The sequence below is a fragment of the Streptomyces sp. NPDC003038 genome (assembly GCF_040611115.1).
GTDB lineage: Bacteria > Actinomycetota > Actinomycetes > Streptomycetales > Streptomycetaceae > Streptomyces.
Window position 1 is genome coordinate 1 of sequence record NZ_JBEXNN010000015.1, and the last position, 57358, is coordinate 57358.

The window sequence follows — 57358 nt, forward strand, 5'->3', positions numbered from 1 at the left end:
GGAGCGTCCTTGTACTGGACGTACTGGGGCGCTTCCGACAACGCAGCGAGGTGCGGTGCCGGGCAGCGCGGGCCCGGCAAGATCCGAAAGAGACGACCTAGAGCCAGCCGTGGCGGCGCAGCGCCCGGTGGATGGTGAAGCAGATCCCGACGATCGAGGCCATCACCATCGGATAGCCGTACTTCCACTGGAGCTCGGGCATGTGCTCGAAGTTCATGCCGTAGACCCCGCAGATCATCGTCGGCACGGCGATGATCGCCGCCCAGGAGGTGATCTTGCGCATGTCCTCGTTCTGGGCGACCGTCGCCTGCGCGAGATTCGCCTGGAGGATGGAGTTCAGCAGCTCGTCGAAGCCGACGACCTGCTCGTGCACCCGCGCCAGGTGGTCGGCGACGTCCCGGAAGTACTTCTGGATGTCCGGGTCCACCAGCCGCATCGGACGCTCGCTCAGCAGCTCCATCGGGCGCAGCAGCGGCGAGACCGCCCGCTTGAACTCCAGCACCTCACGCTTGAGCTGGTAGATGCGGCCCGCGTCGCCGCCGCGCGTACCGCCCTTGGCGGGGGCGGCGAAGACATCGCTCTCCACCTCGTCGATGTCGTCCTGTACGGCCGCCGCGACGGCGATGTACCCGTCGACGACGTGGTCGGCGATGGAGTGCAGGACGGCCGACGGGCCTTTGGCGAGCAGGTCCGGGTCGTCCTGGAGGCGGTGGCGCAGCCCCTTGAGGGAGCCCTGCCCGCCGTGCCGGACGGTGATGACGAAGTCGGGGCCGGTGAAGCACATCACCTCGCCGGTCTCCACCACCTCGCTGGTGGCGGTGAGTTCGGCGTGTTCGACGTAGTGGATCGTCTTGAAGACGGTGAAGAGGGTGTCGTCGTAGCGCTCCAGCTTCGGCCGTTGGTGCGCGTGCACCGCGTCCTCCACGGCGAGCGGGTGCAGGCCGAAGGTCGCGGCGATGCCGGCGAACTCGGCCTCGGTCGGCTCGTGCAGCCCGATCCAGGCGAAGCCGCCGTCTTCGCGGACCCGGCGGATCGCCTCACGGGGCGTCAGACAGGCGAAGCCGGGCCCCCACGTGTCGCGCCGGCCGTCGCGGTACACGGCGCAGTCGACGACCGCGCTGCTCACGGACGGGTCGCGGGTCGTGTCGTAGCCGGGCTGGGCCGGCGTGGACTTGCGCAGTGCCGGACGGACGGCCGCACGCAGGTAGGGCAGCATCGACATGGCAGGCTCCTTCGCACGCACGGCTGTGGACCGTACGGGTGGGAGGCCCTCCGGCCCTGCGGGCGGGCAGGCCCGGGCAGAGGGAGGGAACAGGACGGGAGGACAAAGTTCTGCCGTCGCTCTTCTACTGATCAGCGGATCAAGCAGACCAAGCAGATCAAAGGGGGCGGGAGACGCCCGTCACAGAAGTGGAAGAGCGATTGGTACTGCACGATCGACTTCGATCCACCGCAGCCCCACCTCCTCCGGCCGGTCCCCCGTGAGGGACGTCCTGTTGCCGGGGCACCGAAACAGCGCTTCAGCCTGCGGCCCCGAACAGCTGTCAACACTATCAGCCGACGGATGGTCAAGGGCCGCCCTTTACCCGCCTGATACGAGTTCTATGCTCGCTGCATGGCAGAAATTCTCGCCCTCGTCGAGGCCCGGCTGCGCACCGCGTTCGGTGAACCCGACGCACGCGCCGCCGTCACCTTCCTGGGCACCGACCGCATCGAAGTCCTCCGGTTCACCGAGGGCGACCTCGTGCGGTACGCGACGCTCGGCATGTCCGCGCACCCGATGACCGATCCGACCGCCGTGGTCGCCGACCCCGTACGCGGGCCGCGCGCCGAGCTGGTGCTGACCGTACGAGGAGGCCTCGCGCCCACCGACAAACTGCTCAGGCCGCTCGCGGTGCTGGCCGCCTCACCCCAGGTCGAGGGGCTCGTCGTGGCCCCCGGAGCCTCGCTCGACGTGGGCGAACCGCTGTGGGAGGGGGCGCCGTTCAGCTCGGTGCTCGTGGCGGAGCCGGGAGGTCTGGTGGAGGACCTGATGCTGGACGAGCCCATGGATCCGGTGCACTTCCTGCCCCTCCTGCCCATGACGGCGAACGAGGCCGCATGGAAGCGGGTGCACGGCGCGGCGGCCCTCCAGGAACGCTGGCTGGCCCGCGGCACGGATCTGCGGGACCCTCTGCGTAGCGCAGTCGCACTGGACTGAACGCCCGGACGGGTGATCGCGCCTTGACGGAGCGCCGGGCGGGGAGGAGCGTGGCATCTTATGAGGGGCGAACCAAGTTGCCCGAAGTGCGGTGGCCGGGTCAGGGCGCCCGGTCTCTTCTCCGACTCCTGGCAGTGCGGGGTGCACGGCACCGTCCATCCCCTGCAGCCTGTGATCCCGCCGAGCGTCGAGGGCCTGGGCGTGGTGGTGCACCGGGCGCAGGTGCCGGTGTGGATGCCGTGGCCGCTGCCGGTCGGGTGGCTGTTCACCGGGGTCGCCTCCGCCGGTGACGACCGCAGCGGGGGCAGGGCGACGGCCGTGGCCTGCTCGGGCCCGGGACCGCTGGGCGGCATAGGCGAGCTGGTGCTGGTCGCGGAGGAGCTGGGCGTCGGGCTGGGTTCGCGGTACGCGGGCATCGACGGTCCGGACCCCGGTTCGTACATCGACGTCTCCGCGCCGCCCCACGCCAAGGTCGTCGCGGCCGGCCGCCCCACCCCGCTGTGGCACCTGGGCGGCGCCCCCGACGACCGCGCCGTCTTCGCGGGGGAGGCGCGGGGCCTGTGGCTGTGGGCGATCGTCTGGCCGGAGCAGACCGGCCTCCTGATGTACGACGAACTCGTCCTCACCGACCTCCGCGACGCGGGCGCCGAGGTCGAACTCCTCCCCTGCGGCGCCCTCAGCCCCCGCATCCTGGCTCCCACCTAGGGGCCCCGACGGGTGGCCGGATGGGGTCGCCGGGCGCGGTCGCCGGGTGGGGCAACCGCCTGCGGCAGGGGCCCTTCGGCCCGGTTATCCTGGAGTGTCCCCCGTCCGTACGACCCCTGGAGCCAGGCTGTGCGCATCGACCTGCACACCCACTCCACGGCCTCCGACGGGACGGACACCCCGGCCGAGCTGATGCGCAATGCCGCCGGCGCCGGGCTGGACGTGGTCGCGCTGACCGATCACGACACCGTCGGCGGTCACGGCGAGGCCCTCGCGGCCCTTCCCGCCGGGCTCACACTGGTCACCGGGGCCGAGCTGTCCTGCCGCCTCGACGGGGTCGGGGTGCACATGCTCGCGTACCTCTTCGATCCCGAGGAGCCCGAGTTCTACCGTGAGCGGGAGCTCGTCCGGGACGACCGCACCCCGCGCGCCCAGGCCATGGTCGGCAAGCTCCGGGCCCTGGGCGTGGACGTCAGCTGGGAGCAGGTGGCCCGGATCGCCGGCGCCGGTTCCGTGGGACGGCCGCACATCGCCACCGCGCTCGTCGAGCTGGGCGTCGTACCGACCGTCTCCGACGCCTTCACGCCCGCCTGGCTCGCCGACGGCGGCCGCGCCTACGCCGAGAAGCACGAGCTCGACCCCTTCGACGCCATCCGCCTGGTCAAGGCGGCTGGCGGTGTCACCGTCTTCGCGCACCCCGGCGCGGTCAAGCGCGGCGAGTGCGTGCCCGAGGCCGCTATAGCCGCACTGGCGGCCGCGGGCCTGGACGGCATCGAGGTGGACCACATGGACCACGACACCGCCACCCGCGCCCGTCTGCGCGCACTGGCGGCCGACCTGGGACTGCTGGCCACCGGGTCCAGCGACTACCACGGCAGCCGCAAGACGTGCGGCCTCGGGGACTTCACGACCGACCCCGAGATCTACGGCGAGATCACGCGCCGCGCGACCGGGGCCTTCCCCGTACCCGGCGCCGGAGGACGCGAGGGCTAGTCAGCCCTTCGCCCCACCCCGTTCCGACCCTTTTCTTCGCGCCACCCCTCTCTCCTGCAAGGCATCTCTGTGTTTGATTTCGCCGTCTTCGGATCCCTTTTTCTCACGCTTTTTGTGATTATGGACCCCCCGGGGATCACGCCGATCTTCCTCGCCCTGACCTCCGGCCGCCCCGCCAAGGTGCAGCGCCGCATGGCCTGGCAGGCCGTCTGCGTGGCCTTCGGCGTCATCGCCGTCTTCGGCCTCTGCGGCCAGCAGATCCTGGACTACCTGCACGTCTCCGTGCCGGCGCTGATGATCGCCGGTGGTCTGCTGCTCCTGCTGATCGCGCTCGACCTGCTCACCGGCAAGACCGACGAGCCGAAGCAGACGAAGGACGTGAACGTCGCCCTCGTCCCGCTCGGCATGCCGCTGCTGGCCGGGCCCGGCGCGATCGTGTCCGTCATCCTGGCCGTGCAGAAGGCCGACGGGGCGAGCGGGCAGATCTCCGTCTGGTCCGCGATCCTCGTGATGCACGTGGTGCTGTGGATCACCATGCGGTACTCGCTCGTCATCATCCGCGTCATCAAGGACGGCGGCGTCGTCCTGGTGACCCGCCTGGCCGGCATGATGCTCTCCGCGATCGCCGTGCAGCAGATCATCAACGGCGTGCTCCAGGTCGTACGAGGCGCGTGATCCCGTACGCATGCGAACGCCCCCGCACCGGAATCGGTGCGGGGGCGTCGACGTCTGTGGATGCGTGAGGCGTCAGGAGGACGCTCTCCCGGCCGGTCGGATCAGAATGCGCTGGCCGACGGCCGCGGCCTGCTGCACGATCCGGTTGACGGAGGCCACGTCCACGACGGTGCTGTCCACGGCGGATCCGTCGACATCGTCCAGGCGCAGAATCTCGAAGCGCACGGGCTTCTCCCTTCGTCAGTGTTCTCCTTGCAGAGGTATTAACAGAAGTGTAGGGCGCAAACATTCCCTACGCTAACGAAATCTTTTCCCTTGCTAACTACCAGCTGGTACGGAGACCCCAGAACGAGACCAGTGCACTGGCCGTGACCTGCGGATTCTCCGCATTGGGGGAGTGCTCCGCGGCCGGGACGACCACCCGCTCGGCGCTCAGTCGACGGGCCATGTCGTCCAGCAGGGGGATGGGCCAGGCGTAGTCGACCGTTCCCGACAGGACCAGCTTCGGCAGCGGGACCGCCGCCAGCTCGGCCACCCGGTCGGGTTCGGAGATCAGCGTCCGGCCCGTCGCGATCAACTGCTCGGGGACGGTGGCCAGCCACCGCTCACGCAGGAACCGGGCCAGCTCGACGGAGTCCGGGACGGCGTCCTGCGGGTCCTGGGCGCGCATCGCCGCCCACACCCCGGCCATGTCGTCGCGCATCGCCTCCAGAGCCGCGACCAGCAGCTTCGTACGGGCCTGCTGGCCCTCCTCGATCGCGGCGGGCCCACTGCTCATCAAGGTGAGGGAGGCGAAGGGGGACGCGTCGCGCAGGACGGCGGCGCGCGCGATCAGCCCGCCCAGCGAGTGTCCGACCAGGTGGACCGGGCCGCTGCCCACGGCCGCGGCCTGGGCGAGGACGTCCCGGGCCAGCTCCTCCACGGCGTACGAGGCTTCCGTGCGCGGGCCGGGAGTCTCGTACTGGCCGCGCCCGTCGACGGCGATCACCCGGTAGCCCTCGGCGGCCAGCGGCTCCAGCAGCGCGATGAAGTCCTCCTTGCTGCCCGTGAAGCCGGGGATCAGCAGGGCGGTGCCGCGGGAGGGCTCACCGGCCTCGTGCACGGCGAACTCGCCGCGGGCGGTGGTGAGCCGGTGGGCGCGGGCGCGGGACGGCAGGGAGAGGCGCGGCGGCTTGCTCATGCGGCTCAGGTTACTGGCCGGTCCGGGTCCGGACATGCCGATGGCCCGGCCCCCTGGACGGGGAGCCGGGCCATCGAAGCGGTACTTACGCCTCCGGCGCGGCCGCGGCCTTGCGGGTGCGCGTGCGCTTCGGCTTGGCGGGGGCCTCCTCGGCCACCGCGCCGGCCTCGGCGGCCGGAGCGGCCTCCGTGGCGACGGCCTTGCGGGCCCGGGTCCGCTTGACCGGGGCCTCCTCGGCGACGGCCTCGGCGGCCGGAGCGGCCTCCGTGGCGGCGGCCTTGCGGGTCCGGGTGCGCTTCGGCTTGACCGGAGCCTCCTCGGCGACGGCGACCGGAGCCTCGACCACAGCGGCCTCGGCGACGGCCTCGGCGGCCGGGGCTGCCTCCGTGGCGACGGCCTTGCGGGTCCGGGTACGGCGGGCCTTGACCGGAGCCTCCTCGGCCACGGCAGGCGCCTCGACGACGGCCGGGGCCTCGGCCAGAGCGGCCCGGGCGGCGGCCACGGCGACCGTCTCGAACGCAGGAGCGGCAGCCTGAGGCGCGATCCGGGTCCGGCGGCGGCGCGGCTTGCGCGGCTCGTCGGCGGCGGGTACCTCGGGTACCTCGGGAGCCTCGGCGACCGGAGCCACCTCGGCCACGGGGGTCACCGCGGTCACGCCGGCGACCTCGGCACCCAGCTCCGACCCGCTCCGCGTACGGCGACGCTGGCGCGGCGTACGGGTCCGGGCCGGACGCTCCTCGACCGGCGCGGCAGCGACGGCGGGGGCGGGGGCGCCGCGACCGCCACGGCCACCGCGGCCGCCGGTCTCGCCCAGGTCTTCCAGGTTCTCGGCCTTCAGGCCGGCCCGCGTGCGCTCACCGCGCGGCAGGACACCCTTGGTGCCCGCCGGGATGTTCATTTCCTCGAACAGGTGCGGCGACGTGGAGTACGTCTCGACCGGGTCGTGGAAGTCCAGCTCCAGCGCCTTGTTGATCAGCTGCCAGCGCGGGATGTCGTCCCAGTCGACCAGGGTGACGGCGATGCCCTTCTTGCCCGCGCGGCCGGTACGGCCCACACGGTGCAGGAAGGTCTTCTCGTCCTCCGGCGTCTGGTAGTTGATGACGTGGGTGACACCCTCGACGTCGATGCCGCGGGCGGCGACGTCGGTGCACACCAGCACGTCGACCTTGCCGTTGCGGAACGCGCGCAGCGCCTGCTCGCGCGCGCCCTGGCCCAGGTCGCCGTGGACGGCGCCGGACGCGAAGCCGCGCTTCTCCAGCTGCTCGGCGATGTCGGCCGCCGTGCGCTTGGTACGGCAGAAGATCATGGCCAGCCCGCGGCCCTCGGCCTGCAGGATGCGGGAGACGAGCTCCGGCTTGTCCATGTTGTGCGCACGGAAGACGTGCTGCGTGGTGTTGGCGACGGTAGCGCCCTCACCGTCCTCCGAGACGGCGCGGATGTGCGTCGGCTGCGTCATGTACCGGCGGGCCAGGCCGATGACCGCGCCCGGCATGGTCGCCGAGAAGAGCATGGTCTGACGCTTCGGCGGCAGGTAGCTCATGATCCTCTCGACGTCGGGCAGGAAGCCCAGGTCGAGCATCTCGTCGGCCTCGTCCAGGACCAGGGCCCGGACGTGCGACAGGTCGAGCTTCTTCTGACCGGCCAGGTCGAGCAGGCGGCCCGGGGTGCCGACGATGATGTCGACGCCCTTCTTGAGCGCCTCGACCTGCGGCTCGTACGCGCGGCCGCCGTATATGGCGAGGACGCGGACGTTGCGGACCTTGCCCGCGGTGAGGAGGTCGTTGGTGACCTGGGTGCACAGCTCCCGGGTCGGAACCACCACGAGGGCCTGCGGGGCGTCGGTCAGCTGCTCGGGCTTGGCCCGGCCCGCCTCGACGTCCGCGGGGACGGTGACCCGCTCCAGCAGGGGCAGGCCGAAGCCCAGCGTCTTGCCGGTGCCGGTCTTGGCCTGGCCGATGACGTCCGAGCCGGAAAGGGCTACGGGGAGGGTCATCTCCTGGATCGGGAAGGGGGACACGATGCCGACGGCCTCAAGGGCTTCGGCGGTCTCGGAAAGAATCCCGAGGTCTCGGAACGTAGTCAGGGTGCTGCCTCTTCTGTGAGACGCGGCGCGAGGCGGCGAGGGGGGTCGTACCGTGCCGGGCTTGCAGTACTGCGCCCACCCAAAAATCGGGCGAGTCGTACAAAGCTGCGCGGGACCACTAAGCCTTCGCTCAAGCGCTTCTGCCGCTGAGGGGGCCCCTCATGGGCGGCCGTACGCACGAGCGCACGCACCGCAACGAGGGCGGGTCGGTTGGAGCCGATCGGGCCACCGACCGGGCATCCTCATTCGGATGGCCCGCCGAGTTTCCGGCAGGCGCATTACCACTGTACCCCGGAATCGCGCAGCTGTGTCGGGTGAATTCACCGGGTAGACGCGTTTACCCGGCCTGACAGTGAGTCGATCTGGTGACTTGGCCGTCCTTTCGGCGAGCTATTGTGCGGAGCATGTCGACCGTAGAAAACGCCTCGCCCGCCGACGACAGCGCCCCCGGACAAGCGGCGGGCATCGCCGCCCAGGACTGGGCGACCGCCTCTGCCTCGCCCCAGTACCGGGCCGCCGTCGTGGACCTGCTCGGTGCGCTCGCGTACGGAGAGCTCGCGGCCTTCGAGCGCCTGGCGGAGGACGCGAAGCTCGCGCCCACCCTCGACGACAAGGCCGAGCTTGCCGCCATGGCCTCCGCGGAATTCCACCACTTCGAGCGCCTGCGCGACCGGCTCGCGGCGATCGACGCCGAGCCCACCGCCGCCATGCAGCCCTTCGCGAAGGGCGTCGACGACTTCCACCGCCAGACCGCGCCCTCGGACTGGCTGGAGGGCCTGGTCAAGGCCTATGTCGGCGACTCGATCGCCAGCGACTTCTACCGCGAGGTCGCCACCCACCTGGACACCGACACCCGCGCGCTCGTCGTCGGCGTGCTGGACGACACCGGCCACGGCAACTTCGCCGTCGAGAAGGTGCGGGCCGCGATCGAGGCGGACCCGCGCTGCGGCGGCCGGCTCGCGCTGTGGGCCCGCCGGCTGATGGGCGAGGCGCTCTCGCAGGCCCAGCGCGTGGTCGCCGAGCGCGACGCGCTCTCCACCATGCTGGTCGGAGGCGTCGACGGCATGGCCGCGGGCTTCGACCTGGCGGCCGTCGGCGAGATGTTCACCCGGATCACCAAGGCGCACACGAAGCGGATGGCGGCCCTGGGCCTCGCGGCCTGATCACCCGGCTCTCCGCTCCACCTGTTCCACTGTTCCACCCGCACGTCGGCCCCGGCGCGGAATCATCCGCGCCGGGGCCGACGTATGCGAAGGGGACGGCGCCGGGGGCGCCGGAGCTGCTCAGCCCCGGGACGGGACCGAAAACGGAGCCCCGTGGGATGACCGGCGGGCACCGGATCCGGGACGCAGCAGCAGCGACAGGACGACCGCGGACACCAGCACGCCGCCGACGAGGGTCGCGGTCAGGGTGTTGTGCCCGGGGCCCAGCGCGAAGTGGGTGAGATACGCCCCGAACAAGGCGCCCAGCACACCGCTGACCAGCACCACTCTCGGGGACGGCAGCCGCTGCGCGAGCAGCCGCACGGCCGCTCCGGAGAGGGCGAGGCCCAGCAGAGCAGAGCCGAGCGCTTCCATCAGCAGCATGAGGTCCCTCCCATACGTCAAGGCAAACCGGGTCACAGCCGTCCTACCCGAAGCGGAAGAAAGGGAAACGGCCCGGTGGGATCAACCACCGGGCCGTTTCGCTCAGTTCTCAGTTCGTCAGGTGCCGGTGCGTCAGAGAGCGCCGAAACCGACCTTGCGCGCGCTCGGCTCGCCCAGGTCGACGTACGACAGGCGGTCGGACGGCACCAGGACCTTGCGGCCCTTGATGTCGGTGAGGCTGAGCAGCGGTGCCTTGCCGGACAGCGCGGCGGCGACGATGCTCTCCAGCTCCTCGGCGCTCAGGTCGCTCTCCAGCACGATCTCCCGGGGTGCGTGCTGCACGCCGATCTTGACCTCCACGGCCTTGTCCCTCCGACGATCCGGTTCGCGCGATCAGCCGCGCCGTACGCGGTCCACATTAGCCCGGAGAGGGGACGGGGACCGCCCACGGCGGACACGCTCGCAGCGAACAGAGAGCGCGCCGAAACGCCCGTACCGCACCGGTCAGCGCCGGACCGGCACCCCGACGGCAGGGTCAGGCGCCGTCCGTGCCGTGCAGCGGGAAGCCGGCGATACCGCGCCAGGCGAGGGAGGTCAGCAGGCCGACCGCGGTGTCGCGGGCGACGGGGCTTTCACTGGACAGCCAGTACCGGGCCACGACCTGCGAGACCCCGCCCAGGCCGACGGCCAGCAGCATCGACTCGTCCTTGGACAGGCCGGTGTCCTCGGCGATGACATCGGAGATGGCCTCGGCGCACTGGAGCGACACGCGGTCGACGCGCTCGCGCACCGCCGGCTCGTTCGTGAGGTCGGACTCGAAGACCAGCCGGAAGGCGCCGCCCTCTTCCTCCACGTACGCGAAGTAGGCGTCCATCGTGGCGGCCACGCGCAGCTTGTTGTCGGTCGTCGACGCGAGCGCGGTGCGCACGGCGAGCAGCAGGGCCTCGCAGTGCTGGTCCAGCAGGGCCAGATAGAGGTCGAGCTTGCCCGGGAAGTGCTGGTACAGAACCGGCTTGCTCACTCCGGCGCGCTCGGCGATGTCGTCCATCGCCGCAGCGTGGTAACCCTGCGCGACGAAAACCTCCTGGGCCGCACCCAGGAGCTGATTGCGTCGGGCTCGGCGCGGCAGTCGCGTGCCCCGCGGACGCGCTGCCTCGGTCTGCTCGATGGCTGTCACGCCGCCTCCCACTTTCTCTAAGAACACAGTGCGCTCTGCGCCGCGCCGCCATCGTACTTTTCGGTAACCGAATCTGGAGGGTTCAGGCCGAGTTTTCTCGCGGTACGGACGTGCCGGAGGCGCTGGTCAGCGGTCGGTCAGCGGTAGTCGTCCTCGTCGAGGGGCACCACCCGGGCCTGCTCCGCGGCGTCGCCGTCGGTGGCCTCGCCCCGCTCCGGACCGGTCACCGGGTCGTCGTCATCGGGCCGCAGCTCGGCCAACTGCTCCGCCACGTCCGCCTCGGGTGCCTCCGCGTCCAGATCCTCCGGCTGCTGCTCCCGGAAGGTGTCCGGCTCCGCAGGGTCGACAGTCATACCGCTCCCCTCGCTTCCTTGGTTGTCACTACGAGCCTAGGAGGAAGGCGGATACCCCGCTAGGCGGATCGGCATGCGCCTGTGACCGCGAACACAAGAAGAGGCGCGTGATCGTCTCGTAACATTGGCCGCATGTCTTCGACCGAGCTGCCGGGTGTACGGTCCACCGCCGAGCCGTCCTCCCTGGCGGGAGCCGTCCGGTTGGCCGAGGGGGAGCAGCTGCGCACCGTCACGCTGCCCGGCCTGGAAATGGCCGTCCGGGTACGCCCGCCGGTCCGTACGGGGCTGCCGCCCGCGCTGTTCGTGCACGGCCTCGGCGGTTCCTCGCAGAACTGGTCGGCGCTCATGGCGGAGCTGGCCGACACGGTCGACGGCGAGGCCGTGGACCTCCCCGGCTTCGGCTGGTCCCCGCCCCCCGCCGACCGCGACTACTCCGTCAGGGCGCTCACCCGCGCGGTCATCCGGCACCTCGACGCCGCCGGGCGCGGGCCGGTCCACCTGTTGGGCAACTCCCTGGGCGGCGCCATCTCCACCCGGGTCGCCGCCGTCCGGCCCGACCTGGTGCACACACTGACGCTGGTCTCGCCCGCCCTGCCCGAACTGCGGGTGCAGCGGACGGCCGTGCCGACGGCTCTGCTCGCCCTCCCGGGCGTCGCCGCCCTGTTCGGCCGGCTGAGCCGGGGCATGACCGCCGAGCAGCGCACCCGCGGGGTGATGGGCCTCTGTTACGGAGACCCCGCCCGGGTGACACAGGACAGCTTCCGCCACGCCGTGGAGGAGATGGAGCGGCGGATGGCCCTGCCGTACTTCTGGGACGCGATGACCCGCTCCTCGCGCGGCATCGTCGACGCCTACACCCTGGGCGGCCAGCACGGACTGTGGCGCCAGGCGCAGCGGGTGCTCGCCCCCTCCCTGCTCATCTACGGCGGCCGGGACCAGCTCGTCTCGTACCGTATGGCGCGCAGGGCGGCCGCCGCCTTCCGCGGTTCGCGGCTGCTGTGCCTGCCCGAGGCCGGGCACGTGGCGATGATGGAGTACCCGGAGGTGGTGGCCGCCGCCTTCCGGGAGCTGCTGCGTGACACCGCCGCGCACGGCAAGGACCGAGATACCGAAGACGGCAGAGGCTGAGGACCGTGGGTCGACATAGTCGCAGGGCCCCCGCCCCCGCTGCCCCTGCCCCGTACGCCGCTGCCGCAGGGTCCTCCGCGGGTCCGGCGCCCCAGGAGCCCGGACCGTACGGGGAACCGCGCGGGCCGCGCCGGGCCGAACCCACCGTCACCCACCGCGGATACGTACCCCCGGCCCGGTCCGGCTCCGGCGCGCGGGCCGGCGGTCACCCCGAGCAGCGCGAACCCGGCGGAGCCTGGGGAGCCGGTCCCGAAGCCCTGTACGGGGACTGGCGCGGGGTGCCGCGCGAGCAGACCCCCGTCGTCGTCCCCGCCGCCTCCGTCCCGTGGCCCACTCTGGACACCGACACCCCGGCCTTCGGCACCCCCGCGGTGGGCTTCCCGCAGGTCACCCTCGAACCGCCGCCGCCCGCGCCGTCCCCCCGGCCCTCGCCGTCGCCCCGGCCCTCGCCCCTGCCCTCGCAGCGCGCCGCCGAGCCCGACGCCTTCACCTCCACCGGCTCGCACCGCCGGGTGCCCGGCCCGCGCAAGCCCGACGACCAGGTCCGGGAGCGGCCCGCCTCCGGCCGCGGCCTGAAGGCCCGCACGTACACGGGCATGGCCGCCGCGGCCGTCACCACCCTGGTCGCCGTCGTCGTCGCCGGCCAGCTGCTCTCCCAGCGCGACAGCGGCGCGTCGGGCACGGCCGCCGCCCGCGACGACGGCAGGCCGCGCGCCGCCGGCGATCCCTCCGTCGCTTCCCGTTCCGACGGCCGCCCCACGCCGGAGGTGTCCGTCCCGGCGCCCGCCACGACGGCCGCGCCGGAGCTGACGTACGAGCAGAAGATGGCCCAGCAGCTGCCGATCGACGCGAAGCTCACCGGTCCCGGAACCTTCGACACCGTGCCCGGCGTGGCCGCCGGGCCGGGCAAGGGGAAGATCGTGCGTTACCGGGTCGACGTCGAACAGGGGCTGGGCTTGGACCCGATGCTGTTCGCCGAGGCCGTCCACCGCACCCTCAACGACCCGCGCAGCTGGGGCCACGGCGGCAGCAAGACCTTCGAGCGGGTGCCGGGCGGAGAAACCGACTTCGTGATCACCCTCGCCAGTCCGGGGACCACCGGGGCATGGTGCGCCAAGTCAGGGCTGGACACCACCATCGACAACGTCTCCTGCGATTCCGCGGCCACCGACCGGGTGATGATCAACGCCTTCCGGTGGGCGCAGGGCTCGGCGACCTACGGCCCCGGCCAGATGCTCGCCTACCGGCAGATGCTCATCAACCACGAGGTCGGCCACCGGCTCGGAAACGGGCACGTGAACTGCCGTACGCCGGGCGCGCTCGCGCCGATCATGCAGCAGCAGACGAAGTCCCTCGACATCGACGGCATCCAGTGCAGACCCAACCCCTGGGTGTATCCCGGCGGCTGACGGACCGACGGGACAACCCCGGCGCTTCGCCTCTCGTGGCGCGCCTCCTCGTGCCGCCTTCTCGCGTAGCGCCTTCTTAGCGCGCTCGAACGCGAACCGTACGGGAAAGTTACGACTCTTCACCCCTTCCGGTGGTGCGACGGACAACCGTCCGTCGCGCCTTCGGCATATCCGCTTGAGTTCTTCCGCGGCGGGTCGCCGGACCTACGGCGACCGCCTGAACGGGAGATCGGGGGTGCCACTCGTGCGGATCGGACTGGTCACGGAAGGTGGTTATCCGTATGCGGAGGGAGAGGCGGGGCTGTGGTGCGACCGGCTCGTGCGCGGGCTCCCGCAGCACGAGTTCGAGCTGTACGCGCTGAGCCGCAGCGCCGAGCAGGAGCGCACCCGGGTCCTTCTGCCCGAGCACGTCACCCGGGTCCGGACGGCGCCGCTGTGGGCCCCGGCGGACGACGGGCGGACGTACTCCCGGCGGGAGCGGCGGCGGTTCGCCGCCTGCTTCCGGGAACTGGTCCGGGGAATCTGCGCGGATGAGGCCGGACCGTTCGCGGACGGACTGTACGGACTCGCCGAACTGGCCTCGGAGCGGGGCGGGTTGTACTCGGCGCTGCGGTCCGAATCCGCCGTCCGGGCGCTGGAGTCCGCCTGCCGGGCCCCGGGCGCGAGCCGCACCGTACAGGCAGCGCGGGTGGCGGACCTGCTGGAGTTCGCGGACGAACTGGAGCGCATGCTGCGGCCGCTGTCCCTCGACTGGTACGAGGAGCCCGGCAGTCTCGGCGCGGTCGACGTCTGCCACGCCGCGGCGGGCGGGGTGGCGGCGCTCCCCGGACTGCTGGCCAAACGCTTCTTCGGGGTGCCGCTGCTGGTCACCGAGTACGGGGTGCGGTTGCGGGCCCACTACCTCGCCCATCTCGATGCGCGGCCCGAGGCGGACGTACGGCCTGCCGTACGGGCCCTGCTCGCGGCCTTCCACAACCGGCTGGCCGGCGAGATCTACGACCGGGCCGACCTCCTGACCCCCGGGAACGCGCACGCCCGGCGCTGGCAGGAGCGGTGCGGGGCCACGCGGGAGCGGCTTCGGACCGTCCACCCCGGGATGGAGGCGGACCGATTCGCCACTGTCGGGGAAGCCGAGGACTGCGGGGACCCCGACACCCTGGTGTGGGTCGGCCGGATAGAGCCCGGCAAGGACCTCATCGGCCTGCTGCACGCCTTCGCCGAGGTCCGCAGGGCCGCGCCGCAGACGAGGTTGCGGATCTTCGCGAAGGAAGCCGCGTCGCCGCGGTACCTCGCCGACTGCCGCTCCCTGGCCGCGCAGCTCTTCCCGGACGAGGCCGCCGACGCCGTCACGGCCGGGGAGAACCCGGTCGCTTTCGAGGCGATCGGCGGACCCGACGCCCCGTCCCCGGCCGAGGCCTACGGCGCCGGGCGGATCGTCGTGCTGTCCTCCGTGATCGAGGGCTTCCCGCTCTCCCTGGCCGAGGCGATGTTCTGCGGCCGGGCCACCGTCTCCACCGACGTCGGCGCGGTGTGCGAAGTCATCGGCGGCACCGGGCTGGTCGTCCCGCCCCGCAACCCGCGGGCGCTGGCCGACGCCTGCCTGTCGCTGCTGCGCGACCCCGAACGCGCCCAGCGTCTCGGAGCGGCCGCCCGGGCGCGGGCCCTGGAGCTGTTCACCGTCGAGCAGAACATCGCCGCCTTCCGGGAGATCTACCTCCAGCTGCTCGCCCGCGGCTCCGCCCGGCCCGACGGGGAGGTCCCCTTCGCCCAGCCCGCGGAGGCCCGGGTCCCGGGCCATTGGACCACCCCGACCTGGGCCCCCGTCCCCACCTCGGAGGCATCGGTATGACCGTCGACGAAGCCGCGCCCGCGGCCAGCGCGCGCCTAGCCGCGCCCCCGGCCGGCGCCACCGAAGCCGCGCCCAGAGCACCGGCGGCACCCGCCGCGTCCGGCAGCGCATCCGCGGGACCCGCCGCCGACGGCGCACCCGCCGCGTCGGCACCTGCCGGACCCGGCGTACCGGCGGGACCCGCCCGAGCCGCGGCGCCCGGGGCACCGGCCGCACTCCGCCGCCGAGCCGGCGGGGATCCCGTCAAGGCACTGCTCCACCGCCACCGGGACCTGTGCGCCCGCGCCGTGGACCCGCTGGAGATCGCCGCCGGGCTGGAGGCGCACGGCCTCACCGACCGCACGGCCGCGCGCTTCAGGCACCGGGACGTCTTCTCGCTCGCCGAGGAGCTCTACGCGCGGACCCCGCGCGGGGAGACCCCGGCCGCCCCACCCGCGGGACTGCTCCGGGGGGATGCGGCCTCCAGCCGCCGGGCCCTGCGCGGTTTCGGCTGCGCGCTGCTGCCCGGAGCCCTCGCGCTCGGCGGGACCGCCGCCGGGATCCCGTACGCGGGACCCGTCGCCGCGCTCGTCACCGTCGCCGCCCTGGTGTGGCCAGGGCGAGCCGCCGGAAGCCGCTTCCCCTGGCTCGCGCACCTGCTCGCCGCGGCCGCCGTCGGCTGGGCCGTCCACCGGCACGGAGCCGCCCTCGGGGCCGGCCTCGCGCTGGCCGCGGCCCCCGGGCACCTGCTCGCGGCCGCCTTCGCCGCCCGGGCGCGGCGCGGGCTCGCCAGGAGCCGGGCACTGGCGGACTTCGCGGAGCGGGCCCGGCCGCTGCTGCTCGGGGCCGCCGCCCTGTTCACGGCGTCCGCCGCGGGGGCCGCGGCCATCGCCGGAGCGCCGCTCACGGTGGCCGTACCGCTCGCCGTGGTGCTGTTCCTGACCCGGCTGCTGCTGCGGCACGGCGCCCGGCGCGGGCCCGCCGCTGTGGCCCTCGCACTCGCCCTGGTCCCGGTCCCGGCGGTGGTCCTCGCCACCGCGGCGGGACTCCTCGTACACGCCGTCCTCGCGCTGTCGCGCGCCTCCGCGCACGCGCGGCCCTGAGACGGGGGCCGCTCCGCCGGCCCTTCGGAGCCGACGCCGCAGCGCCGTACCCGTACCCGTACCCCGCCCCAACCACCCACCCGCAAGGAGAAACAGGACATGACCGGCCAGCCAACCGACCAAGGGGCCACGCGATGAGGGTGCTGCTGATCGGAGCCAACGGATACCTCGGCCGCTACGTCGCCGACCGACTGCTCGCCGACCCCGCGGTCCAGCTCACCGCGCTCGGCCGCGGCGACGACGCCGACGTCCGCTTCGACCTCGCCACCGGCAGCCCCGGCGCGCTCACCCGGTTCCTGGACGCCGTCCATCCCGGCGTCGTCATCAACTGCGCCGGCGCCACCCGCGGCGGGGCCCGGGACCTCACCCGGCACAACACCGTCGCCGTGGCCACCATCTGCGAATCCCTGCGCCGCAGCGGCTGCGGCGCCCGGCTGGTGCAGCTCGGCTGCGCCGCCGAGTACGGGCCCAGCCAGCCCGGATCGTCGACGGCCGAGGACGCCGTGCCGAGACCCGGCGGGCCGTACGGGGTGAGCAAGCTGGCCGCCACCGAGCTCGTGCTCGGCTCGGGGCTCGACGCCGTCGTGCTGCGGATCTTCTCGCCCGTCGGCCCCGGCACGCCCGCCGGCTCCCCCCTCGGACGGCTCGCCGAGGCCATGCGCCGCGCGATGCAGTCCGGGGACGGCGAGCTCAAGCTCAGCGGTCTCGGCGTCCAGCGCGACTTCGTGGACGTACGGGACGTGGCGCGGGCCGTGCACGCCGCGTCCCTCTCCGCCGCTCAGGGCGTCGTCAACATCGGCACCGGCCGCGCGGTCCGGCTGCGCGAGGCCGCCGCCGTCCTGGCCCGGGTCGCCGGGTACGGAGGCTCCCTCCACGAGCTCGACCTGCCCCAGCAGCCGCACGCCCACCCGGGCCGCCCGCCCGGCCTCGCCGCCATCGGCTCGCCCCGCTCCGAGGCGACGGCCGAACAGATCGCCGCCGCGGCCCCGCAGCCGTACCCCTACCCCGACGGCTGCGGCGCCTGGCAGCAGGCCGACGTCCGCACCGCCCGCGACCGGCTCGGCTGGCGGCCCCGCATCAACCTGGAGGAATCCCTCGCGGACATCTGGATGGAGGCGGCGTGTCGTATCTGACCACCCCGCCGGAGGTCACGGCGGCCACCGAGGCCGGCCGCCTCGGCCTCGGCATCCCGGGCTACGCGCATCCGCTGCTCGCGCCGGTCGAGTGGGCCGAGCTCACCCGCCCCGGCACCCCGCTGCACTGGGCCGTGCTCAATGTCACGGACGGCCCGGGCGGGCGCCCCGACCCGCACTGCACGGAGGCGGCCGCGAGGCTGCGGGGCGCGGGCGGCACCGTCCTCGGCCATCTCGCGATGCGAGACGGCTCGCGCTCCTTCGGTGAACTGGTCTCCGACGCCCACCGCTTCCGCGACTGGTACGGGGTGGGCGGCTTCTACCTGGCGGACGCCCCGGCCGACCAGGCGGATCTGGCCGAGGTACGGCGGATCGTGGAGACCCTGCGCGGCCTCGGCGACGGTCTGCGGATCGTGCTCGGCCACGGCACCCACCCGTACGAGGGCTACGTCGAGATCGCCGACCAGCTGGTCACCTTCTCCGGGGCCTGGGCCGACTACCGTTGGTCGCAGGTGGCGGAGTGGACCGCCGATCACCCGGCGGAGCGCTTCTGCCACCTCGTCCACGGAGTGCCGCGCACGCACCTGGAGGAAGCGGTCCGGATCGCCCGCTGGCAGGGCGCCGACACCATCTGGTTCACGGACCGGCGCGGAGCCGGCGACCGCGACCCGTGGGCGTCGATGCCCGGCTACTGGGACGAAATCGTCTCGCGGATCGGACCGGGTGTCTCGGAATGAAGAGGGGCGTGGCAGTGTTACGCGGAGAACCACCGTTTAGACGTCACCATCTACGGAGTCCCCGTGTCGCTGCCACCCCTGGTAGAGCCAGCTGCTGAGCTCACCGTTGACGAGGTCCGTCGGTACTCCCGCCACCTGATCATCCCGGATGTCGGGATGGACGGCCAGAAGCGCCTGAAGAACGCCAAGGTGCTGGCCGTGGGCGCGGGCGGCCTCGGCTCGCCCGCCCTCATGTACCTGGCCGCGGCCGGCGTCGGCACGCTGGGCATCGTGGAGTTCGACGAGGTCGACGAGTCGAACCTGCAGCGCCAGATCATCCACAGCCAGGCGGACATCGGCCGTTCCAAGGCCGAGTCGGCCCGCGACAGCGTGCTGGGCATCAACCCGTACGTGAACGTGGTCCTTCACGAAGAGCGGCTCGAAGCCGAGAACGTGATGGAGATCTTCAGCCAGTACGACCTCATCGTCGACGGCACGGACAACTTCGCCACGCGCTACCTGGTCAACGACGCCTGCGTACTGCTGAACAAGCCGTACGTGTGGGGCTCGATCTACCGCTTCGACGGCCAGGCCTCGGTCTTCTGGTCCGAGCACGGCCCGTGCTACCGCTGCCTCTACCCGGAGCCCCCGCCGCCGGGCATGGTCCCGAGCTGCGCCGAGGGCGGCGTGCTGGGCGTGCTCTGCGCCTCCATCGGGTCCATCCAGGTCACCGAGGCCATCAAGGTCCTCACGGGCGTCGGCGAGTCGCTGGTCGGCCGTCTGATGATCTACGACGCCCTGGAGATGCAGTACCGCCAGGTCAAGGTCCGCAAGGACCCCGACTGCGCGGTCTGCGGTCCGAACGCGACCGTCACCGAGCTCATCGACTACGAGGCCTTCTGCGGTGTCGTGTCGGAGGAGGCCCAGGAGGCGGCAGCCGGTTCGACGATCACTCCCAAGCAGCTCAAGGAGTGGATCGACGACGGTGAGAACATCGAGATCATCGACGTCCGCGAGATCAACGAGTACGAGATCGTCTCGATCCCCGGCGCGAAGCTGATCCCCAAGGGCGAGTTCCTGATGGGCACCGCCCTCCAGGACCTGCCGCAGGACAAGCGGATCGTCTTGCACTGCAAGACGGGTGTCCGCAGTGCGGAAGTCCTCGCGGTCCTGAAGTCCGCGGGCTTCTCGGACGCGGTGCACGTCGGCGGCGGCGTGATCGGCTGGGTCCACCAGATCGAGCCCGGCAAGCCGGTCTACTAGCAGCAGGACATTGACCCGAAGGGGCCGTACCGCGCGAGCGGTACGGCCCCTTCGGCGTCAGCGGGTCCGCGGGGTCTACGGTGCCGGACGGGCCTGCGGTGCCGGACGGGCCTGCGGTGCGGGCGGGGTCAGGCCGCCGTGCAGACGGTGCCCCCGCCGGGAACCTTCCCGTCCAGCAGGTACGCGTTCACCGCCTGCTGCACGCACGGGTCGCCGCTGTTGTAGGCGCCGTGCCCCTCGCCCTTGTACGTGAGCTCCACACCGACGCCGGGGCCGAGCCGCTCCACCATCCTGCGGGCGCCCTCGTACGGGGTGGCCGGGTCACCGGTGTTGCCGATCACCAGGATCGGAGCGGCTCCCGGGGCGGACACGTCCGGGGTCTCCCACGCGCCCGGGACCGGCCAGTCGGTGCAGCTCATCATCGCCCACCCGAGGAAGTCCCCGAAGACGGGCGAGGCCGAACGGAACGTGCCGAGCTCAGACTTGGTTTCCTGCAGGGTGTAACGCTCCTTGGAGTCGGCGCAGTTGATGGCCGTGTTGGCGGCGCCGATGTTGCTGTACCGGCCGTTCTGGTCCCGGCCGTTGAGCGCGTCGGAGAGCGCGAGCAGCAGCTGCCCCTGCCCGCCCTCCGCCTCGTCGAGCCCCTGCTCCAGCAGCGGCCACAGCTCCTGCGAGTACAGCGCCTGGGCGATGCCGTTGGTCGCGGCGGTCTCGGTGAGCTGCCGGGGTCCGATACCGGCGATGGGCTTCGCGGCCAGCTCCTTCTGGAGCTTGATGATGTTCGCCTCGATCTCCTTGGCGGTACTGCCCTGGAGCTGGCAGGCGTCGCCGCGGTCCACGCAGTCCTGCGCGAAGTTGCCGAGCGCGAGCTGGAAGCCCTTGGCCTGGCCGAGAGCGCCCTGTTCGGCGTTCTTGGTCGGGTCCACGACGGCGTCGAAGACGGCCCGGCCGACGCTCTTCGGGAAGAGGTGGGCGTAGACCCCGCCGAGCTCGGTGCCGTAGGAGATCCCGAAGTAGTGCAGCTTCTCGTCGCCCAGGGCCTGGCGGATGCGGTCCAGGTCCCGGGCGGCGTTGGCGGTGCCGACGTGGGGGAGGAGCTTGCCGGAGTTCCTCCGGCAGGCCTGCTGGTAGTCCTTGATGTTCTCGATGAACGCCTTCTCCTGCTCCGGCGTCGTCGGGGTCGCGTCCTGCGCGTAGTACGCGTCGAGCTCCTTGTCGCTCTCGCAGCGGACGGGCGCGCTGCGGCCCACCCCGCGCGGATCGAAGCTGACCAGGTCGTACCGGGCGCGCAGGGCCTCGTACTCCTTGGCGGCCCCGGGCAGGGTGGTGATGCCGGAGCCGCCGGGGCCGCCGAAGTTGAAGACGAGGGAGCCGATGCGCGCGTCCTGGTTCCGGGCCCGCGCGCGGATCAGGGCGAGCGGGAGGGTCTCGCCCTCCGGCTTCGCGTAGTCGAGCGGGACGTCGAGGGTGGCGCACTGCCAGTCCTTGCCCGGCGCCTGTCCGCCGCCCTCCAGCGGCGTGGGCGCCGGACACTCGCCCCACTTGAGGGGCTTGACGCTGACGGATTCGCCGGCCTTCGGCTTCTTCTCGTCGCCGCCGTCGGAGCAGGCGCTCGTGGACAGCAGCGCGGCGGCGAGTGCGGCGGCAGCGGTGACCCGCAGGGCGTTTCTCGGCATACATCCCATCCTGTGCGTGGTTCGGCCGGGCCGCCCGCGCGATGACCCGAACGGGGGTTGCGCATGCCGCGGCGTCCCGTGTTCACCTGGTCTCATGAACGAGCGATCTGTCACGATCGGGGCGGCGGCCGCCCTGACCGGAACCACCCCGCGCACCCTTCGCCACTACCACCAGGTCGGACTGCTGCCCGAGCCTGAGCGGGGCCCGGACGGCCGGCGTCGCTACGAGTACGACGACATCGTGCGGATCCTGTGGGTACGGCGGATGGCGGAACTGGGGATGACGCTGGACGACGTAAGGGAGGCGCTCGCGGGCAAGGCCGACCGGGAGGCGCTGCTCGCGGAGCTGGAGGCGTCGCTGCTGCGGCAGGAGGTCGAGGTACGGGCACGGCGCCATGCGGTGCGGCGGTTGCGGGAGGCGGGCGGGGACCTGGGGCTGCTCCCCCCGGAGGTCACGCAGGCGCTCGGGCCGGCCGCGCCGGGGCGGCGCGAGCTCGACTCCCTGCTGGTCACGCAGCACCTGCTGGGCACGGAGGCGGCCCGGCACGAGGCCGTCGGCCACCATGTGCTGGCGCTGCACCCGCGGCTACTGGCGGAGCAGGAGCGGCTGGACCTGGAGATGGAGGCGCTGGCGGGCGTGGCGCCGGAGGATCCGCGGGTGGAGCGGCTGGCCCACGCGTACTTCGTCCACGTCCGGGCGATGGAGGCGGCGGAGCGGGCCGCCGGTTTCCCGGAGCCGGACTTCGACGAGTCGGCCGCGGCCGAGCCGCCCGGTGCTTCGCAGGCGGAGATGGAGGCCTATGCGCGCCTCCCGGGGGACATTTCCCCGGCGCAGGCCCGCTGCGCCGCGCTGCTGGGGGAGATGTTCGCCGCGCGATGGCACGAGGAGAACGCCTCGCCCCCTCCGCCGACGGCCTGAGCCCCCACCGCCCCGGCGAGGCTGAGGGGTGACCCCGCGGGACGGGACGAGCCCGGCGGGACCGGGGCCGTGCCGACGGTGCGGGCGGCGCCCGGAGCGCCCAACCCCGGGCCGCCCCCGGAGGCTAGATCGCTTCCTTGCGGGTCAGGAAGTTGAACGAGATCCAGCCCGGCAGTACTGGCAGCCAGAACGTCATCAGGCGGAACAGCAGCACCGCCGAGATCGCGACCTCCTTCTCCAGGCCGGCCGCGATCAGGCCCAGCGTCAGGGTGGTCTCCACCGCGCCCATGCCGCCCGGCGTCGGCGCCGCCGATCCGAGCGCGTTGCCCGCGAGGAACACCACCGCGATGCTCGCGTAGCTGATGGCCTCGCCGCCCCCGAACGCCCGGATCGACGCGTCCAGGCACATCACGAAGCAGCCCGTCAGCAGCAGCATCCCGCCGATGCCGGTCACCAGCTTCTGCGGTCGCTGGAGCACGTCCAGCATGCGCGGCACCACGCCCGCGAACAGCGCCCGTACCCGCGTCACCACGAACTTCCGCATGAACGGGACCGCGGTCACCACCAGCACCAGGACCGCCACCGTCAGCAGACCGGCGATGACGGTCCTGGACGGGGTCATCTCCGGGGTCTTCTCGGTTCCGGTCAGGTAGCCGAAGGACAGCAGCAGCAGGATGTGACAGGCCAGCCCGAACAGCTGCGAGGCACCGACGCTCGCGACGGCGAGCCCCGGCCGGACCCCCGCCCGCTGGAGGAACCGGGTGTTCAGCGCGACACCGCCGACCGCTGCCGGAGCCACCAGCTTCACGAAGGAGCCGGCCACCTGCGCGCACACGGTCCGCAGGAACGGCACCCGCTCGGGTACGAAGCCCAGCAGGCTCATCGCCGCCGCGAAGTAGCTGAGCGCCGAGAAGGCGAGGGCCGCGCCGACCCAGCCCCACTGCGCCTCCGCGACGATGGTCCCGAAGTCCACGTGGGCGAGCTGCGTGAGCAGGAAGTACGCGCCGAACGCGCCGGCGATGAACGAGACCAGGGTGCGCGGCCGGATCCGCTCCAGCCGGGCCGGTTCCACCGGCGCCTGCGGGCGGATCAGCAGCACCTGCTGGCGGATCTGGCTCAGCAGGTCCTCCTCGCGGGCCCCCTCCAGGGCGTCGTCCAGGGCCTTCTTCTCGGCCTTCCGCTCGGCGGCGGTGACGGGGCTCGTCACGGGCGCGCCCACGTCGGCCGAATCCGCCTCCCGTGCCGCCTTCGCCGACCGCGAGGACTCCAGTACGGCTTCCCGCTGCCGATCGGCCCGCTCCCGGGCCAGCTTGCGCAGCGTCGCCCGCGTGGAACGGCTCAGCGCGATCGGCTGGAGCAGCGGCAGGCAGTCCGCCACCGCGTCCGGCCCGAGCACCGACACCGCCGAGGCGACCGCCCGCTGGGCGCCGACCCGCAGACCGAGCGTGGTCAGCAGCTGCGCGATGTCCATCCGCAGGACCAGGTCGCCCGCGGCGATCTCGCCGCCGCGCAGGTCGGTGAGGATGACGTTGCCGTAACGATCCACCACCAGGGCGTCCCCGGTGAGGCGGCGGTGCGCGATCCGCCGCGACTGCAGGGCGCGTACCTGCTCCCACGCGTTGCGGGTCAGCCGGTCGGTGATCTCCTCGTCGGACAGGGAGTCCAGGGTCCGGCCGCCCAGGTGCTCGTACACCAGCATCACGGCGTCCGGTCCGAGCTCGGAGGTGGCGATCAGCTTCGGCGCGTTGGCCCCGGCCGCGATGGCGGCGTACGCGAGGAGCGCCTCCTGCTCCAGCGCCTGGCGCAGGGACTGCAGGCTGCGCCGGGTCGTGATGCCGCGCAGGGTGAGCCGGCGCCAGACCCGGTAGAAGAAGCCCTGCGCCTGCTGCTCGCGGTCGACGACGGTGACGTCGAGCGCTGGGCCGTCCTCCAGGGTGACGTGGTAGCGCCGCCCCCGGTCGCTCACGTCGGGCGCCTCGGGGCTCTCGGGGCCTTCGGCGCGCCGCGCGCCGACCGGCTGGAAGCCGACCCGGCGCAGTCCGGCGAGGAGGTTCTGCACGGTGGGGCGCACATTGGGCGAGCCGACGGCGTACAGGGTGCCGTAGGCGACGCTCCATCCGAGCAGCACGGTCAGGATGATCGAGAAGGGGGTGGTGTAGCCGCCGACCAGCATGGTGAAGGCGTCGAGCAGCAGGACCACCCAGAGGGCGACCCGCCAGCGCGGTCTGCGGGTCATCCCGACGGCGGTCATGTACGCGATGACCGGCGCGAGGTAGCCGTGCACGGGGTCGGTGAGGGCCCCGCCGGCGCCGGTGGGGCGGGTGAGCGCCTCCTGGATGGTCTGCGGCGCGGCCTGGGAGACCCACAGGTCGGTGGCGAGGGTCACGCCGTGCGCGAGGACGGCGGCGAGCACGCCGTCGGCGATGCGCAGCCCGTCGCGTTTGATCAGACGCTCGATGGCGAAGGCGACGGGAAGCAGCAGCACGGCGATGCTGGACACCAGCGCGGCGACCTTGATCAGCAGGTCCGGCGCCTGGCCGGTGCCCTTGCTGATGTCGGACTGCAGACCCACGGTGGTGCCGTGGGCGAAGGCGGCGATGCCGAGCACGACGGCGATGCCGAGCATGCCGACGAGGAGGCGTACGAGGTCGGACGGCCGGTGCACGCGGGCGGCGAGGAGCGGTTCGTCGGCTTCGACCTGGTCGGCGGCCGTGGGGGTGTGACCCTGCGTGCCTTGCGGGCCTTGCGGGCCTTGTGCGCTGTCGTCGTTGCCGTGGCCCGTGCCGCCGGTGTCACCGTCCGGACGCCGATGGTCCGGGAGCGGGGCGGGGTCGCGGTCCGGGCGGGGGGCGGGGCCGTCGTCTGGGCGCGCACCGTCGTCGGCGGCCGCGCCTTCCGGAGGGCTCACACCCTGCTCCTTCGTCGTCACTTCCGTCTCTTCTTGATCACGTATCACCAGTCACCGCCCGGAAGATGGTGGCACGGACTGGCGGGCGGAGAGGGCAGCAGGGTGCGCGCCGGTGCGGAACACAGGCTTCCGTCGACCGGCGGCCGACGTGCTGCACCATGTCCTGAATGAGCGAAGAGCTGCCCGCCTACGCGGAGCGCGTGCTGGAGGTGGCCGAGCGTATTCCGCCCGGCCGGGTGATGACGTACGGGGACGTGGCCGAATGGCTCGGCGAAGGCGGACCGCGCCAAGTCGGCCGTGTCATGGCCCTGTACGGAGCCGCCGTGCCCTGGTGGCGCGTGGTGCGGGCGGACGGCGTACCGCTGCCCGGAAGCGAGCCGCGCGCCCTCGCGCACTACCGGGCCGAGGCCACCCCGCTGCGGCTGACCGGCGGCGGCGAGCCGCGGCTGAACATGCGGCGGGCGCGCTGGGACGGGGCCGGGGGCGGGGACGGGGACCCCGGACAGGACGATGCGCGCGACGAGGCTCACACCTGACAGCTTCCGCCATGCGCGGCTTGAACGGGCGGTCGAGCGCCCGTGCGAAGGCCCGTACGGGGGACCCGGGGGAACTGCGCGGGGGCGTCCGGTTGCCGTAGCGTTGCGTCTTCGGCCTCGCCCTCCCCGGCCGCGGCCTCCCTGTCGGCTCCGGTCGACGCAGCACGATCCGCACCACCGGCACCAACCGCACACCTCGCACCAACCGCACACCTCGCAGACCCACCAGGACCGGCATTCCACGTGATCACCTCTTCCTCCGACCGCTCCGAGCGGCGGCGTACGCGGACCCCTGACGCGTACCGCCTCGTACGCGGCGGACCGGAACGGGTGGATCCCCCTGTTCTGGACGCAGCGCAGCAGGCCGTGGTTGACCACACCGCCGGACCCCTGCTGGTCCTGGCCGGGCCGGGCACCGGAAAGACGACCACGCTGGTCGAAGCCGCCGCCGCGCGCGTCGAGGCGGGCACCGACCCCGCCCGGATCCTCATCCTCACCTTCAGCCGCAAGGCGGCGGTGGAACTCCGCGACCGGACCGCCCTGCGCCTCGGCGGCGCACGGGCTCCGCAGGCCACCACCTTCCACTCCTTCTGCTACGGGCTGGTCCGCGCCCACCAGGACGCCGACCTGTTCGCCGACCCGCTGCGGCTGCTGTCCGGGCCGGAGCAGGACGTGATGGTCCGCACCCTCCTGGAGGGGCAGCGCCGGCTGCGCTCCATCCGCTGGCCCGACGACCTGCGGGCCGCGCTGACCACGCGCGGCTTCGCGGACGAGGTCCGGGCGGTGCTCGCCCGCGCCCGGGAACTGGGCCTGGGCCCGCAGGCCCTGGCGGACTTCGCCGCGCGCATCGGCCGCCCGGACTGGAAGGCGGCGGCGGCCTTCCTCTCCGAGTACCTGGACGTCCTGGACATGCAGGGCACGCTGGACTACGCGGAGCTCGTCCACCGCGCGGTGCTGCTGGCGGAGCGCACCCCGTCCCTCGCCGCCACGTACGACGCGATCTTCGTGGACGAGTACCAGGACACGGACGCCTCGCAGCTGCGGCTGCTGCGGGCGCTGACCGGCCCGGGCGGCACCCTCGTCGCCTTCGGCGACCCGGACCAGTCGATCTACGCCTTCCGCGGCGCCGACATCAACAACATCCTGGACTTCGAGTCGTCCTTTCCGGGGGCGGAGGTGCGGGCGCTGACGGTCGGCCGCCGCTCCGGCTCCGCCCTGCTGGCCGCGACCCGCCTCCTCACGACCCGGATGCCGGTGCCGCGCCTGCCCGCGGCGGCGGTACGCGCCCACCGCGACCTCAGCGCCACCCGACGGGGAGGCAGCCTGGAGGTCTTCACGTACCCGACGGCGGGCACGGAGCTCGACAACATCGCGGACATCCTGCGGCGGGCGCACCTGGAGGACGGGGTGCCCTGGCAGGACATGGCCGTCCTGGTCCGCTCCGGCGGCCGCACCCTTCCGGCGATGCGCCGCGCCCTGATCGCGGCGGGCGTCCCGGCGGAAACGGACGCCGCGGTCATCCCGCTCCGCCACGAACCGGCGGTGGCCCCCCTCCTGACGGCCCTCCGCACGACGGCCACAGCCGCGGCCGGCCTCCCGCCCGCCCCGACCCCCGCAGCCTTGGCCGAGGCCACCCCGGGCCCCGACTCCGTGGTCGCGCCGATCCCGGCCGGCCTCGGCTCGGGATTCGCCGCGGGCACCGAGGTGGGCCCCGGCGCAGCCGACCTGGCCGTCCTGGCGGAGCCTGGCGCAGCCGACCCGACCGACCCGGCCGACCCCGGCGCAGCCGCCTCCGCTGACCCCGGCGCAGCCGACCCGGCCGTCCTGGCGGAGCCTGGCGCAGCCGCCTCCGCTGGCCCCGGCGCAGCCAACCTGGCCGAGCCCGCTCAGCCTGGCGCAGCCGACGCGACCGACCTGGCCGACCCTGCTGGGCCCGGCGCAGCCGCCGACCTCGCCGACCCGGTCGAGCCTGGCGCAGCCGCCCCGGGTGACCCCGCTGAGCCCAGCGCAGCCGAGACGGCCGAGACGGCCGGAGGTGACGGGTGGATCGGGGTCGAGGCCGCTCTCGTGCTGCTCGCCTCGCCGCTCGGCGGGATGGATTCCGCCGATCTGCGGCGGCTCGGCCGGGCGCTCCGGGACGAGGAGCGCGCTGCCGGCGTCAAGGTGCCCGCGCCCTCTGACGTCCTGCTCGCCCGCGCCCTCGCCGAGCCGGAGCGGCTCGTCGCGCACGATCCCGCCTACGCCCGCGGCGCGCAGCGCCTCGGCCTGCTCCTGCGCAAGGCCCGCGAGCTGCTCCAGGGCGGCGGCACCGCCGAGGAAGCCCTGTGGACGCTGTGGGACGGCACGCCCTGGCCGCAGCGGCTGGAGCGCAACGCCCGCCGCGGCGGCACGGCCGGCCGTAACGCCGACCGTGATCTCGACGCCGTCTGCGCCCTCTTCGACACCGCCGCCCGCGCCGAGGAACGTACCGGCGGCCGTGGCGCGCTGAACTTCCTCGAACAACTGGAGGCGGAGGACATCGCCGCCGACACGTTGACGACCCGGGCCGTCCGCACCGACGCCGTCCGGCTCATGACCGCCCACCGCTCCAAGGGCCTGGAGTGGTCCCTCGTCGTCGTCGCCGGGGTCCAGGAGGGCCTCTGGCCCGACCTGCGCCGCCGCGGCTCCCTCCTGGAGGCCGACCGGATCGGCCGTGACGGCCTCGCCGAGCCCCTCACCCCCGGCGCGCTCCTGGCCGAGGAGCGCCGCCTCTTCTACGTCGCCGCCACCCGCGCCCGCGACCGCCTCGTCGTCACCGCCGTCAAGGCTCCCGCCGAGGACGGCGACCAGCCTTCCCGCTTCCTCACCGAGCTCGGCGTCCCCCCGCGCGACGTCACCGGCCGCCCCCGCCGTCCCCTCGCCGTCCCGGCGCTGGTGGCCGAGCTGCGCGCCACGACCGTCGACCCGGACGCCTCGCCGGCGCTGCGCGACGCCGCCGCCCGCCGCCTCGCCCGCCTCGCCGCGCTCACCGACGACGAGGACCGGCCGCTGGTCCCCGCCGCGCATCCGCAGCGCTGGTGGGGCCTGTACGAGCCCACCCGCAGCAGCGTCCCGCTCCGCGACCGCGACCGGCCCGTCGCGCTCTCCGGCAGCGCCTTGGAGCAGCTCGCCAACACCTGCTCCCTCCAGTGGTTCCTGGGCCGTGAGGTCAAGGCCGACGCCCCCTCCACCGCGGCCCAGGGCTTCGGCAACGTCGTCCACGTCCTGGCCGACGAGGTCGCCTCCGGCCGTACCCCCGCCGACCTGGCCGTCCTCATGGAGCGCCTCGACTCCGTCTGGGACGCCCTCGCCTTCGACGCGCCCTGGAAGTCCCGCCAGGAGAAGGACAACGCCCGCGCCGCCCTGGAACGCTTCCTGCGCTGGCACACCACCGACCGCGGTGGCCGGGCGGCCGTGGCCACGGAGCACGCCTTCGACGTCACGCTCGAAGCGGGCGAGTACGCCGTCCGGATCCGGGGCTCCATGGACCGGGTCGAGGCGGACCCGCAGGGGCGTGCGTACGTCGTCGACTTCAAGACCGGCAAGGCCGCGCCCACGAGGGACGAGGTCGCACGCCACCCCCAGCTCGCCGTGTACCAGCTCGCCGTGCGCGAAGGCGCCGTCGACGAGGTCTTCGACGGGCTGCGCCCCGAGGCCGGCGGCGCCGAGCTCGTGCAGCTCCGCCAGGGCGCCGCGCAGCGCGACGGCGGCGATGTCGTCCCCAAGGTCCAGGCGCAGCAGCCGCTCGACGGGGAGTGGGTCGGCGACCTGCTCGCGACCGCCGCCGGCCGGGTCCTGGACGAGCGGTTCGCGCCCGCCGCGGGCAAGCACTGCGACCACTGCTCCTTCCGCAGCTCGTGCAGCGCCCGCCCGGAGGGCCGCCAGACCGTGCAGTAAGCGGGGGAACGGGGGAGCGGGCGGGAACGCGAGAGCGGGCGGGAACGCGGGAGCGGGAAGCGTCACCGGGCGGCCGGGCCCCGGTCGGCGGGGACTGTCAGCGGGGGCGGCTAGCCTCTTCACGTGTCCGCGCGTCCGTCCGTCCTCACCGACCCCGAGCAGCTCAAAGAGCTCCTCGGTATCCCCTTCACGCCCGAACAGATGGCCTGCGTCACCGCGCCGCCCGCCCCGCAGGTCATCGTCGCCGGCGCCGGCTCCGGCAAGACCACGGTCATGGCCGCCCGCGTCGTGTGGCTCGTCGGCACCGGAGCGGTCGCGCCCGAACAGGTCCTCGGTCTGACCTTCACCAACAAGGCCGCCGGGGAGCTGTCCGAGCGCGTACGCAAGGCCCTCGCGCGGGCCGGCATCACCGACCCGGACCCCTCCCCGGCCGAGGCCGACGCGGCCGGCGGCGAGCCGCGCATCTCGACGTACCACGCCTTCGCGGGCCAGCTCCTGAAGGACCACGGCCTGCGCATCGGCCTCGAACCCAGCTCGCGCCTCCTCGCCGACGCCACCCGCTTCCAGCTCGCCGCGAAGGTGCTGCGGGAGGCCCCCGGCCCCTATCCGGCGCTCACCAAGTCGATCCCCGCCCTGGTCAGCGACCTCCTCGCGCTCGACGGGGAGCTCTCGGAGCACCTGGTCGATCCGGCCGAGCTGCGTCGGTACGACACCGCCCTGCTGGACGTCCTCGCCGGCACCAGGCTCACCAACGACGATCTGCGCAAGGTCCCCGAAGCCGTGCGCGGCCGCCTCGAACTGCTGGAGCTGGTCGACCGCTACCGCGCCGCCAAACGCTCCCGCGACCTGCTCGACTTCAGCGACCAGATAGCCCTCTCGGCCCAGCTCGCCACCACCCGGCCCGAGGTGGGGGCGCTGCTGCGCGAGGAGTTCCGGGTGGTCCTGCTCGACGAGTACCAGGACACCTCCGTCGCGCAGCGGCAGCTGCTGTCCGGTCTCTTCGGCGCGGGCACCGGGCACGCCGTCACGGCCGTCGGCGACCCCTGCCAGGCGATCTACGGCTGGCGCGGCGCGTCCGTGGCCAACCTCGACGACTTCCCCGAGCACTTCCCGTACGCCGACGGACGCCCGGCCACCCGCTACTCGCTCAGCGAGAACCGGCGCAGCGGCGGCCGCCTCCTGGACCTGGCCAACGGGCTCGCCGCCCCGCTGCGCGCCCTGCACGAGGGGGTGGAGGCGCTGCGTCCGGCGCCCGGCGAGGAGCACGCCGGCTCGGTCCGGTGCGCCCTGCTGCCGACGCACGCCGAGGAACTGGAGTGGCTCGCCGACTCCGTCGCCCACCTGGTCCGCACCGGGACCGAGCCGCGGGAGATCGCGGTGCTGTGCCGCTCCGTCGCGGACTTCGCACAGATCCAGGCCGTTCTGGTGGCCCGGGACGTGCCGGTGGAGGTCGTCGGCCTCTCGGGGCTGCTGCACCTGCCGGAGGTCGCGGACCTGGTCGCCGTCTGCGAGGTGCTCCAGGACCCCGGGGCCAACGCCTCCCTCGTCCGGCTCCTCATCGGCCCGCGCTGGCGCATCGGGGCGCGCGACCTGGCGCTGCTTGGCCGTCGCGCGCGGATGATGGTCGGCCGTACCGCGGGTGCGGCGGACGACCCGGACGAGCGGCTCGCGGCGGCGGTCGAAGGGGTCGACCCGGCGGAGATCGTCTCGCTGGCCGACGCCCTGGAGACCTTCCTCGACGGGGCCGGGCACTCCCAGGCCCCGGACGACCTCCCCTTCTCCGCGGAGGCCCGGGTCCGCTTCGCACACCTCGCCCAGGAGCTGCGCGACCTGCGGCGCTCTCTCGCCGACCCCTTGATGGACGTCCTGCACCGCGTCCTGGCGACGACCGGGCTGGAGGTGGAACTGTCGGCGTCCCCGCACGCGCTGGCGGCCCGCCGCCGGGAGACGCTGTCCGCCTTCATGGACGTGGCCGCCGGCTTCGCGGCGCTCGACGGCGAGGCCTCGCTGCTGGCCTTCCTGGCCTTCCTGCGCACCGCCGCCCAGTACGAGAAGGGCCTCGACCACGCCCTGCCGGGCGGGGAGAACACGGTCAAGGTGCTCACGGCCCACAAGTCCAAGGGGCTGGAGTGGGACGTGGTGGTGGTCCCGGACCTGTGCGCGGGTGCCTTCCCGAAGGAGAAGGCGCCGGAGGCCTGGACCTCGTACGCGAAGGTGCTCCCGTACGCGCTGCGCGGCGATGCGCCCACCCTCCCGGCGGACCCGGCCTGGACCTCGGCCGGCCTGAAGTCCTTCAAGGCGGCCCTGAAGGACCACAAGGCCACGGAGGAACTGCGTCTGGGGTACGTCACCTTCACGCGCCCCCGTTCGCTCCTCCTGGGCTCGGGCCACTGGTGGGGTCCGAGCCAGAAGAAGCGCCGCGGCCCGTCCGAGTTCCTGACCGCCCTGTACGAGCACTGCGCGGCCGGGTCCGGCGAGATCGAGGCCTGGGCGGCCGAACCGGACCCGTCCGCCGAGAATCCGGCCCTGTCGACGGCGGAGGGCGCCCCCGACCACTCCTGGCCCCTCCCGCTGGATCTGGAATCCCTCACCCTGCGCCGGGCGGCGGCGGCCCTGGTGGAGTCCTACGTCGCGACCCCTCCGCCGCCGCCCCCGACTCCGGCTTCGGAGGAGGACGACTCCTACCTCTGGCCCCCGCACTGCGAGGAGCCGTCCTCCGCCTATGAGCCTTGGCCGTACGACGACCCGTCGGCGCGGGACCTCTCCGGCGCCGATGAGCCGTGGCCGTACGACGACCCGCCGGCCCCCGGCGCCCCCCGCCCCGACGGCGCGGCCCCGTCCCTCCCGAAGCCCCGGCCCGCCGCTGCCCCGCAGGGTGGCGACCCCGGCGCGGGCCCGGCGCCGCAGGACCCGTACCCCGGCGACCTCTGGCCGGAGGACCTCTGGGCCCCCGACGGGCCCGGCTCCGGCGACGGCCCGGCCGGGCCCGCGGCGCCCCGCCCGGGCAACGGCGCGGCCGACCCCGCAGCCGACTCCGCAGCCGACCCCACAGCCGACCCCGCAGCCGACCCCGCGGGCCGCCCCGCAGGCAGCCCCGGCAGTGGCCCCCTCACCCCCGAAGAGGCGCGGGCCGTCGCCTCCTGGGACCGGGACCTTGAGGCCCTGGAGGGGGAGCTGCGCCGTGCCCGCGCGGCCGTCCGCGACGTCGAGCTCCCCGCCTCCCTCTCCGCCAGCCAGCTGCTCCGGCTCGCCGCCGACGAGCAGGGCTTCGTACGGGACCTCGCCCGCCCCATGCCCAAGCCCCCCCAGCCCGCGGCGCGCCAGGGCACCCGGTTCCACGCCTGGGTCGAGTCCCGTTTCGACGAGCTCCCGCTCCCGCTGCTCGACGTCCTCGACCCCGCCACCGAGCTGCCCGGCTCCGACCAGGAGATCGCCGACGAGGCCGATCTCGACTCCCTCAAGGCGGCCTTCGAGCGCAGCCCGTACGCCGAGCGGACCCCGTACCGCATGGAGGCCCCGGTACAGCTCACCCTCGCCGGCCGGGTCGTCCGCGGACGGATCGACGCCGTGTACAAGAACGACGACGGCTCGTACGAGGTCGTCGACTGGAAGACCGGCCGTACGACCGACGCCGACCCCCTCCAGCTCGGTGTCTACCGCCTGGCCTGGGCGGAAGCCACCGGCACCCCCTTGGACCGGGTCACCGCCGCCTTCCTGCACGTCCGCAGCGGCCGCGTGATCCGCCCCCGCGACCTCCCCGACCGTGCCCGTCTTGAGCGGATCCTCCAAGGGGAAACGGGCGGGGAGAGTGCCCGACAGGCGGACGGCTAGGCTCGTGGGCATGAGCGACAGCCAGCCGGACAGCGTCGTCCGCACGTACATCGACACCCACCGCGCCGCCTTCCTCGACGACCTCGCCGAGTGGCTGCGGATCCCCTCCGTCTCGGCGCAGCCCGAGCACGCGGGCGACGTACGCCGCAGCGCCGAATGGCTGGCCGCGAAGCTCAAGGAGACCGGCTTCCCGGTGGCGGAGGTGTGGGAGACGCCCGGCGCGCCCGCCGTCTTCGCACACTGGCCGAGCGACGACCCGGCCGCTCCCACCGTTCTCGTGTACGGGCACCACGACGTGCAGCCCGCCGCCGTGGCCGACGGCTGGCACACCGACCCGTTCGAGCCGGTCGTCAAGGACGGCCGGATGTACGCGCGGGGCGCCGCCGACGACAAGGGGCAGGTGTTCTTCCACACCCTCGGTGTACGGGCCCACCTGGCGGCCACCGGCGCCGCCGCCCCCGCCGTGAACCTCAAGCTCCTCATCGAGGGCGAGGAGGAGTCGGGTTCCACCCACTTCCGCCCCCTGGTCGAGGCGCGCGCCGACGAGCTCGCGGCCGATGTCGTGATCGTCTCCGACACCGGCATGTGGTCGCCGACCACCCCCACCGTCTGCACCGGCATGCGCGGGGTCGCCGACTGCGAGATCGACTTCCACGGTCCGGACCAGGACATCCACTCCGGTGCCTTCGGCGGGGCCGTGCCCAATCCGGTCGCCGTCGCCGCGCGCCTGGTCGCGGACCTGCACGACGCCGAGGGGCGGGTCACCGTCCCCGGCTTCTACGACGGCGTCGCCGAGCTCACGGACGCGGAGCGGGCGCTGATCGCCGAGCTCCCCTTCGACGAGGACGAGTGGCTGCGTACGGCGAAGTCCCACGCGGTTTCCGGCGAGGCCGGCTACTCCACGCTGGAGCGGGTCTGGGCCCGCCCGACGGCCGAGGTCAACGGCATCGGCGGCGGTTACCAGGGACCCGGCGGCAAGACCATCGTGCCCTCCTCCGCCCACCTGAAGCTGTCGTTCCGCCTCGTGTCCGGGCAGGATCCGTACGAGGTGGAGGCAGCCGTCAGGGAGTGGGTCACCGCGCGGATCCCGGCCGGAATCCGGCACTCCATCACCTTCGGCGCCCCGACCCGGCCGTGCCTGACGCCGCTGGACCACCCGGCCCTGCAGTCCGTCGTACGAGCCATGGGCCGCGCCTTCGGCCAGAAGATCCGCTTCACCCGTGAGGGCGGCTCCGGACCCGCGGCGGACCTCCAGGACGTCCTGGGGGCGCCCGTCCTGTTCCTCGGCATCTCCGTCCCGTCCGACGGCTGGCACGCGCCGAACGAGAAGGTCGAGCTGGACCTCCTCCTCAAGGGCGTCGAGGCCACCGCCTACCTCTGGGGCGACCTGGCCGCCACCCACGGGAAGCCCGCCTGACCCGTCCGTCCCTTCCCGTCCCGCAGCGGCACCAGCACCAGCACCACGCCACGCCACGCCGCGAGCCATTGAGCAACCTGCCTTGTCCCACCACCGGGGGAGTTGGAAGTACCTGTGAGCACCCATACCGAGCGCCCTGTCTCGCTCACCGCGCCCAGCGGAATCGACCGCGCCGCGCACCACCGCCTGGACGAGGCGTGGCTCGCCGCCGCCTGGAGCCACCCGACGACCCGCGTCTTCGTCGTCTCCGGCGGTCAGGTCCTGATCGACGACACCCCCGACGGAGGCACCGGGATCGTGATGACCCCGGCCTTCGAGGCCCCGGTCACCGAGACGCACCGCTACTTCCTGGGCACCGACGAGGACGGCGTACGGTACTTCGCCCTGCAGAAGGACTCGCTGCCGGGCCGGATGGACCAGTCGGCCCGAGCGGCCGGCCTGCGCGAGGCCGGACTGCTGCTGCCCCCGCGCGACGCCGGGCTGATGGTGCACGCCGTGGCGCTGGAGAACTGGCAGCGGATGCACCGTTTCTGCTCCCGCTGCGGCGAGCGCACGGTGGTCGCGGCCGCCGGGCACATCCGCCGCTGCCCCGGCTGCGGCGCCGAGCACTACCCGCGTACCGACCCGGCCGTGATCATGCTGGTCACGGACGAGCAGGACCGCGCGCTGCTCGGCCGCCAGGTGCACTGGCCGGAGGGGCGCTTCTCGACGCTGGCCGGGTTCGTGGAGCCGGGCGAGTCGATCGAGCAGTCCGTCATCCGCGAGGTGTGGGAGGAGGCGGGCGTCAAGGTCGGCGAGGTCGAGTACGTCGCCAGCCAGCCGTGGCCCTTCCCGTACAGCCTGATGCTGGGCTTCACGGCCCGTGCCGTCACCTCCGAGATCACGGTGGACGGCGAGGAGATCGAGGAGGCCCGCTGGTTCTCGCGCGAGGATCTGCGCGCGGCGATCGAGGCGGGCGAGGTGCTGCCGCCGTCGGGCGGGATCTCCATCGCGGCCCGGCTGGTCGAGCGCTGGTACGGACAGCCCCTGCCGCGGCCGAATGCGTGACGCGTCACACGTAAGCCCGGTCACACGCCCGGTCACAGCAGAAGGCCCCCGCCGAGGCGGGGGCCCTTCTGTACGCGCAGCCGTCGCGTCCCGCGTCCGGGGACGTCCCGGATCAGACGGCGAGGGCCTGCTTGACCTGGGCCAGGCTCGGGTTCGTCATGACCGACTCGCTGCCGGCGGGGGAGACCACGAGGACGGTCGGGACCGTCTGGTTGCCGCCGTTCGCCTTCTCGACGAACGCCGCGGACTCGGGGTCCAGCTCGATGTTGATCTCGTTGTAGGCGATGCCTTCCCGGTCCAGCTGGGACTTCAGCCGGCGGCAGTAACCGCACCAGGTCGTGCTGTACATCGTCACGGAACCCGTGTCCTGCATGCTGCGCTCTCCTCTGTGGGGTCTCGAGTGAGGTCTCGTTCGTCCGAGTACACGAACGTACGGGACGGCGCCGCCATTCCCGTACGGCCGGTGCGGCGGGTCCATCAGGTGCGGTGTGACAAGTACGACGGACAGGTGCGGCCTGTGGACAAGTTTCCCGGCCGACCCACCAGACCTGGCAGCATGGCGGGGTGACAGCAGCAACGCACTCCTCATCCTTCCCCGCCGCCGCCGACTCGGCCGACGCGGTGCTCCTGGGCCTCGACCCGGAGCAGCGCGAGGTCGCGACGACCCTGCGCGGGCCGGTGTGCGTGCTGGCGGGCGCCGGCACCGGCAAGACCCGCGCGATCACCCACCGCATCGCCTACGGCGTGCAGTCCGGCCAGCTCATGCCGGCCAGCGTGCTGGCCGTGACCTTCACCAACCGCGCCGCCGGAGAGATGCGCGGCCGCCTGCGCACCCTCGGCGCGGGCGGGGTCCAGGCCCGGACCTTCCACTCCGCCGCCCTGCGCCAGCTCCAGTACTTCTGGCCCAAGGCGGTCGGCGGGGACGTGCCCCGGCTGCTGGAGCGCAAGATCCAGTTCGTCGCCGAGGCAGGCGCGCGCTGCCGCGTCCGCCTCGACCGCAATGAGCTGCGCGATGTCACCGGCGAGATCGAGTGGGCCAAGGTCACCCAGACCGTGCCCGCCGACTATCCGGCGGCCGCCCTCAAGTCGGGCCGCGAAGCCCCCCGTGACCTGGCGGAGATCGCCCAGATCTACGGCACGTACGAGCAGCTCAAGCGCGACCGCGGCATGATCGACTTCGAGGACGTGCTGCTCCTCACCGTCGGCATCCTCCAGGACCGACACGACATCGCCGAGCAGATCCGCTCCCAGTACCAGCACTTCGTGGTGGACGAGTACCAGGACGTCAGCCCGCTCCAGCAGCGGCTGCTGGACCTGTGGCTCGGCGAGCGCGACAGCCTCTGCGTCGTCGGCGACGCCAGCCAGACCATCTACTCCTTCACCGGCGCCACCCCCGACCACCTGCTGAACTTCCGCGTCCGCTACCCGCAGGCCACCGTGGTCAAGCTGGTCCGCGACTACCGCTCCACCCCCCAGGTCGTGCACCTGGCCAACGGCCTCCTGAACCAGGCCAAGGGCCGGGCCGCCGAGCACCGGCTGGAGCTGATCTCCCAGCGCGAGACCGGTCCCGACCCGGTCTACGCCGAGTACCCGGACGAGCCCGCCGAGGCCGAGGGCGTCGCCGGCCGGATCCGCGACCTGATCGCCGCGGGTGTACCGGCCGGTGAGATCGCCGTGCTCTACCGCATCAACGCCCAGTCCGAGGTCTACGAGCAGGCGCTCGCCGACGCCGGGGTCCCGTACCAGCTGCGCGGAGCCGAGCGGTTCTTCGAGCGCCAGGAGGTGCAGAAGGCGATCCTCGCGCTGCGCGGAGCCGCCCGATCCGGCGGGAACGACCCGCTGCTCGACGATGTGGTCGAGCTCGGCTCCCAGGTCCGGGCCGTGCTCAGCTCCCTCGGCTGGACCAGCGAGCCGCCTGCCGGCTCCGGCGCCGTTCGCGACCAGTGGGAATCGCTGGCCGCGCTGGTCCGCCTCGCCGAGGACTTCGCCCGGACCCGGCCCGGTGCCACCCTGGCGGACCTCACGGTCGAGCTGGAGGAGCGCAAGGCCGCGCAGCACGCCCCGACCGTCCAGGGCGTCACCCTCGCCTCCCTGCACGCGGCGAAGGGCCTGGAGTGGGACGCGGTCTTCCTCGTCGGCCTCACCGACGGCATGATGCCGATCACATACGCCAAGACCGACGAGCAGGTCGAGGAGGAGCGCCGGCTGCTCTATGTCGGGGTCACCCGTGCGCGACTTCACCTGACGCTCTCCTGGGCGCTCTCCCGCGCCCCGGGCGGGCGGGCCTCCCGGCGCCCCAGCCGCTTCCTGAACGGCCTGCGGCCGGGCTCCGCGGCCCCGGGCAGCGCGGCGGGCGGCGCGGCCGAGCGAGGGGCCCGCAAGCGCGGCCGCCGCGGACCGGTGCTGTGCCGCGTCTGCGGCAAGACCCTGACCGAGGCCGGCGAGCTGAAGCTGATGCGCTGCGAGGACTGCCCGTCCGACATGGACGAAGGGCTGTACGAGCGGCTGCGCGAGTGGCGCTCGGCCCAGTCGAAGGAGCAGGGCCTGCCGGCGTACTGCGTCTTCACGGACAAGACGCTGATGGCGATCGCGGAGGCCGCGCCGTCCGAGGAGGGCGAGCTCTCGATGATCTCGGGCGTGGGCGGTCGTAAGCTTGAGCGGTACGGAGCCGAGGTCCTGGCCATCTGCGCAGGTCAAGAGCCGGGGACGGAAGATCCTGACGACGCGTAGAAACTCGTCGGAAAAATAGTTTGCGCATGCCCAGCGAATCCCCATAGGTTCTTAGCAACGGAAACGGTGGCTTCTCCGAAGCCCTGGATCCGTGCTGTACTGATCCGAATACGCATGGGACAGGCCCCCGGGCCCGGTCCCCGAGACGCCGAGAGGAGGCGAGACCCCGTGACCAGCTCCATGACCATCACCAAAATGACCGATCACTCGGTTGCCGCCTCCTGCCCGCTCGGCTCCTCCTCGCTCCTCCCGATTCTGGGTACCGGTCTGTCCGCGATGCGCGCTGACAGCCCCGCCCTGCTTGCTGCTCTCCCCGTGAGCGAGCGGAATGAGCGACCGACCCAGGCACCGGTGGCAGTACTGGAAGCCCAGGCGCATGGCGCCTATGGCTTCGCGGCCGCAGCCGGTGCCGGATCCCAGAAGCAGACGAAGAAGCAGACGAAGCAGCAGCACCACCTGATGTGGGCCTTCCGCGGGCTCGAACCCTGGAGTGATCCAGCCTGATCGCATGATCAGGCCGGCGCCTTCAGGGCCGCGGAACCCCACCCGGGATCCGCGGCCCTTCTGTTTGTCCCCGAACGGGGACGACAGCGCGAAGGGGCCTCGGGACTGGCAGAACCAGTCGGTGTGTAACGCAGCCCAGCCGAACCCGGCCGACCGGCCGGAACGACTAGCCGACCAGACGAGGAAGAAAACACCGTGCAACTCGAAGCGCACGCCCCGTCCGTACCGCAGACCCAAACGATCTCCCCGCCCGCAGTCCCGGAGGACTCCACCTTGACTCCGCTCACCGCGCTCACCGCGCTCGACGACGCCATCGAGAACCTCGGCGTACCCGTCCCCTGCCGCACCTTCGACCCCGAGGTCTTCTTCGCCGAGTCCCCGGCGGACGTCGAGTACGCCAAGTCGCTCTGCCGCACCTGCCCGCTGGTCGAGGCCTGCCTCGCCGGGGCGATCGAGCGCCGCGAGCCCTGGGGCGTCTGGGGTGGCGAGCTCTTCGTCCAGGGTGTGGTCGTCGCCCGCAAGCGGCCGCGTGGCCGTCCGCGCAAGAACCCGGTCACGGCATGAACGCCATCGGAACCATCGACCGTCCCCTCACGCGCGACCCCCTGAAGCAGGCCCTCATGACCCCGCACACCACGAGCGAGCAGCCGCACGGCGCCGCCACCGCAGACTTCATCACCGCCGGCGCGATCACCTCGCGTCAGAACAGGACCCGCGAAATGCAACTCATCCCAGAAGCCCTGGCTCGTGCCCATATGGACGACCGCATGCGTGAGGCCGACGCCGAGCGTCAGGCCCTGCGCCTGGTCGCCGCCCGCCGCATGCAGCGGCGAGCCGAGCGCGTCTCGCTGCGCGCCCGGCGTGCGCTGGCCATGGCCGTCATGCAGTAAGGACTGACGGCCGCCGAAGAAACACCGTCCCGTGGGGACCGGTCCGAACGGACCGGTCCCCACGGTGCGTTGCCGAGCGCTGTCCAGCCCCGCGGCGATATCGTCGGGAGGTGGACCAGCCGACCCCCCACCCCGCCCACCCGCCGGGAAACGAGGCCCAGCCCGTCGTCTGCGCGCGCTGCGGCGCCCAGTCCCCGGACGGCGCCCCGCCCACCTGGACCTGCTCCATGGAGAACGGCAGGAGGCAATACTTCTGCCACGACTGCGCCCGGGCCAACATCCGGGCGATCGAGGGCAGGCTCGACTCCTCCTGGTGGTGACCGGCCCAGCGCCTGGGGCCGTTACTCCGAGGGCAGGAACCCCGGTAGCCAGGACTCCAGTTCATCCCGCAGCCGCACCGTCGCACCCAGCTGGCACAGCACGCCGATGGTGCTCAGCGTCACCCGGTGGATCAGCAGGTACGAGGGCGGCAGATTGATCTGCCGGCCCAACTGGTGCGCGGGCGACCGAGGATCGGCGATCCGGGCCGCCTGGCCGCGCAGCCAGGGCCGGGTGAAGGTGAACTCCTCCGCCTCGGCTGGCTCGATGATGGGCTTCAGGTACTCCAGCACGGCCTCGGGGTCCAGTTCGATGGATTCCTTCACGAATCCCTCGGCGCACAGGTGCCCGTAGACCCCCTCGGCGTCACTGTCCAGCGTCAGCCGCAGTGACCTGCCGATGGGCTCGGGCCAGCCGCCCGGCAGCCGGTCGACCGTGCCGAAGTCGAGTACGCCCAGCCGCACCCGGCCGTCCGGCCCGGATATCAGCCTGAAGTTGCCCGGATGCGGATCCGCGTGCAGCAGCCCGGTGCGGGCCGGTCCGGAGAAGAGGAACCGGGCCAGCAACTGCCCGGCGCGGTCGCGCTCCTCCTGGCTGCCGTCGGCTATCACCTCCGACAGCGGCGTCCCGTCCATCCACTCGGTCACCAGCACCTGGTCACCCTGGTGCACGACATCCGGTACGACGACATCCACATCGCCCTCGAACGCGTCCGCGTGCGTCCGCTGCGCCTCGGCCTCCAGCTCGTAGTCGAGCTCCTCCGAGACCCGGTCGCGCAGCTCCTTGATCAGCGGCTTGATGTCCATGCCGGGGATCAGCGGTCCCAGCAGTCCCGCGAACCGGCCCAGCTGCTTGAGGTCCGACAGCAGCGCCTCACCGGCCCCCGGGTACTGGACCTTGACCGCCACCTGCCGGCCGTCGTGCCACACCGCCCGGTGCACCTGCCCGATGGAGGCTGCCGCAGCCGGCTTGTCCTCGAACTCCTCGAACAGGTCCCGCCAGTCCGCGCCCAGCCGCTCCGCCAGCACCTGGTGCACTGTCGCCGCCGGCAGCGGCGGTGCCGCCTCCTGAAGCTTGGTCAGCGCCGCCCGGTAGGGGCCGGCGACTTCCTCGGGCAGGGCGGACTCGAAGACCGACAGGGCCTGCCCGAACTTCATGGCCCCGCCCTTCAACTCGCCCAGGGTGCGGAAGAGCTGCTCGGCGGTGCGCTGTTGGAGCTCGCGCGCCACTATCTCCGCCGACCTGCCGCCGATCCGTTTGCCCAGCCCCCAGGTGGCCCGGCCCGCGATGCCGAGCGGCAGCGCGGCCAGCTTGACGGTACGGGTGACCGCCTTCCGGGGAAGATCAGACATACGCCCCTCCATTTCCCAGACAGCTGCGCCGCAAGCGGCGGTTCAAGGTGGCCTCTCGGACGAAACGCATCCTGTCATGGCCCTTCTCCGCCCTCGGAGCCCGATCCTCCCCCCGCCCGCTCCAGTACCGCTCGACGGGCCCCTTTTCGGCCGGTCGCGCAGTCGGCGTCGGAGTCCGCCTCCGCGAGGACGGCCGCGCCGCACGGGCAGTCGGGGTGCGGGCGGACCGCGGAGGGCTCCCAGCGGAGTGTGGGCAGGGCCGCCTCCCAGCGGGAGCCGGTCGAAGCGGGCAGCTCCCCGTCGAGGAAGGACAGCGCGTGAGCCGCGGCCAGGCCGGCCACCGCCGCGGACAGGCCGAGGTCGCAGGCCGCGCTCGAGCGACGGCGGTGGGCCGAGCGCCACTGGACCAGCATCCTCGGCCAGGCCGGGTCCCGGTCCACCCGCTCGCGCTCCATGCATCCCGCGCACGCGGTGGCACCCGGCAGCACCATCGGCCCCACCAGCCCGGTACCCTCCAGCACCCCCGCATACAGGTGGGGGACGCCCGTGGCGACCCAGTCGGCAGCCGTGTCCGGATCGGGCGCCCACGCCTGCAGCCCGTCCCGCGGAGCGACGACCACCAGGGCCAGCCCCGGCTCCGGCCCCTCGCCCTCCCCGGCCCGCGGAGCCCGGACGGGGGCCGACTCGCGCACCAGCCTGCCCGCGGCCTCGGCGCGCAGCCGGCCCACACTCCCGGGTCCCAGCCCGCCCGGCGCCACATCCGCCGGCTCCACCCGGCCGCCGTCGAGCACTTCGACCCGGCCGATCCCCGCTCCCGCCAGGACCGCCGCGATCACCCCGCCCACCCGGCCACTGCCGCGCACTTGGACCCGTATCGCCCGGCGCGCGGCGACAGCCCGTAAGTCCCCGCCCGGTTCCCGGCGGACGAGGGAGAGCGAGCTCAGATCGGGCCCCAGCCGCTCCAGGGTCTCCGGGCGTCTGCGCACCGCCTGGGCTCGCGGCCCGCCCGCCGTGGCGTCGTCGAGCAGGCCGGCCGCGGCCAGCCGCCGGACCAGTTCGTCCGCCCGGCCGGCCTGCAGCCCCATCCCGGCAGCCTCGGCCCGCAACAGGTCCATCCCCCTCGTCCCGTCGATCCGGTCGATGAGCGAACCGGTCGCCGTGTCCACCGGGCCGAGCACCACCGCGTGGGCGGGGGTCACCCCGAACTGCACGGTCTGCAGATTCCGCCAGGCCCGTGCCAGCGCGGGCTTCACCTTCGGATACATCGCCAGTCCCCCTCGATCCCCGTGTCGCTTCCTCCCTGCTTCCGCAACATTGCCCGCCCGTCGGAATCCGTGCCAAATTTTGTCCACAGGCGGGGTGTATAAGGCATATGAGATGAAGAGTTCGCGTGCGCCGGAGACCGGCCGTGAATCGATCACGTTCGAGGCGTGGAGGGGCGCGACGTCGGCCACGGCTTGCGGGTACCGTCGTCGCGTGTCCGCCGACCCATCGCAACGCGCCGTCGAAGTCCGCCGGAGCGCGCGCCGCCGCAGGACCGTATCCGCCTACCGCGAGGGTGAGCGTACGGTCGTGCTCATCCCTGCCCGGATGTCCGAGGCCGAGGAGCAGCGCTGGGTGGGGGTCATGCTCGACAAACTGGCCGCGCAGGAGAGCAGACGCACCCTCGGGGACGCGGAACTCACCGAGCGCGCCGAGCGTTTGTCCGAGCAGTACTTCAGCGGCAGCGCCCGCCCCCGCTCCGTCCGCTGGGTCACCAACCAGAACACCCGCTGGGGCTCCTGCACCCCGGCCGAGGGCAGCATCCGGCTCTCGCACCGCCTCCAGGGGATGCCGGAGTACGTCGTCGACTACGTGCTCCTGCACGAGCTGGCCCACCTCCTCGTGCCCGGCCACGGTCCCCGTTTCTGGCAGTTGCTGGAGGCGTACCCCCGGACCGAGCGGGCCCGCGGCTATCTGGAGGGAGTGGTCGCCGCCGAGCGCCTCCCGAAGGTTCCCGCCGCCCGCGAAGAATGACCGCGACGCATGACCGCGACGAGACCTCGTCCCATGACCGTGAGATCACGAACCGAGATATGTACCGGCTCGGTACCGACTTGGCCGGATGTCGGCAGTTGCCGTTAGCCTGAGCGGCACGGATTCACAGTCGGGATGGGGGACGGTCGTTACGTATGGCCAGGGAATTCCAACGCGGCCACAAGGCCAAGATCAGTGATCTGACGGCGGGCACCGATCTGTACGTGGGCGTCCAGATCGCCGGGCCCGGACTCGCCTTCGACATCAGCTGCTTCGGCCTCGACGCGAACGAGCAGCTGTCTGACGACCGCTACTTCGTCTTCTTCAACCAGCCGAAATCGCCGGAAGAGTCCATTCAGCAACTCGGTGCGCAAGCCGGTGACACTGAATCCTTCCGGGTGACCCTGGACCGCATTCCGGCGGGCATCCACAAGCTGTCCTTCACCGCCACCATCGACGGCGCCGGACAGATGTCGCAGATCGGTCCGGGCTACATCCGGATCGTGGCGGGAGGCGAGGAGGTCGTCCGGTACGCGTTCACGGGTGCGGAGTTCAGCACCGAGCGCGCGGTGATGCTCGGCGACTTCTACCTCAAGGACGTATGGCGCTTCGCCGCCGTCGGCCAGGGCTTCGACGGCGGACTCGCCGCCCTGCTGAAGAACTTCGGCGGCGAGGTCGCCGAGGAATCCCAGCCGGAGCAGCAGCCTGCGGCCCAGGGCGGCGCCGCGCCCGGGTTCGCCCCGCCGCCCCAGGCCGCCGCCCCGGCGCCGTCCTTCGGCGCCCCGGCGCCCGCGCCGCACGTCCCCGCCCCGCAGGCTCCGGCGCCCGCGCCGTCCTTCGGCGCACCGGCACCGGTACCCGCACCGGCACCGGTACCCGCACCGGCACCGGCACCAGCACCCGTACCCGCGCCGGCCCCGCAGCCCCAGCCGCAGGCGTACCGGCAGCCCGCCGCGGCCGCGCCGGTGCACGCCGCGCCCACCATGGCCGCGCCGCTCGCCCCACCGGCCCCCGCGCCCTACGGCCAGCCGCAGCCTCCGCAGCAGCCCTCGTACGGCCAGATCCCCGGCCAGTACCCGGCCCAGGTCCCCCCGCACGCCCCCGCCCCGTACGGGCAGCAGCCGGCCTACGGTCAGACGCCCGGCCAGCCTCCCGGCCAGCAGCCCGGTTACGCCCCGCAGGCGGCCGCCGCCGCGCCCGGTCTCGCCGCCGCGCTCCAGCCGTACAAGGAAGCACCCACCGGCGCCCGCTGGACCCCTCAGAACCAGCAGCTCATGCGGGTCGACCTCGCCATGGGCGGCCAGGCCGTCCTCGCCCGCCAGGGCAGCATGGTCCTCTACCAGGGCAAGGTCGACTTCAGCTACAAGGGCGCGGGCTTCGCCGGACGCATCGTCGGCAACGCCACCGGCCAGGAGATGCAGCTCATGCGCTGCACCGGCCGCGGCCAGGTCTTCCTCGCGGAGAACAACGCCCACCTGCACGCCATCGAGCTCCAGGGCGACGGAATCTGCGTCTCCGCCGAGGCGGTCCTCGCCTTCGACGAGACGCTCCAGCACGAGGTCCGCCGCATCGAGGGCCACGGCATCCCCGGCGGCGCCCTGTTCACCATGCAGTTCCAGGGCTCCGGCACGGTGATCGTCAAGACGCGCGGCGTCCCGGTCGTCCTGCCCGTCACCCCGACCACCTTCGCGGACAGCAACGCCATCGTCGCGTGGTCGTCCGCCTCACAGGTGATCCTTTCCAGCCAGGTCCGGCTCCGGCGCAACGCCTACCCCGGTCACAGCGGGGAGACCGTGAACCTCCAGTTCCGCGGCGCTCCCGGCAACTTCATCGTCGTCCAGCCGTACGAGGTCTGAGGGAGCCCGACATGAACGCAATGAACCAGCAGCTCGCGGGCTACGCCCCGACCCCCGTCACGGCCCGCATGGAGAACCACGGCCGGGCCATGCTCAAGGTCGCCATGCAGAGCGGCCAGGACCTCTTCGCGCGCACGGGCTCGATGGTCGCCTACGAGGGCTTCGTGCAGTACGAGCCCAACCCGCCGGCCGTCCGCCAGATGGCCTCGCAGTGGATCACCGGCGAAGGCGCACCGCTGATGAAGTGCACCGGCGACGGCCTGCTCTACCTCGCCGACTACGGCGCCGACGTCGTCGTCATCAACCTCAACAACGACGCGCTCTCGGTCAACGGCACCAACCTGCTCGCCTTCGACGCGCACCTCCAGTGGGGCGTCGAGCGGGTCAAGGGCCTCGCCAAGTTCGCGGGCCAAGGCCTGTTCAACGTCCAGATCTCGGGCACCGGCTGGGTGGCCCTGACCTCCCGCGGCACCCCGATCGTGGTCGACTGCGGCCGCGGCGAGGACGAGACGTACGTCGACCCCGACGCGCTCGTCGCCTGGTCGCCGAACCTGAAGGTCAAGGGGAAGCGCAGTTTCAAGGCCTCGTCGATGATCGGCCGGGGCAGCGGGGAGGCCTACCAGATGGCCTTCTCCGGCCAGGGCATCGTCGTCGTACAGCCCAGCGAGGACAGCACCGACCGGCTCCGGGCCCGGGGCTGAGGGGGAGCGGACACATCATGCAGAGCGCACTTTTCGCCCACACCGAGGCGCAGTCCCAGGACCGGTACACCGTGCAGAACCCGCAGCTGCTGCGGGTCTCGCTGACCGGCACCGACGACGTACTCGCACGCAAGGGCGCGATGGTCGCCTACCAGGGGCTCATCGACTTCGACGGCGAATACCAGACCAGCAGCCAGCGGGGCGCCCGCCGCAACACCGGCGAGGGCCTGGACCTCATGCGCTGTTCCGGGCAGGGCACGGTCTACCTGGCCAACCTCGCCCAGTACGTCCACGTCGTGGACGTGGACCAAGAGGGCCTCACGGTCGACAGCAGCTACGTCCTGGCCCTGGACTCCACCCTGCACACCGAGGTCATCGCGGTGGACAGCCAGTACGGAATCTCAGGGTCCGGCAAGTACCAGCTCAACATCACCGGTCGCGGCAAGGTCGCGCTCATGACCTCCGGGCAGCCGCTGATGATGCACGTCACGCCCGACAAGTACGTCAACGCCGACGCGGACGCGATCGTCGCCTGGTCGACCTCGCTGCGGGTGCAGATGCAGGCACAGACGCACTCCACCGGCGTGTGGCGCCGCCGCGGAAACACCGGCGAGGGCTGGGAGCTGAGCTTCCTCGGCACCGGCTTCGCGCTGGTGCAGCCCAGCGAGGTGCTGCCGCCGCAGAACGCGCAGCTCGGGCAGGGCGTCGCGGCGCAGTTCGGCATGGGCCAGCAGGGCGCCCACTCCCAGAACCAGAACAACGCCTGGAACTGACAGCGGACAGCGGGACAGCGGGACACCGTCACCCCAGCACCCCGGCACCCCGGGGCACAGGCCGCAAGGCCGAGAACCACGAAGGCACAAGGCGAAGGGCGGCTCCGCACGCTGCGGGGCCGCCCTTCGCCGTACCGGTACGGTCAGATCCGCGCCCGGGCCGCCTCCATCAGCCGCACGACCGAGGTGTCGGCCACCGCCGCCACCTCCTCGTACGGGAACCAGCGCAGGTCGAGCGACTCCTCGCTGATCTCCGCCACGGCATCGGCCGGCGCCAGCGCCGCGTACTGCACGTCCAGGTGCCAGTTGCACGGCGCCGGGATCGGATGCCGGTCCAGCCGCACCGGACCACCGGGCAGCAGCGTCAGCCCGGCGGCGATGCCCGACTCCTCCCCGGCCTCGCGCAGCGCAGCCTGCGCGAGCGTGGCGTCACCCGGCTCGCAGTGGCCGCCCATCTGCAGCCACATGCCGAGCTTCTTGTGCAGGGTCAGCAGCACGCGCCCGCGCTCCGGGTCGACCACCAGCGCGCTGGCGGTGATGTGCCCGGCCGCGCAGGGCTTGTAGACCCCGTCCGGATGCTCCGCCAGGTGCTCCAGGTAAAGATCGCCCAGCTCGGTCTGGCCCGCCTCGCCGTTCCCCTCGTAGCCCTTCAGTACGAGGACCGCATCGTCGTACAGGGTCACTTCGCCTCGTCGCCGTCCTGGTCGTCCCGCTTGCGGGCGGCCTCGCCGAGCATCTTGTCGATCTCGGAGAAGTCCAGGTGCTCGCGGTGTACGAAGCCGTCCGGGTCGTCCAGGTCGGAGGCGGTCGGAAGCATGTCCGGGTGCTCCCACAGCCCGTCGCGGCCGTCCACACCGCGCGCGTCGGTCAGCGAGGCCCACAGCCGCGAGGCGTCGCGCAGCCGGCGCGGGCGCAGCTCCAGGCCGATCAGCGTCGCGAAGGTCTGCTCCGCGGGGCCGCCCGAGGCACGGCGCCGGCGCATGGTCTCGCGCATCGCGTCGGCCGAGGTCAGCCGGGGCTTGGCCGCCTCGTGCACCACCGCGTCGACCCAGCCCTCGACCAGAGCGAGCGCCGTCTCCAGGCGGGCCAGGGCCGCCTTCTGCTCAGGGGTGTCCTGCGGCTGGAACATCCCGCCCTGCAGAGCCTCCTGCAACTGCTCCGGATGGGACGGGTCGAGCTGGCCGACGACGTCCTCCAGCTTGGAGGTGTCCACCTTGATGCCGCGGGCGTAGCCCTCGACCGCACCGAACAGGTGCGAGCGGAGCCACGGCACGTGTGCGAAGAGCCGGGCGTGAGCCGCTTCGCGCAGCGCCAGGTACAGCCGGACCTCGTCCGCGGGGACGCTCAGGTCCTTGCCGAAGCTCTCGACGTTCAGCGGCAGCAGGGCGGCCTTGCCGACCGGGCCCAGCGGCAGCCCGATGTCGGTCGAACCGACGACCTCGCCCGCGAGCACGCCCACGGCCTGGCCGATCTGCTGGCCGAACATGGCCCCGCCCATCGAGCGCATCATCCCGAGCAGCGGGCCCGCCATGGCCTGCATCTCCTCGGGCAGGACGCCGCCCATGGCCGCGCCGACGCGCTCGGCGACCGGGTCCACGAGCTCCTTCCACACCGGAAGGGTCGCCTCGACCCACTCGGCGCGGCTCCAAGCCACCGCGGTGGCCGCGCCGGAGGGCAGCGAGGTGGCGCCGTCCAGCCACAGGTCGGCGAGGCGCAGCGCCTCCTCGACGGCGGACTTCTCCGCGACGCCGACGCTGGTGTCCTTCACGCCGTCCGCCGTGCCCTGGGCGACGGTCTGACGGGCGATGTCCTTGGCCATGTCCCAGTTCACGGGACCGCCCTCGTAGCTGAGCATCTGCCCGAGCTGCTGGAAGGCCGCGCCGAGGTCGCCCGGGTTCATCGAGCCGAACATCGCGGCGAACGGATTGTCCGCGCCGCCCTGGCCGCCGGCGCCGCCCGGCAGACCCATGCCGGAGAACCCGAACGGATTCGCCGGGCCGCCCTGACCGCCCTGACCGCCCTGATTGCCCTTCTTCTTGCCTTCGTCGCCGTCTTCCGGCTCCTCCGGCGGAAGGCCGAATCCGAATGGGGTGTCGCTCACGGGTTTCCTCGGCTCGTAGGGCCGCCGGCGGGAGCCGACGGGCAATGGTCCGACAACACCTCTCAGCGTAGACACCACACCCGCTTACGGGCTCGGTGCTCCGCTGACTCCTGGGCTGCGGCAGGATGGACATCACCTGGTAGGTACGCGTCACGGCGCGCCCCTACTGAAGACAACCGCTGGAGACGCCTGGTGAGTTCCCCAGATCCGCAGTTTTCGGATAAGCACGGCCGCCCGACGCCCGACCCCGAAAACCGCCCTGAGTACGGTGACAGCGACGGCGTTCGCCGGCCGCGAAACCCGGCAGGCCCCCGACGACACAGCCCGGTGATCGCCGTGACCGGCGCCGCCTCGGGTGTCGGCGCGGCCCTGGTGAGCCGCCTGGCCGCCTCCGACGAGGTCAAGCAGGTCGTCGCGATCGACGAGCGGCGCGGGGACTGCGCGGCCGCCCAATGGCACGTCCTGGACGTACGGGACCCCGCGATCGCCGAGAAACTGCGCGGCGCCGACGTGGTGGTCCACCTCGCGCTGGACCTCGATCTGGAGACGGACCCGGCGGCCCGTACGGCGTACAACGTGCGCGGGACCCAGACTGTACTGACGGCCGCCGCGGCGGCGGGCGTCCACCGGGTCGTGCTGTGCACCTCGGCGATGGTCTACGGGGCCCTGCCGGACAACGACATCCCGCTGTCGGAGGACTCCGAGCTGCGGGCCACGGCGGAGGCGACCGGCGTCGGCGACCTGCTGGAGATCGAGCGCCTCGGCCGCCGCGCCCCCCGCGCCCACCCCGGCCTGAACGTGACGGTGGTCCGCCCCGCCGTCCTCGTCGGCGGCACGGACACCGCGCTGACCAGGTACTTCGAGTCCCCGCGGCTCCTCGTCGTGGCGGGATCCCGCCCCACCTGGCAGTTCTGTCACGTGGAGGACCTCGTCAGCGCGCTGGAGTACGCGGCGCTCGAGAAGGTCGAGGGAGAGCTGGCCGTGGGCTGCGAGGGCTGGCTGGAACAGGAGGAGGTCGAGGAGCTGAGCGGCATCCGCCGCATGGAGCTCCCGTCGGCCGTGGCGCTGGGCGCGGCGGCCCGCCTGCACCGGATCGGCCTGACGCCGTCCCCGGCGGGGGACCTCGCCTACACGATGCACCCCTGGGTGGTCAGCGTCAGCGGGCTGCACGCGGCGGGTTGGCGGCCCCGCTGGACCAATGAGGAGGTGCTGGCCGAGCTGCTCCAGGAGGTCGCCGGACGGCACACCGTCGCGGGCCGCCGGCTGGGCCGCAAGGACGCGGCCACGGCCGCCGGAGCCGCGGGTGCGACGGTGGCCCTGCTGGGCGCCGCCGCCGCGGTCCGCCGCGCCCGCAAGCGTCGCGGCATCTGACCCGTCCGGCCCGTGTCGGGGGCCCCGGCCCCGGGCGGCCCCCGACCCCGGGCCGGATACCGGCCACCAGCGGTTTTCTGTAGGAGGATCCCAACGGCAACGCCGGTGCCCGGGCGTTTCGGCTATTCCGCCGCGTCGGCGGCTAGGGCACGATGGACGGTATGGCACCGCACTTCGACCACCCCGGCGAGCAGGCCGCTCCGGACCCGATCCGGCTGCTCGAGATCCGTGAGACGCCGCTGTCGATCGACGAGGTCTTCCAGGCCGTCGGCGATGACGCGACGGGCGGCACGACGCTGTTCGTCGGCACGGTGCGCAACCACGACAGCGGGGCGGACGTCGACTCGCTCGGCTACTCCTGCCACCCGACGGCCGAGGCGGAGATGCGCCGCGTGGCCGAGCGCGTCGTGGCGAAGTATCCGGTCCGCGCCCTGGCCGCCGTACACCGCGTGGGCGACCTGTCCGTCGGTGACCTGGCCGTCGTCGTCGCCGTGTCCTGTCCGCACCGGGGCGAGGCCTTCGAGGCCTGCCGCATGCTGATCGACGACCTCAAGCACGAGGTTCCCATCTGGAAGCACCAGACCTTCGCGGACGGCTCGGAGGAGTGGGTCGGCGCCTGCTGAGGCGCGGGTCGGCGCCTGCTCGGAAGCGGGTGGGCGCCGGTTGAACCCCCCGGTCGGACAGTCCCCCCGAAAGGGGGTAGCCTCGCACCCGTTCGGCCGCGCAACACGCCCTCGATTTGCGTAACCCCCTCCCGGGCATGAGCGTTGAAGCCACCAACGACACGTACATATCGGGGTAGGGAGGCAGGCCCATGGCGTCTCTGGCGTGGTTGCTGATTCCACTGTGCGCGGCGATCGGAGCGGCGATATGGGGCAGCTGGGCGGCGCGCGACCGCACGCAAGGTGACATATCCGAACTCGCGGGCTACGCGAGATTCCGTGAAGCCATGGGCAGGGCCGACGAGGCCAAGATGAAGGCAGAGGCGCACTCCGGTTCCGACGCCGTCTGAGGCGTCCCGTGAGAACCCCCTGAGACTTCCGCGTACGGGCCCGTACGGAGCGGCCCAGGGGGCCGCCCGCCGAGGCCGTCACGTACTGTCGGATCCATGCCACGCCGCACTGCGACGATGCTCGCTTCCACCCTCGTGCTGTTCACGTTGCTCATCGCAGGGCTCTTCCTCCCGGTCCCGTATTCCGAGATGAGCCCGGGTCCGACGGTGAACACCCTCGGGGACTCGCGCGGCGAGCCCGTTCTCAGCATCTCGGGTCGCAAGACGTACCCGACCAGCGGTCATCTCAACATGACGACGGTGCGGGTCACGAGCGCGGACTACGACATGAACCTGCTGGAAGCCGTGTACGGGTGGCTGGCGGACGACAACATCGTCGTGCCGCACGAGAACCTCTACCCGGACGGCAAGACGGAAGAGCAGTCCACCCAGGAGAACGCCGAGGAGTTCAGCCAGTCGCAGGAGAGCGCCAAGGTGGCGGCGCTCAAGCAGCTCGGCATCCCGGTCTCCGCCCGCGTGATCGTCTCCTCCGTCGTGAAGGCCAGCCCCGCCGACGGCAAGCTGCACGCCGGTGACGTCATCCGGGCCGTGGACGGCTCCCCCGTGACCGCTCCCGAGGACGTGGCCAAGCTCGTCACCCGGCACAAGCCCGGCGAGCCCGTCGAATTCACCGTCGTGCCGGCCGCGGAGGCGGCCGAGGCGGAGAAGGCGCAGCGCGAGCCCACCGGCTCCACCAAGGTCACGATCACCACGGGCAAGGCGGAGGGCGGCGGTCACGCCATCGTCGGCATCCGGGCCGGCACCGACCACACCTTCCCGTTCACGATCGACATCAAGCTCGCCGATGTCGGCGGCCCCAGCGCCGGGCTGATGTTCGCCCTCGGCATCGTCGACAAGCTCACCCCGCAGGACCTGACCGGCGGCAAGTTCGTCGCGGGCACCGGCACCATCGACGACGCGGGCAAGGTGGGCCCGATCGGCGGCATCCAGATGAAGACCATCGCCGCCCGCGAGGCGGGCGCCCAGTACTTCCTGACGCCCGCCGAGAACTGCGCCGCCGCGGCCGCCGACGTGCCCGACGGGCTGACCCTGGTGAAGGTCTCCACCATGGACGACGCCACGAAGGCGCTGGAGAAGATCAGCAAGGGGGACACGGCCGGGCTGCCGCAGTGCGCCGCGAAGCCCTGACCGGTCCGCCTCCGGGCCGCCCGCCGTCTCCTACGAGAAGGTCGCGGCCAGCGCCTCCGCGAGCCCGGGCACCAGGCCCCCGCCGGTGAGGACCTCGGTCGAGGAGTCCTTCTCCCGCAGCCGTACGGCCGACTCGCGCGAGCCGTCGCGCAGTACGGCCACGGTCAGCCGGACCTCCTGGCGCTCGGGGTGTCCGGCGACCCACTTCGACAGCTGCTTGTCGCTGAGTCCCTCCGGTACGGAGGCCTCCGCGGACGGCGGCAGCATCAGCCGCTCCACCGTCAGCGCGCATCCGACGACCGAGTCGGGCCAGGCGATGGTGCCCAGGAACTTGTCGAGGGCGGTCCCGGCCGGCAGCTCGTCCTGCTCGATCGGGGTGAGGGAGGTCTTGCCGGCGTCGTCCTGGTCGAGGCCGAGCTGGCCGGCGAGGCGCGGCTCCTGCTTCTTGAGCCTGGCGGTGTCGACGAGGGCGAACAGCCGGGCGGGCTGGTCCCAGCCGAGGCCGGCCGCGTACTCGTCGATCTCAAGGCAGGCACGGGTCAACGGGCTGGCCGCCATCGGCCCCGCCGACGGAGTCGGCTTGTCGGGCGGCGTGGGGGAAGGCGAAAGGTTGGACATGGACAACATCCTGCCTCCTTTCCCCCCGATACCGGGAACTGACTAAAGCCTCAGTAAGTTGCATGAGTGGGCTCTACGATCGGGGGCCCCGTTCGATACCAGACTCAGCGACTTTCGAGGTGCGCCTTGGCTTTCCAGATGCCGGACCGCGGCGGAGGCCCTTCCGGGCCACGGATGAGAGTCGGCCGCCCGTCCCGGCGGGCCCGCACTCTCCTTATGACCTTGGGCGTGCTGGCCGTCCTGGCCATGCTCTTCATCATGTTCGCGGGCTTCTGGACCGACTGGCTCTGGTTCCGCTCCGTGAAGTACTCGTCCGTCTTCACCACCACCCTGTGGACCAAGATCGGCCTCTTCGCCGTCTTCGGTCTGCTGATGGCGGGCGCCGTCGGGCTGAACATCTGGCTGGCGCACCGGCTGCGGCCGCCGCTCAGCGCCATGTCGATGGAGCAGCAGAGCCTCGACCGGTACCGGATGAGCATCGCCCCGTACAAGAAGTGGCTGCTTCTGGGCATCGCCGTGCTCGTCGGCCTCATCGCGGGCGCCTCGGCGGCGGGCCAGTGGAAGACCTGGCTGATGTATGTGAACGGGGTGGCCTTCGGACAGAAGGACCCCCAGTTCAACCTGGACGTGTCGTTCTACACCTTCGACCTGCCCTGGTACCGCTTCCTGCTCGGCTTCGGCTTCGCCGCGGTCGTGCTGTCGGTGATCGCCGCGGCCGTCGTGCACTACCTGTACGGCGGACTGCGCGTGACCAGCCCGGGTGCCCGGGCCACCGCCGCGGCGACCGGGCACCTGTCGGTGCTGCTCGGTCTGTTCGTGACGCTCAAGGCCGTCGCGTACTGGCTCGACCGGTACGGCCTCGCCGTGAAGTCCAGCGACTTCAAGGCGGCGGACAACTGGACCGGCCTGCGGTACGTCGACGCGAACGCGTACCTGCCGGCGAAGACGATCCTCGTCGCCATCGCCGCGATCTGCGCCCTGCTCTTCTTCGCGACGCTGTGGCGCCGCACCTGGCAGCTGCCGGTCATCGGCTTCGGCCTGATGGTGCTCTCGGCGATCCTGATCGGCGGGCTGTATCCGGCGATCGTGCAGAAGTTCCAGGTCCAGCCGAATGAGCAGGCCAAGGAATCGCCGTACGTCCAGAAGAACATCAAGGCGACGCGCGACGCCTACGGGATCGCCAACACCGACGTCAAGGACTACCCGGGCGCCCCGCAGACGGAGGACCGGACCAAGCTGCGGTCGGCGGCCGACACCACCGCCAGCGTCCGGCTGCTCGACCCGAACATCGTCTCGCCGGCGTTCCAGCAGCTCCAGCAGGTCAAGGGCTACTACGCCTTCCCGTCGACGCTCGCCGTGGACCGGTACGACGGCCAGGACACCGTCATCGGGCTCCGCGAGCTGAACATCGGCGGCATCCCGAAGAACAACTGGATCAACGACCACTTCAAGTACACCCACGGTTACGGCGTCGTCGCGGCCAAGGGCACCACGGTCGGCGATCAGGGCGCTCCGGACTTCACCCAGTCCGACCTCCCCTCCAAGGGGATGTTCGGCACGGACTTCGAGCAGCGCATCTACTACGGCGAGCAGACGAAGCAGTACTCGATCGTCGGCGGGCCGCAGAAGGAGCTCGACTACTCGGACGACAAGGGCGAGAAGGAGACCAGCTACGAGGGCGACTCCGGCGTCAATCTCGACAGTCCGATCAACCGGGCGGCGTACGCGCTGTCCTTCAGCGAGCCGCAGATCCTCTACTCCGGTGCCATCGGCGACGGTTCGCGGATCCTGTACAACCGCACCCCCAAGGAGCGCGTCGAAGCCGTCGCGCCCTGGCTGACCATCGACGGGGCCCCGTACCCGGCGGTCATCGACGGCCGGATCAAGTGGATCGTCGACGCGTACACGACGACCAACGGCTACCCCTACGCCTCGCGCACCACGCTGGGCCAGAGCACCGCGGACTCGCTGACCAATAGCCAGCGCGCGGTGGTGGCGCAGGAGAACCGGGTCAACTACATCCGCAACTCGGTGAAGGCCACCGTCGACGCGTACGACGGCACGGTCAGCCTGTACCAGTGGGACACCCAAGACCCGGTCCTGAAGACCTGGATGAAGGCGTTCCCGGGCACGGTGAAGTCCAAGAGCGAGATCTCCAAGCCGCTCATGGACCACCTGCGCTACCCGCAGGACCTCTTCAAGGTCCAGCGCGAGCTGCTGACCCGGTACCACGTCACGGACCCGCAGACCTTCCTCAGCGGCAGCGAGGCCTGGGCCGTCCCGGACGACCCGACGACCAAGGCCGGTACGGCGGTTCCGCCGTACTACCTGTCGATGAAGATGCCGGACCAGAAGGAGAAGGACCAGGTCTTCTCGCTCACGACGACCTTCACGCCGAACGAGCGGCCGAACCTGAGCGCCTTCATGGCGGTCAACGCGGATCCGGGCACCGCGGACTACGGCAAGATCAGCATCCTGAAGATGCCGACCAGCAAGCCGCCGGACGGTCCCGGACAGGTGCAGAGCAAGTTCCAGTCGGAGCCGAAGATCGCCGAGTCGATCCGGCTGCTGCGCGGTGGTGACTCCGAGATCGAGTACGGAAACCTGCTCGCCGTGCCGCTCGACGGCGGAATGCTCTACGTCGAGCCGGTGTACGTGCGCAGCTCCGGGCTCAAGTACCCGCTGTTGCGCAAGGTGCTCGTGACCTACGGCGGTCAGACCGCCTTCGAGGACACGCTGGAGAAGGCGTTGAACGTGGTCTTCGGAGCCGAGGCTCCGACCACGCCCGTCCCGCCGACCCAGCCGCCGGGTGACGGCACGACGCCGCCGCCCACCAGTCAGGACCCGACGGTGAAGGCGGCGCTCGCCGACGCGCAGAAGGCCGTCGACGACGCCGAGAAGGCCCGGCAGGCCGGCGACTGGGCGGCCTTCGGCAAGGCGCAGGAAGAGATCAAGGCGGCGCTGAAGCGGGCGATCGACGCGGAGGCGAAGCTGACCGCGCCCAAGCCCGGCGGCTAGCGCGGAGATCGTCGGTACGGCTCCGTCCCGCGTCCGTGATACTGTGGTTTCACCGACGCGGGGTGGAGCAGCTCGGTAGCTCGCTGGGCTCATAACCCAGAGGTCGCAGGTTCAAATCCTGTCCCCGCTACTGAAGTTGAAGGCCCGGATCCATGGGATCCGGGCCTTCGTCATGTCCGGCCGTGGACACGAGGTAGCTGGTACGGGTGAGTTGGGGTGGGAGCGTGTTTGACTTGTCTCCCTGTGGGCATGTCGACAAAACGCTGTAGTGACCTCACGGGCTGCGACATACCAGGTGTACGCGGGTAGCAGGTGATGCGACGATGGGATTTATGGGGGACGGGTCAACTCTGCTGGAGACAGGGCGGTTTGTGAGGGCGGAGGCCGAATCGGGCACCGAAGTCAAGGGGGCGGCTCCGGCCGTGAACGCGCAGACCGCATTGACCGATGCGGATTTCGCGGAGGAGATGTTCGCCGAGACCGACGCGGCGAGCGACGCCGAGCTGGAAGCGCGGCACCGGGCGGCCGCCGACAAGGGCGACCCGGGTGCCATGAGCGTGCTCGGGGCGCTGCTGCTGCGCCGCGGCGACCTCGACCGGGCCGAGCCGTACCTGCGGGGGGCGACCGGCGAGGGGGACCGCGCCGCCGCGAACAACCTCGGCGTGCTGCTGCACCAGCGGGGCTACCCGGAGGAGGCCGCCGGCTGGTGGCGGGTCGCCGCCGTGGCCGGATCCGCGCCCGCCGCGCACGCCCTGGGCCGCTACTTCCGCGAGCGCGGGGACGAACCCGCCGCCGAGTACTGGCTCCGGCAGGCGGCGGAATCCGGCCACGCCCTGGGCGCGTACGCCCTGGCCGACCTGTTGCAGCACCGCGGTGACAAGGGTGTGGAGCGGTGGCTGCGCGCTGCCGCGGAACAGGGCCACCGCGAAGCCGCGTACCGGCTGGCCCGGCACCTGAGGAAGGGCGACCCCGCCGAGGCCGAGCAGTGGTACCGCCAGGCCGCCGCGCGCGGTCACCGCCGCGCCGCGCTCCACCTGGGCGCGCTGCTGGAGGCGCGCGGGGAGCTCAAGGAAGCCGGGCGCTGGTACCTGACCTCCGCCAAGCAGGGGGAGGCCCGGGCCGCGTGCGC

General features: G+C 72.5%; 49 protein-coding genes and 1 tRNA gene (1 of these 50 cut by a window edge). 34 read left to right on the forward strand and 16 right to left on the reverse strand.

The window, feature by feature from the left end; genetic code table 11:
* Positions 1-97 precede the first annotated feature (97 nt).
* A complete protein-coding gene (locus ABZX75_RS19765) occupies positions 98-1222 on the reverse strand; it encodes a magnesium and cobalt transport protein CorA (RefSeq protein ID WP_355412158.1) in 1125 nt (374 codons plus the stop codon).
* 393 nt (positions 1223-1615) lie between these two features.
* Here ABZX75_RS19765 and ABZX75_RS19770 point away from each other — a divergent pair, with 393 nt between their 5' ends.
* The 4 genes from ABZX75_RS19770 (at position 1616) to ABZX75_RS19785 (ending at position 4573) form a co-directional block, all read left to right on the forward strand.
* Positions 1616-2200 carry a suppressor of fused domain protein gene (locus ABZX75_RS19770; protein WP_355412160.1) on the forward strand — a complete coding sequence of 195 codons (585 nt, stop codon included), beginning with the start codon at positions 1616-1618 and terminating at the stop codon, positions 2198-2200.
* A gap of 60 nt (positions 2201-2260) precedes the next feature.
* On the forward strand, positions 2261-2905 hold the full coding sequence (locus tag ABZX75_RS19775; RefSeq protein ID WP_355412162.1) for a DUF6758 family protein: 645 nt from the start codon (positions 2261-2263) through the stop codon (positions 2903-2905).
* A 129-nt stretch (positions 2906-3034) separates the two neighbouring features.
* Positions 3035-3898 (forward strand): PHP domain-containing protein, encoded by an 864-nt coding sequence (locus tag ABZX75_RS19780; RefSeq protein WP_355412164.1) that lies wholly within the window; start codon positions 3035-3037, stop codon positions 3896-3898.
* A gap of 69 nt (positions 3899-3967) precedes the next feature.
* Entirely contained in the window at positions 3968-4573 is a 606-nt protein-coding gene (locus ABZX75_RS19785; RefSeq protein ID WP_355412166.1) for a MarC family protein, read from the forward strand.
* Between the two features lie 72 nt (positions 4574-4645).
* Here the strand turns inward: ABZX75_RS19785 and ABZX75_RS19790 are convergent, their stop codons facing one another.
* The 3 genes from ABZX75_RS19790 to ABZX75_RS19800 form a co-directional block, all read right to left on the reverse strand.
* Positions 4646-4798 carry a hypothetical protein gene (locus tag ABZX75_RS19790; protein ID WP_355412168.1) on the reverse strand — a complete coding sequence of 51 codons (153 nt, stop codon included), beginning with the start codon at positions 4796-4798 and terminating at the stop codon, positions 4646-4648.
* A 97-nt stretch (positions 4799-4895) separates the two neighbouring features.
* Positions 4896-5753 carry an alpha/beta hydrolase gene (locus tag ABZX75_RS19795; protein ID WP_355412170.1) on the reverse strand — a complete coding sequence of 286 codons (858 nt, stop codon included), beginning with the start codon at positions 5751-5753 and terminating at the stop codon, positions 4896-4898.
* 85 nt (positions 5754-5838) lie between these two features.
* Positions 5839-7746 (reverse strand): DEAD/DEAH box helicase, encoded by a 1908-nt coding sequence (locus ABZX75_RS19800; protein ID WP_355412172.1) that lies wholly within the window; start codon positions 7744-7746, stop codon positions 5839-5841.
* A 494-nt stretch (positions 7747-8240) separates the two neighbouring features.
* Here ABZX75_RS19800 and ABZX75_RS19805 point away from each other — a divergent pair, with 494 nt between their 5' ends.
* A complete protein-coding gene (locus tag ABZX75_RS19805; protein WP_355412174.1) occupies positions 8241-8999 on the forward strand; it encodes a ferritin-like fold-containing protein in 759 nt (252 codons plus the stop codon).
* Between the two features lie 120 nt (positions 9000-9119).
* Here ABZX75_RS19805 and ABZX75_RS19810 read toward each other — a convergent pair whose 3' ends face one another.
* From ABZX75_RS19810 to ABZX75_RS19825, 4 genes are all read right to left on the reverse strand, one after another.
* On the reverse strand, positions 9120-9419 hold the full coding sequence (locus ABZX75_RS19810; protein WP_355412443.1) for a hypothetical protein: 300 nt from the start codon (positions 9417-9419) through the stop codon (positions 9120-9122).
* 135 nt (positions 9420-9554) lie between these two features.
* Complete coding sequence (locus tag ABZX75_RS19815) at positions 9555-9782, reverse strand: DUF3107 domain-containing protein (RefSeq protein ID WP_073911961.1); 228 nt, start codon at positions 9780-9782, stop codon at positions 9555-9557.
* A gap of 175 nt (positions 9783-9957) precedes the next feature.
* The gene (locus ABZX75_RS19820; RefSeq protein ID WP_355412177.1) at positions 9958-10599 is read right to left on the reverse strand and encodes a TetR/AcrR family transcriptional regulator; all 642 of its coding nucleotides are present in this window, start codon (positions 10597-10599) and stop codon (positions 9958-9960) included.
* Between the two features lie 137 nt (positions 10600-10736).
* Entirely contained in the window at positions 10737-10952 is a 216-nt protein-coding gene (locus ABZX75_RS19825) for a hypothetical protein (RefSeq protein ID WP_355412179.1), read from the reverse strand.
* 132 nt (positions 10953-11084) lie between these two features.
* Here ABZX75_RS19825 and ABZX75_RS19830 point away from each other — a divergent pair, with 132 nt between their 5' ends.
* From ABZX75_RS19830 to moeZ, 7 genes are all read left to right on the forward strand, one after another.
* Positions 11085-12080, forward strand: coding sequence for an alpha/beta hydrolase (locus ABZX75_RS19830; protein ID WP_355412181.1), 996 nt, complete (start codon positions 11085-11087; stop codon positions 12078-12080).
* Between the two features lie 5 nt (positions 12081-12085).
* Positions 12086-13489: a DUF3152 domain-containing protein gene (locus ABZX75_RS19835; RefSeq protein ID WP_355412183.1), complete on the forward strand. Its 1404-nt coding sequence runs from the start codon at positions 12086-12088 to the stop codon at positions 13487-13489.
* A gap of 244 nt (positions 13490-13733) precedes the next feature.
* Positions 13734-15338, forward strand: a complete 1605-nt coding sequence (gene pelF / locus ABZX75_RS19840; RefSeq protein ID WP_355412185.1) for a GT4 family glycosyltransferase PelF — start codon at positions 13734-13736, stop codon at positions 15336-15338.
* A complete protein-coding gene (locus ABZX75_RS19845) occupies positions 15335-16420 on the forward strand; it encodes a hypothetical protein (protein WP_355412187.1) in 1086 nt (361 codons plus the stop codon). The genes pelF and ABZX75_RS19845 overlap by 4 nt, the downstream gene beginning before the upstream one ends.
* Before the next feature lie 134 nt (positions 16421-16554).
* The gene (locus tag ABZX75_RS19850; protein WP_355412189.1) at positions 16555-17553 is read left to right on the forward strand and encodes an NAD-dependent epimerase/dehydratase family protein; all 999 of its coding nucleotides are present in this window, start codon (positions 16555-16557) and stop codon (positions 17551-17553) included.
* The gene (locus ABZX75_RS19855) at positions 17541-18290 is read left to right on the forward strand and encodes a spherulation-specific family 4 protein (RefSeq protein ID WP_355412191.1); all 750 of its coding nucleotides are present in this window, start codon (positions 17541-17543) and stop codon (positions 18288-18290) included. The genes ABZX75_RS19850 and ABZX75_RS19855 overlap by 13 nt, the downstream gene beginning before the upstream one ends.
* Positions 18291-18353: 63 nt before the next feature.
* Positions 18354-19532 carry an adenylyltransferase/sulfurtransferase MoeZ gene (moeZ, locus tag ABZX75_RS19860; RefSeq protein ID WP_355412193.1) on the forward strand — a complete coding sequence of 393 codons (1179 nt, stop codon included), beginning with the start codon at positions 18354-18356 and terminating at the stop codon, positions 19530-19532.
* A gap of 128 nt (positions 19533-19660) precedes the next feature.
* Here moeZ and ABZX75_RS19865 read toward each other — a convergent pair whose 3' ends face one another.
* Positions 19661-21208, reverse strand: coding sequence for an alpha/beta hydrolase (locus ABZX75_RS19865; RefSeq protein ID WP_355412195.1), 1548 nt, complete (start codon positions 21206-21208; stop codon positions 19661-19663).
* Between the two features lie 94 nt (positions 21209-21302).
* Between ABZX75_RS19865 and ABZX75_RS19870 the strand changes: the two genes are divergently transcribed.
* Positions 21303-22127 carry a MerR family transcriptional regulator gene (locus ABZX75_RS19870; RefSeq protein ID WP_355412197.1) on the forward strand — a complete coding sequence of 275 codons (825 nt, stop codon included), beginning with the start codon at positions 21303-21305 and terminating at the stop codon, positions 22125-22127.
* 124 nt (positions 22128-22251) lie between these two features.
* Here the strand turns inward: ABZX75_RS19870 and ABZX75_RS19875 are convergent, their stop codons facing one another.
* A complete protein-coding gene (locus tag ABZX75_RS19875; RefSeq protein ID WP_355412199.1) occupies positions 22252-25083 on the reverse strand; it encodes a lysylphosphatidylglycerol synthase domain-containing protein in 2832 nt (943 codons plus the stop codon).
* A gap of 119 nt (positions 25084-25202) precedes the next feature.
* Between ABZX75_RS19875 and ABZX75_RS19880 the strand changes: the two genes are divergently transcribed.
* The 5 genes from ABZX75_RS19880 to nudC all read left to right on the forward strand — a co-directional run bounded on the left by ABZX75_RS19880 (position 25203) and on the right by nudC (position 35781).
* Positions 25203-25571, forward strand: a complete 369-nt coding sequence (locus ABZX75_RS19880) for an MGMT family protein (RefSeq protein ID WP_355412201.1) — start codon at positions 25203-25205, stop codon at positions 25569-25571.
* A 243-nt stretch (positions 25572-25814) separates the two neighbouring features.
* On the forward strand, positions 25815-29486 hold the full coding sequence (locus ABZX75_RS19885) for an ATP-dependent DNA helicase (protein WP_355412203.1): 3672 nt from the start codon (positions 25815-25817) through the stop codon (positions 29484-29486).
* A gap of 123 nt (positions 29487-29609) precedes the next feature.
* Positions 29610-33317: a UvrD-helicase domain-containing protein gene (locus ABZX75_RS19890; RefSeq protein WP_355412205.1), complete on the forward strand. Its 3708-nt coding sequence runs from the start codon at positions 29610-29612 to the stop codon at positions 33315-33317.
* Positions 33318-33327: 10 nt separating this feature from the next.
* Positions 33328-34734 (forward strand): dipeptidase, encoded by a 1407-nt coding sequence (locus ABZX75_RS19895; RefSeq protein WP_355412207.1) that lies wholly within the window; start codon positions 33328-33330, stop codon positions 34732-34734.
* 102 nt (positions 34735-34836) lie between these two features.
* Positions 34837-35781 carry an NAD(+) diphosphatase gene (nudC, locus tag ABZX75_RS19900; protein WP_355412209.1) on the forward strand — a complete coding sequence of 315 codons (945 nt, stop codon included), beginning with the start codon at positions 34837-34839 and terminating at the stop codon, positions 35779-35781.
* A 112-nt stretch (positions 35782-35893) separates the two neighbouring features.
* Here the strand turns inward: nudC and ABZX75_RS19905 are convergent, their stop codons facing one another.
* Positions 35894-36154, reverse strand: coding sequence for a mycoredoxin (locus tag ABZX75_RS19905; RefSeq protein WP_355412211.1), 261 nt, complete (start codon positions 36152-36154; stop codon positions 35894-35896).
* Positions 36155-36345: 191 nt separating this feature from the next.
* On the opposite strand from ABZX75_RS19905, the gene ABZX75_RS19910 reads away from it, so the two are divergent.
* The 5 genes from ABZX75_RS19910 (at position 36346) to ABZX75_RS19930 (ending at position 40225) form a co-directional block, all read left to right on the forward strand.
* On the forward strand, positions 36346-38511 hold the full coding sequence (locus tag ABZX75_RS19910) for an ATP-dependent DNA helicase UvrD2 (protein WP_355412213.1): 2166 nt from the start codon (positions 36346-36348) through the stop codon (positions 38509-38511).
* A gap of 180 nt (positions 38512-38691) precedes the next feature.
* Positions 38692-39015: a hypothetical protein gene (locus tag ABZX75_RS19915; RefSeq protein ID WP_355412445.1), complete on the forward strand. Its 324-nt coding sequence runs from the start codon at positions 38692-38694 to the stop codon at positions 39013-39015.
* 195 nt (positions 39016-39210) lie between these two features.
* Complete coding sequence (locus ABZX75_RS19920) at positions 39211-39579, forward strand: WhiB family transcriptional regulator (protein WP_355412215.1); 369 nt, start codon at positions 39211-39213, stop codon at positions 39577-39579.
* Positions 39576-39905, forward strand: a complete 330-nt coding sequence (locus ABZX75_RS19925; protein WP_355412217.1) for a hypothetical protein — start codon at positions 39576-39578, stop codon at positions 39903-39905. Before ABZX75_RS19920 ends, ABZX75_RS19925 begins: the two co-directional genes overlap by 4 nt.
* 110 nt (positions 39906-40015) lie before the next feature.
* A complete protein-coding gene (locus tag ABZX75_RS19930; RefSeq protein ID WP_355412219.1) occupies positions 40016-40225 on the forward strand; it encodes a hypothetical protein in 210 nt (69 codons plus the stop codon).
* A 21-nt stretch (positions 40226-40246) separates the two neighbouring features.
* Here the strand turns inward: ABZX75_RS19930 and ABZX75_RS19935 are convergent, their stop codons facing one another.
* Positions 40247-41575 carry an AarF/ABC1/UbiB kinase family protein gene (locus ABZX75_RS19935; protein ID WP_355412221.1) on the reverse strand — a complete coding sequence of 443 codons (1329 nt, stop codon included), beginning with the start codon at positions 41573-41575 and terminating at the stop codon, positions 40247-40249.
* A gap of 74 nt (positions 41576-41649) precedes the next feature.
* Complete coding sequence (locus tag ABZX75_RS19940; protein ID WP_355412223.1) at positions 41650-42840, reverse strand: TOMM precursor leader peptide-binding protein; 1191 nt, start codon at positions 42838-42840, stop codon at positions 41650-41652.
* 211 nt (positions 42841-43051) lie between these two features.
* Between ABZX75_RS19940 and ABZX75_RS19945 the strand changes: the two genes are divergently transcribed.
* The 4 genes from ABZX75_RS19945 to ABZX75_RS19960 all read left to right on the forward strand — a co-directional run bounded on the left by ABZX75_RS19945 (position 43052) and on the right by ABZX75_RS19960 (position 46921).
* The gene (locus ABZX75_RS19945; protein ID WP_355412225.1) at positions 43052-43591 is read left to right on the forward strand and encodes a M48 family metallopeptidase; all 540 of its coding nucleotides are present in this window, start codon (positions 43052-43054) and stop codon (positions 43589-43591) included.
* A 155-nt stretch (positions 43592-43746) separates the two neighbouring features.
* Positions 43747-45447 carry a TerD family protein gene (locus ABZX75_RS19950; protein ID WP_355412227.1) on the forward strand — a complete coding sequence of 567 codons (1701 nt, stop codon included), beginning with the start codon at positions 43747-43749 and terminating at the stop codon, positions 45445-45447.
* Between the two features lie 20 nt (positions 45448-45467).
* Complete coding sequence (locus ABZX75_RS19955; protein ID WP_355412447.1) at positions 45468-46148, forward strand: AIM24 family protein; 681 nt, start codon at positions 45468-45470, stop codon at positions 46146-46148.
* A 17-nt stretch (positions 46149-46165) separates the two neighbouring features.
* Complete coding sequence (locus tag ABZX75_RS19960) at positions 46166-46921, forward strand: AIM24 family protein (protein ID WP_355412229.1); 756 nt, start codon at positions 46166-46168, stop codon at positions 46919-46921.
* A 143-nt stretch (positions 46922-47064) separates the two neighbouring features.
* On the opposite strand, the gene ABZX75_RS19965 is transcribed toward ABZX75_RS19960, so the two are convergent.
* Both ABZX75_RS19965 and ABZX75_RS19970 read right to left on the reverse strand, forming a co-directional pair.
* Complete coding sequence (locus ABZX75_RS19965) at positions 47065-47604, reverse strand: NUDIX hydrolase (protein WP_355412231.1); 540 nt, start codon at positions 47602-47604, stop codon at positions 47065-47067.
* Positions 47601-49022 (reverse strand): zinc-dependent metalloprotease, encoded by a 1422-nt coding sequence (locus ABZX75_RS19970; RefSeq protein WP_355412233.1) that lies wholly within the window; start codon positions 49020-49022, stop codon positions 47601-47603. Before ABZX75_RS19970 ends, ABZX75_RS19965 begins: the two co-directional genes overlap by 4 nt.
* A gap of 192 nt (positions 49023-49214) precedes the next feature.
* Here ABZX75_RS19970 and ABZX75_RS19975 point away from each other — a divergent pair, with 192 nt between their 5' ends.
* The 4 genes from ABZX75_RS19975 to ABZX75_RS19990 all read left to right on the forward strand — a co-directional run bounded on the left by ABZX75_RS19975 (position 49215) and on the right by ABZX75_RS19990 (position 52593).
* Positions 49215-50393 carry an SDR family oxidoreductase gene (locus ABZX75_RS19975; RefSeq protein ID WP_355412235.1) on the forward strand — a complete coding sequence of 393 codons (1179 nt, stop codon included), beginning with the start codon at positions 49215-49217 and terminating at the stop codon, positions 50391-50393.
* Between the two features lie 161 nt (positions 50394-50554).
* Positions 50555-51016, forward strand: coding sequence for a molybdenum cofactor biosynthesis protein MoaE (locus tag ABZX75_RS19980; protein ID WP_355412237.1), 462 nt, complete (start codon positions 50555-50557; stop codon positions 51014-51016).
* A 191-nt stretch (positions 51017-51207) separates the two neighbouring features.
* Positions 51208-51405: a hypothetical protein gene (locus tag ABZX75_RS19985; RefSeq protein WP_355412239.1), complete on the forward strand. Its 198-nt coding sequence runs from the start codon at positions 51208-51210 to the stop codon at positions 51403-51405.
* 96 nt (positions 51406-51501) lie between these two features.
* Entirely contained in the window at positions 51502-52593 is a 1092-nt protein-coding gene (locus ABZX75_RS19990; protein WP_355412241.1) for a PDZ domain-containing protein, read from the forward strand.
* A 30-nt stretch (positions 52594-52623) separates the two neighbouring features.
* Here the strand turns inward: ABZX75_RS19990 and ABZX75_RS19995 are convergent, their stop codons facing one another.
* Entirely contained in the window at positions 52624-53211 is a 588-nt protein-coding gene (locus tag ABZX75_RS19995; RefSeq protein ID WP_355412243.1) for a PPA1309 family protein, read from the reverse strand.
* Between the two features lie 138 nt (positions 53212-53349).
* Here ABZX75_RS19995 and ABZX75_RS20000 point away from each other — a divergent pair, with 138 nt between their 5' ends.
* From ABZX75_RS20000 to ABZX75_RS20010, 3 genes are all read left to right on the forward strand, one after another.
* Complete coding sequence (locus ABZX75_RS20000) at positions 53350-56229, forward strand: UPF0182 family protein (protein WP_355412449.1); 2880 nt, start codon at positions 53350-53352, stop codon at positions 56227-56229.
* Positions 56230-56285: 56 nt separating this feature from the next.
* Positions 56286-56359 (forward strand) — tRNA-Met (locus ABZX75_RS20005).
* Positions 56360-56552: 193 nt separating this feature from the next.
* Positions 56553-57358, forward strand: partial view of a tetratricopeptide repeat protein gene (locus ABZX75_RS20010; protein WP_355412245.1) — the start only. Its footprint extends 1051 nt past the window's final position; 806 of the gene's 1857 nt are visible here — the first part of the coding sequence; it begins with the start codon at positions 56553-56555; its stop codon lies beyond the right edge, outside the window.

Bases quoted from the DNA above. Each gene is read 5' to 3' on its own strand.
- ABZX75_RS19765 (WP_355412158.1), bottom strand. From the start codon at position 1,222: ATGTCGATGCTGCCCTACCTGCGTGCGGCCGTCCGTCCGGCACTGCGC.
- ABZX75_RS19770 (WP_355412160.1), top strand. From the start codon at position 1,616: ATGGCAGAAATTCTCGCCCTCGTCGAGGCCCGGCTGCGCACCGCGTTC.
- ABZX75_RS19775 (WP_355412162.1), top strand. From the start codon at position 2,261: ATGAGGGGCGAACCAAGTTGCCCGAAGTGCGGTGGCCGGGTCAGGGCG.
- ABZX75_RS19795 (WP_355412170.1), bottom strand. From the start codon at position 5,753: ATGAGCAAGCCGCCGCGCCTCTCCCTGCCGTCCCGCGCCCGCGCCCAC.
- ABZX75_RS19800 (WP_355412172.1), bottom strand. From the start codon at position 7,746: ATGACCCTCCCCGTAGCCCTTTCCGGCTCGGACGTCATCGGCCAGGCC.
- ABZX75_RS19805 (WP_355412174.1), top strand. From the start codon at position 8,241: ATGTCGACCGTAGAAAACGCCTCGCCCGCCGACGACAGCGCCCCCGGA.
- ABZX75_RS19825 (WP_355412179.1), bottom strand. From the start codon at position 10,952: ATGACTGTCGACCCTGCGGAGCCGGACACCTTCCGGGAGCAGCAGCCG.
- ABZX75_RS19830 (WP_355412181.1), top strand. From the start codon at position 11,085: ATGTCTTCGACCGAGCTGCCGGGTGTACGGTCCACCGCCGAGCCGTCC.
- ABZX75_RS19845 (WP_355412187.1), top strand. From the start codon at position 15,335: ATGACCGTCGACGAAGCCGCGCCCGCGGCCAGCGCGCGCCTAGCCGCG.
- ABZX75_RS19850 (WP_355412189.1), top strand. From the start codon at position 16,555: ATGAGGGTGCTGCTGATCGGAGCCAACGGATACCTCGGCCGCTACGTC.
- ABZX75_RS19865 (WP_355412195.1), bottom strand. From the start codon at position 21,208: ATGCCGAGAAACGCCCTGCGGGTCACCGCTGCCGCCGCACTCGCCGCC.
- ABZX75_RS19870 (WP_355412197.1), top strand. From the start codon at position 21,303: ATGAACGAGCGATCTGTCACGATCGGGGCGGCGGCCGCCCTGACCGGA.
- ABZX75_RS19880 (WP_355412201.1), top strand. From the start codon at position 25,203: ATGAGCGAAGAGCTGCCCGCCTACGCGGAGCGCGTGCTGGAGGTGGCC.
- ABZX75_RS19895 (WP_355412207.1), top strand. From the start codon at position 33,328: ATGAGCGACAGCCAGCCGGACAGCGTCGTCCGCACGTACATCGACACC.
- ABZX75_RS19905 (WP_355412211.1), bottom strand. From the start codon at position 36,154: ATGCAGGACACGGGTTCCGTGACGATGTACAGCACGACCTGGTGCGGT.
- ABZX75_RS19915 (WP_355412445.1), top strand. From the start codon at position 38,692: ATGACCATCACCAAAATGACCGATCACTCGGTTGCCGCCTCCTGCCCG.
- ABZX75_RS19925 (WP_355412217.1), top strand. From the start codon at position 39,576: ATGAACGCCATCGGAACCATCGACCGTCCCCTCACGCGCGACCCCCTG.
- ABZX75_RS19935 (WP_355412221.1), bottom strand. From the start codon at position 41,575: ATGTCTGATCTTCCCCGGAAGGCGGTCACCCGTACCGTCAAGCTGGCC.
- ABZX75_RS19940 (WP_355412223.1), bottom strand. From the start codon at position 42,840: ATGTATCCGAAGGTGAAGCCCGCGCTGGCACGGGCCTGGCGGAATCTG.
- ABZX75_RS19950 (WP_355412227.1), top strand. From the start codon at position 43,747: ATGGCCAGGGAATTCCAACGCGGCCACAAGGCCAAGATCAGTGATCTG.
- ABZX75_RS19955 (WP_355412447.1), top strand. From the start codon at position 45,468: ATGAACCAGCAGCTCGCGGGCTACGCCCCGACCCCCGTCACGGCCCGC.
- ABZX75_RS19960 (WP_355412229.1), top strand. From the start codon at position 46,166: ATGCAGAGCGCACTTTTCGCCCACACCGAGGCGCAGTCCCAGGACCGG.
- ABZX75_RS19980 (WP_355412237.1), top strand. From the start codon at position 50,555: ATGGCACCGCACTTCGACCACCCCGGCGAGCAGGCCGCTCCGGACCCG.
- ABZX75_RS19985 (WP_355412239.1), top strand. From the start codon at position 51,208: ATGGCGTCTCTGGCGTGGTTGCTGATTCCACTGTGCGCGGCGATCGGA.
- ABZX75_RS19990 (WP_355412241.1), top strand. From the start codon at position 51,502: ATGCCACGCCGCACTGCGACGATGCTCGCTTCCACCCTCGTGCTGTTC.
- ABZX75_RS19995 (WP_355412243.1), bottom strand. From the start codon at position 53,211: ATGTCCAACCTTTCGCCTTCCCCCACGCCGCCCGACAAGCCGACTCCG.
- ABZX75_RS20000 (WP_355412449.1), top strand. From the start codon at position 53,350: ATGCCGGACCGCGGCGGAGGCCCTTCCGGGCCACGGATGAGAGTCGGC.